A 57,671-nucleotide genomic window follows, 5' to 3' on the forward strand; every position below is an offset into this window, starting at 1 on the left:
AGAAAAGTTTATAGAGCTTGCGAAAAAAGAGTCAACAGGGCCTAGCGGATCAAAAGGCGGAGATCTTGGATACTTCAGTAAAGGGCAAATGGTACCTGCTTTTAATGATAAAGTTTTTTCTATGAAAAAAGGCGAAGTGACATCAGAGCCGGTTAAAACACAGTTTGGATACCATGTTATTTATGTGGAAGACAAAAAACCTTCATTGACACGAAGTTTTGATGAGGTAAAAGCATTTATAGAACAGCGTCTGAAAATGGAAAAATTTAAAGCTGTTATGAAGAAAAAAATGGATGAACTGCAGAAAAAAGCATCTATTAAGTAGTTAGGCATGCAAAACTCTCCTCTTTCTAAAATTATTTTAGAAGAGAGAGAGTTTTTTGTCAAACGCGATGACCTCATTGACCCCTGTTTGGCAGGGAACAAATACAGAAAACTCTACACGCTCTTAAATACTCCAGACAATATTTATGATACGCTGATATCCTACGGCGGAACACAGTCTAATGCTATGCTGGCGTTGGCCGCCTTATGTCAGAAAAAAAAATGGAAATTTCTTTACTATACAAAAAAACTCTCTGCAACACAAAAAGAGCAAGGCGGCGGAAACTATGCGCATGCCCTGAAATTAGGTATGCAGCATAGAGAAATAGAAAATGATTTTTATAAAGAGTTTATTGCTTCTTTGCGCTTACATGTAAATGCAAAAACCTGTTTTGTTGATCAGGGTGGCGCAGTACAGGAAGCAAAAACAGGATTGGAAGTTTTAGCGCAGGAGATACAGGAACAAAGCAGAGACTTACATGTAAAGGCAGTCGCAACACCTTCCGGTACAGGGACAACAGCACTTTTTTTAGCACTTGCTTTACCTGAGTACAGAGTTTATACAACACCCTGCATAGGGGACAGCAGCTATCTCAAAAAGCAAATGCGTGCTTTGGCAGAAATTCCGGACAATCTTGTTATCCTGGAACCAAAGAGAAAATACCATTTTGCAAAACCCTATAAGGAGTTTTATGAGATATACAAGGCTTTACATGTAAAGGGAATTGAGTTTGATTTACTTTATGCTCCGGCAATGTGGCAGGCACTTTTGGAACAAACTGATGAAACCATTATGTATATACATAGCGGCGGAGTGAGCGGTAACAAAAGTATGCTTGCTCGTTATGAAAAAAAAGGACTCATATAAACGGCGAAGCTGAGCGGCACGTTTAGGGATCCTCGTACTTGTTATAGCTTTGGTTTAAGTTCTAGGTTTTGTATTCTATCAAAGTGCTTAATATTATTACTAATGAGAGTACAATCATTAGCAATAGCTATACTTGCTATCATTAAATCCATGTCAGCAATTATATTACCATTTTTTTTCAATCTAGCTTTTTCTTTTGCAAAAACTAAACTTGATGCTTGAGTGAATTCTAATATTTTAAAATTTTCTAAAAAGGGCTCTATAATTTTTAAATTTTGATTGATTTTTGAAGAGTTGTATGCACCATAAATCAATTCAGTATAATTTATTCTCGAAATATATAAATCATCTATTGGAATTTGAGATAGCATTTGAACAACTTCTTGTTTCCCTTTTAAAAAATATATTAATATATCACTATCAATTAAATATTTTTTCATTAAAGGTTTAACTCAAAGTCTTTAGAATTCTTATCTTCAGTAATACTTTGCAACATAGTATCAGCATCATTACTTTTTAATTTACCTGCAAACTGTAATAATTGATTATGCTTTAAATTATTTTGTTTTGAAAAAAAGATTATGGCTTTTTCTATTACTTCTGTTTTGGTTGTATCTAATTCTTCTGTTAATTGATTCAGTGTCATAATCACACTTTCTTCTAATCTTAAGTTAACTGCTCTTTTCATAGTCAATCCTTTATCTTTACAATATTGTACAATAATAATATAAATTTGTAAAGATAAAAATATTTAATTCCATTAACGGTTGAAGATAGCCGATAAATTGCCGCTAGGTAATTTATTGGTTACGAGGTTTTGTTGGGTATTTCGACTATAATCCATATGGCTTTATCTCATCTAAATGTACATCAGTTTTAGATAAACTATCCCATTTTAATTCTCGTAATAAAACTCGTTCAATTAAGATTTGCCATTCATCAGATAGTTGAAATAATTTATCTGTTTTTACATCATCACCATGTGCAATAGTATTTCTTATATCAATTAAATCTTGTATTGGTGATAAATCAAATACAAATATATTCATCTGCTTGATAAGTTCCTCTTTTAATGCATCTTTCTTCTTTTGAAAATTATTTTTTAATACTTTTTCAAGAATTGAATTCCAGAGAATTATTTTTGCATTAACTGAGTAGTCTATGCCTGAAAGATATGATAGTAACAGCTTTGTAATATATTTAATATTTTTCAATTCAATATTTTGTAAACTATTTTTCAAAAATCTTTCAAAAGCAGGTTTACTAATCAACCTTACTGTTCTTTCATCTTTATAAAAAGAAATTCTAGTATGATAATTTTCAATATAATTTGTACCTATTGAACCTTCACATTTATACCAATTTAATCTACGTCTTTCAGCAAATGATGTTAAAACTAATATCAAATCAGCGATAGGTTGAATATTTTTATAAAATGCCATCAATGAGTTAATAGGTGAATTAGGAATTATTTCTAGTATATTTGAGCTTTTTAATCCAATATATTTATCAGTAATTATAGACTCTATACCTAAATGCAATACTTCTTCTCTAATTTGGATACTAGAATTTATACTTCTTTGAACTTCACCTGTAAAATGTTTTATTGTAGAGACATTTGAGGATAATAATTTACTTTCTGATATAAAAAAACAAAATTTGCTTTCCTGTAATTCATCTTGTGTAGTTTGGGTTAATGCATATTTTGGAAAATTATATTTAACAAAAGCTTCATACCAATCTTCTGCGATAATTGTCATTTGTGAATTTGAAAAAGATGCTTTTTTTATTATATGACATTGATAAGGTGTACCTTCTAAGGTTGTTATATTGATTTTTATATTTATAGTATTAAGATGTTTTTTAAGTAATTGCTGAAAATACTTATACTCTTTGTAATCTTCAATAAGTAAATAAAAATGTGGCTCTTCGCCAATATCTTTTGGAAACCATAAAAGACATTTCATTTTTGTTTTTTTTACTGACTTTGTTCCAACAAATATTTCAGCAAAATGTCTTGTATACTCTTCAAAAGGCTTTTCTAAATAATTAATAATTACTCCTTTGTACCCAACGGTTTTCGTGAGCAATAATTTTTCCGCTAGGGTAAATTATTGGTCTCCTCGTACTTGTTATGTTTGTACTTCTTTAATTTCTAAACCTTCTTCTGATTTTTCTTTTATCATTTCTTCTGTATATTGAGTATTCTTTTTTATATTTAAAAGCCTACACAATTCTTCACCTGCAACTGTTAATTTTATTTGTTCAAATCTATATTCTTCTCTGTTTGGATTTTTACTATCTGTAATTTGGTATATCTTATCTCCCAAATGCCATATGGTAATGTTGATTTGAGGAATCTTTTTTAATATGCTAACCAAATTATCATTATCATAAATTAGCCCAGCATCTCTTAACAAAATAATTTGACTATATGTTAAACCAAATTTATCAAATGCAGTTTGATTTTTAAATTTGTATATTGAAGTATTATTACTTGTTAATGAACATGCTGTTTGAAAAATTTCTGCTTCATTTTTTGAAATATTAGAAACAACTTCCAATGTTCTTAAGCTAATTCTTCCTGGTTTTGATACTTCATTTGCAAGAATTTGAGACCAAATTTCTTGCATCTCATCACTAGATACATCTTGTGCTTTTTGAAAAAATCTCATTCTCCAATCATCATCAACTTCTTCATCTGTAACATTTTCATCTAAATGAGGAATTGATTTTTCTATAATTTCTTCAAGATTAATTTGGCGATTTATTTCCTGATTAACAACTCTATTTTGAACTCTTGAAAGTAATTCTAATTTTGCTTCACCTTCAATAAGAATTTTTTTTGCTTCAGCATCTGCTTCTTTCCTAATAGCACGAGGTTTGTATAGTGTCCCAATTCCTTTACTTGCAACTTCTACAAGTTTCGTAAGTGGTTTACTTAATCCTGTTAAATCTTTTATTTCCAAAATATATTACCTTTTATTTACTTCGTATAACGGGGGCGCGGGTGAATGACGGCGACATCTGAAAATTTATTTTCTGATGTTGTTGCTCATTCCTCCCGCTTGTTATCTGGCGCTGTGCGACAGATGACTAGCGGGTGTTCAACCCGTGCCCCCGTTATCCGGTCACGCAGTGAGCGGATAACTATTCTATCAACGAACATTATAACACAAATTACTCATATATTAAAAAATAAATAAACACCAATAATGTTAGTTTATTGGAAAATTTATTGTGGTTTGTCATGTTTTTGATGATTTATAAAAATAATGACTGTTATGCTTAAAAATAAAGTGTGCTTTTATTGCTGAATTGACTAATATTTGAACAAAGTGTTTGTTCCTTTAGGTAGGAGAGATTATTATGAGTGCTAAAAAATCTAATGAATGATTTTGTTTAACTTCCTTGACAAATAAAGACTCAGGTCGGTATAATTGTAACGCTTTGCAACTAAAGTAGCAAAATGATATTTTGCAAAAAGGTATACTTTCAGCATAAATAAAAAAAAAGGATTGAGAGATGAATAACATTTTTGAGAAACTAACACATAATATGACAGAGGCGATTGAGAGTGCGTTGTCTTTAGCTTTACATAACAAAAATCAGGAAGTGACACCGGTACACTTTTTGTGGGCACTTTTAACAAATTCGGATTCTGTACTGAACCAAATGTTTAACAAGTTGGGTATAGATAAAGTCGCAATGGAATTAGATATTAAAAGTATGGCAGAAAAACTGCCAAAATCTTCAAGTGTGACAAAAGAAAATATCAAACTTTCCCAGGATTTTGTACGAACACTTGAAAACGGTATAGGTCTGATGACAAAAAACGGAGATTCTTATCTTGCTGTAGATACATATATATTAGCAAACTTAAATACAGAGCCGTTTTCAACAATACTGCCAAAATATGTTGATGTTATGCAGTTGAGCAAAGAGCTTGAAGCAGCTCGCGGCGGTGCGAAAATTGATTCGCAAACAGCGGATGAAACATTAGAAGCACTTTCCAAGTATGGTATTGACTTGACAAAAGAAGCAGCGGAGGGAAAACTCGCACCGGTTATCGGACGTGATGAAGAGATAGCACGAACAATGCAGATTCTGATCCGTAAAACGAAAAACAACCCAATGCTTCTAGGAGAGCCTGGGGTTGGTAAAACAGCACTGGTTGAAGGACTTGCACAGAGAATTCAAAGTGGCAATGTTCCAACTTCTTTACAGAACAAGCGTGTGGTTGCGCTTGATATGTCGGCATTGATAGCCGGTGCAAAATACCGTGGTGAGTTTGAAGACAGACTCAAAGCGGTTATAGATGAAGTCAAAGAAAACGGGAATATTATTCTGTTTATTGACGAAATTCATACTATAGTCGGTGCCGGCGCATCAGAGGGTTCAATGGATGCGGCAAACATCCTGAAACCTGCGCTTGCCCGTGGAGAACTCCATACCATAGGTGCAACGACGCTCAAAGAGTACAGAAAATATTTTGAAAAAGATGCTGCATTGCAACGCCGTTTCCTGCCGATCGCTGTGGATGAACCGAGTGTAAACCAGTCACTGCAGATTCTTCGCGGAATCAAAGAGAGACTCGAAGCTCACCATAATGTGAGTATTGCAGACAGTGCATTGGTCGCTGCGGCAAAACTCTCTGACAGATATATAGCAGACAGATTCTTGCCGGATAAAGCGATCGATCTGATCGATGAAGCAGCAGCGGAACTCAAAATGCAAATAGAGTCTGAACCAAATGAACTGAGTGCTGCAAAACGCAAGCTCTCAGAGCTTATGGTTGAAAAAGAAGCACTGAAGATGGAAGAGACACCTGCGAATAAAAAGCGACTTGAAGAGATAGAAAAAGAGTTGGCTGATATTGAAGAAAAAGTAAGAAAACTTGAGTCTCAGTTCCAAACAGAAAAAGAGGTGTTTGAAAAAATCTCAGCTATTAAAGCTGAAATAGAAGCAAAACGCCGTGAAGCAGAGCTTGCAAAAAGCCGTTCTGAATTTAACCGTGCTGCAGAAATTGAGTATGGAGAAATTCCAAAACTCATTGAAGAAGAAAAAGCCTTAAATGAGCAGTGGAACAGAATGCAGGCAGAAGGAACTCTCTTGAAAAATTCTGTTGATGAAGAATCAATTGCTTCTATTGTCAGCAGATGGACAGGTATTCCTGTAAATAAAATGCTGCAAAGCGAGAAAGACAAGATCCTGCATGTCGAAGATGTGCTGAATGAAACAGTTGTAGGACAGTCACAGGCGACGCATGCTGTTGCTCGTGCTATTAAACGCAACAAAGCAGGTCTGAGTGATAAGAACAGACCTATAGGCAGTTTTATGTTCCTTGGGCCTACAGGTGTCGGTAAAACACAGACTGCAAAAACTTTGGCAAAGTTCTTGTTTGACTCTGAGGATGCGCTCATTAGAATTGATATGAGTGAATATATGGAAAAACATGCTGTGTCACGCCTGGTCGGTGCAGCTCCTGGATATGTCGGCTATGAAGAGGGAGGACAGCTTACAGAGGCTGTAAGAAGAAAACCTTATTCTGTTGTACTTTTTGATGAAGTGGAAAAGGCACATCCTGATGTGTTCAATATGCTTCTTCAGGTGCTTGATGACGGGCGTTTGACAGACAACAAAGGTGTTACGGTTGATTTTAGCAATACTATTATCATCTTGACATCAAATATTGCAAGTGACAAAATTATCACTCATTCAGGAAGTCCTGAACTTGAAGGCATGGTTATGGCCGAACTCAAAAAAGCCTTTAAACCTGAATTTTTGAACAGACTTGATGAAGTGGTAATCTTTAATGCGCTTGGCAAAGAACAAATTAAAGGGATTGTCGATATATTCTTTAACGAGATTGTCAACAAAGTTAAAGAGAGAAATATTGAACTTTCTTTAAGTGAAGAGGCAAAAGAGTATATTGCAGAAGCCGGATTTGATCCTGTATACGGAGCACGTCCGCTCAAACGAGCATTGTACGAAATTGTGGAAGACCGTTTGGCTGACTTGATTCTTGAAGGTACAGTGAAAGAGGGCTCTCATGTTGAATTTACCGTTGTAAACGGTGAGGTGGAAGTTAAGGTTTCTTAAGAATCTTAACCACGCTTTAAGTAAAGTTTTTGTAAACTTCCGAACTTAAATCAGATAAGGATATGTCGAATGAAAAGAACATACCAGCCACACAATACACCTAGAAAGCGAACACACGGTTTTAGAGCCAGAATGGCTACTAAAAATGGTCGTAACATCATTAATCGTCGTCGTGCCAAAGGTCGTAAAAAATTGACAGTATAGGCGGATTCAACACACTGAAACTCCATAAAGAGTTTCAATATGTTTACAACAAAGGAAAAAACCAGCATTCTCAGAGTGTTGTCCTCTTTTTCCTTCCTCAACCAGGAGTACGCAAAGTAGGTTTTACCGCCACCAAAAAACTTGGCAATGCGGTAAAGCGTAATCGGGCGAAGCGTCGTCTTCGTGCGCTTTTTTGTGAGTACTCCTATTCACTAAAAGATGGTATCTATGTATTTGTTGCAAAAGCGGCAATCTTTGACGCACCATTTGAAAAACTCACCAATGATTTCCATAAAGTATTAACCCGTGCGAAAACTTTTACTTAAGCTTTTATGGCTCTATCAGAAATTTTTTACACTTATCGGCTATGGATCATGCCGCTATTATCCTACATGTAGCGAATATGCACGTATAAATTTCGAAAATAATTCAATTTCAAGTGCTTTTTACCACTCTTTTACTAGAATACTACGTTGCAATCAATTTTTTGACGGCGGAATAGAGTATCCACTCCTGGACAAACTCTCTTTAGAGCCCGCTAAACTTGAGATTGATACTGTAAAATATTGGTTGGTTCCAAATAAAAAAAACCGCTATTACATCATAAAAAATTTTTTATATAAAGGGTAATTTGTGTTAGACAAAATGTCACCAAACCAAAGACTGATAGTCGCCGTACTATTGTCAATAATTTTTTTCGTAGGCTATACTGCGATATTTCCGCCAAAAGAACAAAAGGTAGCAGAGAATGCTAAAACAGAAAATGCTGCGTCTTTAACAGATACACAGAACAAAGATGTTGCATCACGAGTAGAAGAGGCGTCAGGACATGCTGTATCTGAGTTGGAAAAAGCAGATAAAAGCATATCCAATACCATCGTTACAATTACAAACAAGAATTTTATCTTAAAAATTGACACGCTCGGACGTATCTCTTCAAAAGAGTTGCTTGAAGAAAAGTTCCGAAATGATGATAATCTGCATGCACAGGTTATTCCGGAATTTGGAACGAAACCGCTTTATATCCGTTTCAGTGATGATGCTGTTAATGATGAAGCTACAAAAGTGGCATATAGTGCAAATGTAAGCAGTGTAGAGCTATCCGACAAGCCGGTTACTGTTACGCTGACACAAAAGTTGTCAAATCTTACCGTTACAAAAGTACTGACATTTTATGCAGATGGGCATTATGATGCAAAAATATCTACATCGCAGGATGTCAGACATTATGTTTATCTGGGAGACAGACCGCAGGTTTCCAAAAAGCTTATGGCAGTTGCCGGTGCACTCATCTATACAGATGATGATGTTGTGCATATTATTGAAGACGGTGATGCCGAGGGCAGAAAAGTATTTCAGGGTGTAAAACTTGCATCATCGTTTGACCAGTACACTGCGATTATACTCTATGGATTTAAAAAAGATACGAATGTTATTGTCGAACGCGGAAAAGATGACAACCCTGTTGTCTACTTTGAAGCAGGCAAAGAAGAGAACATACACGGATACATCGGACCAAAAGAGCATAAAGTCCTTAAAGCGATTGATCCGATGCTGACAAATGCTATAGAGTACGGCTGGTTTACTTTTGCTGCCAAACCTCTTTTTGCACTGCTTTCCTGGTTACACGGAATTTTTGGAAACTGGGGATGGGCTATTATTGCATTGACGGCAATTATCAGAATTGTACTTTATCCTTTGACATACAAAGGTATGGTTTCTATGCAAAAAATGAAAGAACTGGCACCGAAACTCAAAGAGCTCAAAGAAAAGTACAAAAAAGATCCGCAACGTCTCAATGCGGCTACGATGGAGATGTATAAAAAACACGGTGCCAACCCATTGGGCGGATGTCTCCCTATGATATTGCAGATTCCTGTGTTTTTCGCGCTTTACAGAACACTTTTGAATGCTGTTGAACTGCAGGGTGCGCCATGGATTCTGTGGATTAACGATCTGTCCCGTATGGATCCGTACTATGTGCTGCCGATTTTAATGGGTGCGTCTATGTTTTTACAGCAACGTATGACACCAAACAACTTTACAGACCCTATGCAGGAAAAAGTATTCAAATATCTTCCTGTCATATTTACATTTTTCTTTGTAACTTTTCCTTCGGGATTGGTGCTGTACTGGTTTACAAACAACCTGTTCTCAATTGCACAGCAGTATATTGTAAATCAGCAGTTCAAAAATGCCAAAGATGCAAAAGCGGCAATTGAAAAAAGCAGTGAGAAAAAGTAATGATTAAGATTGAGGCAGTAACCCTGGAAGGTGCATTCAAAGATGCAGCCACTGCACTGGACTGCTCTGTAACGCAGCTGGCTGTTGAAGTTGTACAGGCTCCAAGCAGTGGCTTTTTAGGCTTTTTTAAAAAGAAAGCCATAATAGTTGCAACAATAAAAAATGAGATTTCCAAAGAAGAAAAAGAACCGCAAAAGACTCCTCAAAAGGCTCCGGAAATTTTGCCGGATACAAATGATGATATACAACAGCATACAATGCTCAACGATACAATTATGCCTACGTCATTTGTAAGTGATCAGGATGAAGATGAACTCGAAGAAGATTTGGCGAGTGGGCTTGCATATACAGCAGACTATGATGATGAATATGATGACATAGCAATAGAAGAAGTGAGCGATACTCCAAATATAGAAACAATTGTTACAGAGGTTGAAAAAGACATTAACCAACTCTTTGCTCTTATCTGTTTTGACATAGAAAAAGTTGAAGTTTCAGCCTATGACAAAGAAACACTGTTGGTTGAGTTTAAGGGTGAAGATGCAGCACTTCTTATAGGAAAAGAGGGCTATAGATACAAGGCGCTCTCTTATATGCTGTTTAATTGGATTAATACAAAATATGGTTTGCAAATACGTCTTGAGATAGCAGAGTTTTTAAAAAACCAGGAAGAGTCGGTTGGGAGATACCTAACAAATGTTTATGAAAATATTGACAGAGACGGACGGGCACAGACAAAAATACTTGACGGTGTACTGGTACAAATTGCACTCAAAGAGTTGCGTGAACGGTATCCGGACAAATACGTAGTTATCCGTTCTACAAAAGACGGTCTGAAATACATAATCATTAATGATTACCACAACAACTAGACTATGAATGAAACTATAGCTGCCATTGCAACAGCAAATGGCATTGGCTCTATTGCTGTTATTCGTCTGAGTGGTGAAAAAGCTCTGACAATAGCAAAACAGCTTACATGTAAAGAGAATTTCATCCCCAGACATGCCACACTCACAAATATTTACAATAATGAAAATGAGCTTATTGATGAAGCGATAGTTATTTACTTTCAGGGACCATACTCTTTTACTGCTGAGGATGTTGTAGAGATACAGTGTCACGGCGGTTTTATAGTTGCACAGAGTATTCTCAGAGCAACACTCAAAGCAGGGGCACGTCTTGCCAATGCCGGTGAATTTTCAAAACGGGCTTTTCTAAACGGAAGAATTGACTTGAGTGAAGCAGAAGCCATAGCACAGCTTATAGAAGCCAAAAGTGAAGATGCGGCAAAAATTTTGGCTTCTCAGATGAAAGGTTCTTTGAAAGAATTTATAGAGCAGGTCAGAGATGAGATTATTCATATTCTGGCATACAGTGAGGTTACTATAGATTATGCAGAAGAAGACTTGCCTCAGAATTTGGTAGCACAGATAGAATCAAAACTAGAGGAACTCTATACACTGCTCGAAAAAACCCTTATTGCCTCAAAGTCAAGAGAGGGATTGATGCAAGGGTTTAAGGTGGCTATTATCGGGAAGCCAAATGTTGGTAAAAGTTCACTCTTGAATGCCCTGCTTAATTATAACCGTGCGATAGTCAGTGATATAGCCGGCACAACACGGGATACAATAGAAGAACAGGTCAGAATAGGCACACATCTTATACGAATTGTAGATACTGCCGGTATTCGTGAATCAAACGATGAAATAGAGCGTATTGGAATACAGCGTAGCCTTGAGGCAATCCGTGAAAGTGATATTGTTATAGCTTTGTTTGATGCTTCGCGCGTTGCAGATGCACAAGACAAAGAAATAGTAAAACTTATTGCCTCAAACAAAGAAAAAAAAGAGATACTTGTTGTTAAAAATAAAATAGACCTGGAAGAAAAATTTGACTTGCCGGGTTTGGCTTTTGATTTGGCATTGAATTCCAAGAGTGATGTGACGGCTTTGGTTAAAAAGCTTGAAGAAATTATGGACTCAAACAATGTAAGTGATGAGATTATGCTTATCTCTGAGCGTCAAATTTCTGCAGTTGAAGCGACAATGCAAAATATACAAGAGGCTTTTGAACCGCTCAAGGATCAGGAATTGGAAATATTTTCTTTTCATCTCAATGAAGCTGTAAAGGCAATGGCAGGCATTACCCGTCCGTTTGAAAATGATGAAATGCTTGATAAAATGTTCGGCTCTTTTTGTCTGGGTAAATAGTTTTGAAATATATTGCAATAGATTTGGGGCTTAAACGTATCGGATTGGCATATTCAGCACATAAAGAGATCGTTACACCTCTTCCCGCCATTATAAGAAAAAACCGCAACCAGGCTTCACTGGAAGTAAAAAAAGCCATAAAAGAGTGGGAAGCTGATGCGGTTGTCATAGGCATTCCTCTGGGCGGGAGCAGTGAAGATGAGATGCGCAGACGTATTGAACATTTTATGAATCTGGTTGCTTTTGAGGGAGAAATCTTTTATCAGGATGAAGCCGGCAGCTCACTTGAAGCGGAGCAGATGATGAAAGGTAAAATAAAATATATCCGCGATGGTCGAGTGGACTCACTTTCAGCAATGATTATTTTACAAAGATTTTTACAACTGAAGGGCACCTCTAAAAACCCCTGAGATATATTAACATTCACAGCAATATTCCTACTGCTTTGCTATGGTATCAATGATATTAAAGCTTCAGTTTACTACAATATAACTATGTTAAATAAAACTATAACGTTTCAAAATATATCAGAATTAAAAAAAATGAAGCCTTTTGCTTCAGACTCTAAAACACTTATACAAATATTTTGTGCAAATAATAATCTACAAGAGATAAAAGAGATACAAAACTATTTTGCAACAACTTATCCCCAGACTACGATTATCGGGACAACAACAGATGGTGCCTTGCACAATACAGATATTTATATTGCATCAAAGCATGTTGTAACCTTTACGAAATTTGAAAAGACAGAGTTGAAGGCTATCCTTGTAGAGCATGCCGATTCTACACAAATGAGCTATATCTGCGGTAAAAAATTATTAAGAAAAATTCTGCGTCCCAATACAAAAGCACTCATCAGTTTTGCTGACGGACTCCACACAAACGGGGAAGAGTTCCTAAAGGGCATTAACAGTATTAATCCAAACATCGTAGTTTCAGGCGGGTTGGCCGGTGACAACGGAGAACTCAAAAAAACTTTTGTATTTAACAATAAGCATATTACTGAGAATGGAGCAGTCGGTGTTACTTTGAATTCTGATGCATTGAATGTTTTTACCCACTACAGTTTTGACTGGACACCTATAGGCAAGAAGCTTACAATTACAAAAGCAGTTAAAAACAGAGTGTATGAAATAGACGGTATAAGCGCCGTAGATATGTATGCAAAATATATGGGCAAAGAACTGGCTCAAAATCTTCCTAAAATCGGTATAGAATTTCCACTTATATTTGAAAAAGACGGGGTGAACATAGGCAGGGCAGTACTGTTTAAACACGAAGACGGTTCGTTGACCTTTGCCGGCAATCTTGACGAGGGTGAGAAAGTCCGTTTTGGTGTAGGTAATGTTGATAATCTGCTAAAAAGTGGTGAATATCAGCTGGATAAAATATTTGACAGACTTCAGTTTCAACCCGAAGCCGTATTTGTTTACTCCTGTATGGCAAGAAGACGTTTTATGGAAAAATATATAGAGTATGAATTAGAAGGACTCTCTACGCTTGGCGACATAAGCGGTTTTTTTACTTATGGAGAATTTTTTTCTAATCAGAAAAGTGATTTGCTTAATGAATCCATTACTCTGCTTGGTCTAAGCGAAAGCAATAAAACACTCGAGAGTGTTCACAGAAAAAGTGTTATACACAAAAAAGATTTCGCAGTGAGTACAGAATATGCCCTTGCAAACCTTGCAAACAGCGTATCGCAGGAGTTGGCTGAGTTAAATGCCGAACTTGAAAAAAGAGTGCAAAGAAGTGCGGAGTTTATCTACAAACAGGCATATTTTGATAAATTGACAGAGATGCCAAACAGATTGAGTCTGCTTCACAGGATAGATGAGTGTGTGGGTGAAACAGTTTTTTTGGTAAATATTGATGATTTTACTACTATAAATGATTTTTACGGGCATGCGGTAGGCGATACTGTGTTGGTAAAAATGTCGCAATATTTACACGAATTTACAAAACGTGAGGGAATGGAGTTATTTAAGTTGCCTTCGGATGAGTTTGCCATTATTTCAAATAAAGAACAAACCTATACGGTTATTGAAAATACCATTCAACAGCTTATAAGTAATATAGAACAAAAAGAGTTTTTGGTAAAAGATCAGGTTATTCATGTTTCGGTGACTGTTTCAGCAGCATATATCAATGAGAAAAAAACCGGTCTGGCTAATGCCGATATGGTGCTTAAAGCTGCGAAAAAAGCGCACAAACCCTATTTGATTTTCAATAAATCTTTAGAACTTGCAAAAAAATATGAGTCAAATCTGCAAATGGCAAATGAGATTAAAAGAGCGATAGAGAATGATGACATTATTCCGTACTATCAGCCTATTTTTAGTATAAAAACAGGAAAAATTGAAAAATATGAAGCACTTGTACGCCTGAGAAAAGCTGATGGAAAAATTCTTTCTCCCTATTTTTTTCTTGAAATCAGTGAAAAAATAAGGCTCTACCCTCGAATAACCGAAATTATGATAGAAAAAACATTTTCTTTTTTTGCCGGCAACGGTTTGGACTTTAGCATCAATCTCTCTTTCAGTGACATATTCAGCGAAAAAATGCGAAATTTTCTTTTTGAAAAAATCAAAGAGTATAGTATTGCAAAGCAGTTAACAATAGAAATTCTGGAAACACAGGAGTATACGAACGAAAATATCGTAAACGATTTTACAAAAGAAGTCTATGCATCAGGCGCATCTATTGCCATTGATGATTTTGGAAGCGGATTTGCCAATTTTCAATATATGACAAGTATTTCATGTGATTATATGAAAATAGACGGTTCGCTGATTAAAAATATTCATCAGGATCAAAATTCGCGCTTGATTGTCGAAACAATTGTGGTATTTGCAAAAAAACTTGGGAAAAAAGTCATAGCAGAGTTTGTGCACTCTGCCGAGGTGTTGGATGTTGTCAGAGAAATTGGTATAGAATATGCGCAAGGGTATTACCTTGGCGAACCACAGGAAAAGCTTATTGAGCCATTATGAAAAGATTATTGCTTGGATGGGTTATTTCGCTGAAACGTTCTTTTAATTCTCTGTCAAAAGTCAAAATAAAGACATTTGTATTTTTTAATCCGGCATCTTGAAAATTTTGCAGTAAAACATCATCTGCCACATTTTTTCCATGATCACACTTCATAAAATTAAATGAGTTGAGTGTTTTGCCGTAATCATATAAATTTGCCTCCCATTCCGCTCGTTTAAGATAGAGGGAATCAGGGTTTGCTGCTAAAAAAATATTGGTATCAGAAATTTTGTAAGGCTCGATAATATCATTGAAAATCGAGGCAATACTTGAAAAATTTTCTATATCCCAAAAAAGATAACTTTGTTTGGCCTGTGATTTTTGTTTTTTGTTGATAAGTTTGAGCCTTTTTGTAATATTGAAACTTGAATGTGCCGTGTCGTTGATAATTTGAATACGCTTTTTTAACTGTTGGGCGTCATTTGTGGGAAAACCCAGAATTTCACCCAGGTTTATATAAAAATCCAGGTTCAGCAGCTCTTTTTCTGCGCCGCCTTTTTGATACTTTTTTAATTTTGCCAGTTTTGCATCACAAAACAGAAGGTTTATGCTCATTTTTTCATGATTCGCATAGGCCTGTTTTGTTTTAAAAAAAATATCTTTCGCTTCAGGAGTATCGGGGAACTCTATTGATCCTCTGTATTTATACTCTATAGTAATTTTTTGTTTGTTTAAAGACATTTGAAATACTCAGCTGCTTCTTTTTCATCGTCAGTAAGTTTCTCTGTTGTATATAAAGGATCTTCGCTCATTAATTTTTTAATCTCATTTTGACAGTAGGAAAAAAGAATTTTTTTTGCATGTGTGTTATCATACAAAAAACCCAGTCCGCTGAATTTATACGGATCTTCCTGTTCTATGCACAGCAGTGTTCCCTCACACTCTTTTTCAAGGATATCAACAAGCGTTCTGTAGTTTATGTCAAATTCTGTTGCATTCCAGCCTATCTCTTCAAGTGTTTCATCGGCAAATTTGTCTACACCGTCGCCTGTTGTATCATCATAGGAGGCACGGGGTGTATTCACTCTAATCAACTCCTGCCAATTGGAAAATGCTTTTATAAGTACCTGCTGTTCATTTTCGGTGATTTGATAATTGTTACCAAATATTTCTGCAAGAGAAGGTGTTTTTGCCGATGAGAGTGCATTCATCGGCAGAGGTGTATGCCTGCCCTGATAGATGAGGATTTCTGTTTCGTCAAAAGGCGCATATTTTATTGCTCCGTCTATATTGATGCCGTACTCTTTTGCAGAGTTTATTGCTTTAAGCAGTTCCGATTTATCAACTCTAACAACTTCATTAAAAAGGTTGAATTTTTTCATTTTTTCTCCAAATTTTTTCATATTATACAGAGTATGAGATTAACTCAGATAATTTAACAGAAGTTATAAGCTTAGTCTAATAAAAGTTTTACCATATATAGAGTATAATGCGACAAATTTTTCAAGGGATATACCCATGAAGCTCAAGGAAATGTAATGGCATTAAATGTTTACTATGATAAAGATTGTGATATTAATATAATCAGAAGCAAAAAAGTTGCAATGATAGGATTTGGTTCTCAGGGGCACGCACACGCTGAAAACCTTAGAGACAGCGGTGTAGATGTTGTTGTCGGTCTTCGTAAAGGCGGCGCAAGCTGGGCAAAAGCCGAGGCAAAAGGATTTGAGGTCTTAACAGTTGCTGAAGCTACTGCAAAAGCAGATGTTGTTATGATTCTTCTTCCTGATGAAGATCAGGCAAGAATTTACAAAGAAGAGATTGAACCAAATTTAAAAGCGGGCGATACGATCGCTTTTGGTCATGGTTTTAACATTCACTACAAGAGTATTATTCCTGCTGCAGATATTAATGTTACTATGATTGCACCAAAGGCTCCGGGACATACCGTACGTTCTGAATTTGTACGCGGCGGTGGTATTCCGGATCTTATTGCTATTGAAAATGATCCTTCAGGAACTACAAAAGAGTTGGCACTCTCTTACGCTTCTGCAATCGGTGGCGGGCGTACTGCGATTATTGAAACAACTTTCAAAGATGAAACAGAAACTGACCTTTTTGGAGAGCAGGCTGTGCTTTGCGGCGGTGTTACTTCTTTGGTTCAAGCCGGTTTTGAAACATTGACAGAAGCCGGATATGCTCCTGAAATGGCTTACTTTGAGTGTCTTCACGAACTCAAGCTTATCGTTGACCTGATGTTTGAGGGCGGAATCGCTGATATGAGATACTCTATCTCAAACACTGCTGAGTATGGTGACTATGTTTCTGGCAAACGTGTTATCAACAAAGAATCAAAAGAGGCAATGAAAGAGATTCTCAAGGAGATTCAAGACGGCAGATTTGCAAAAGACTTTATACTTGAAGGTCAGGCAGGGTATCCTCGTATGAATGCAGAAAGAGCAAATGCCCGTGCTTCATTGATTGAACAAACTGGTGTAAAGTTACGTGAAATGATGCCTTGGATTTCAGCAAATAAAATTGTCAACCAAGATACAAACTAATTTTATTCTCAGCACTTGCCATTTGGCAGTGTGCTGATGATCATCTGCATATATTTTCATCATTTTTCCAAATATTTACAAACTTCTCTTTAAAAAGATACCCCTGTATATAGTCAACACCCATCTCTTGTGCTATTTTTAAATCATTGCTGTTTTCAATACCTTCACTATAATAGAACCGATATATTCTTTTATCTTCATGCTATACAAGAGACTTTGTGAGTGTATAAATTTTATTTTTTGAAAGATACGGATATCTCATAGAAAGTATTTTAACAATAGGACAAATGAGTTTAACACTTTTGTCATAAGCAGATTGCTGCAGCAGAGTCTGTATTTTTGATTTTAGTATTGTGTCTGACATAAGAAGCCTTTTAATGATAATTAGTATCAATTTTTGAAATTGTAGCATGCTCTTTCTTAAGTATATATTAATATCGATAGTGGTTATCAATATATAGTTTGGTTTTCTATGATATAATTTGAAAAAAGGAAATAGATTTGGCAAAACGTATTTTTGTAACAGCTACCAATACCGATATAGGCAAAACATATACTACAAAACTTCTACTGGAGTCATTTGCTTCGCGAGGTTTGCGTGTAGGTGTGATGAAACCGATAGAAACAGGTGTTGTTGATGGTTTTTATCCTGATGGAAGTGAACTTTTGACATTGGTGCAAAAATTAAATCCGGAGTTTTTGGGTTTACATGTAGAAGATATAGTTCCTGTATCATATGAGCTTCCTGCCGCTCCTTTTGTCGCATCAGGCGGTAAGGCGCTTGATAAGAGCAGATTACATGTAACTGTGCAAAAGCTTGAGAAACTGTGTGATGTATTGATAATCGAAGGGGCGGGCGGATTATATGTGCCTGTGGATGAAAAATATATGATTATTGACCTGATAGCAGAGTTTGAAGCACCCGCACTCTTGGTAACACACTGCTCTTTGGGCTGCATTAATGATACTCTGTTGAGTAAAAAAGCTTTGGAAGATAAAAATATTGCGCATGTAGTTGGATTTAACTGCCGGAATCAAGAGGCTGGTTTTGATAAAATCAGTCGGCCTTATTTTGACAAAAGCGGATTTGGTGTGTTGAAAATTCAAGAGGATATTGACACTATAAGCCAACTCCTGTATAATTTGTAAATTATATAATTTAGGATAAAAATGCAGCATTTAATACGTACTGATGATTTTACAAAAGAAGAGATACAAAGGTTGTTGGCAGATGCAAAAAAATTCAGTGACGGCCGTTTTGAAAGAATTTTAGAAGACAAGATTATTATTACACTTTTTTTTGAAAATTCGACACGGACAAAAAGTTCGTTTGAAATAGCCGCAAAAAGACTCGGTGCTGAAATAGTGCATCTTGATGTTGCAAAAAGTTCTACAAAAAAAGGTGAAACACTTGTAGATACGGCAATGAATCTTGATGCTATGGGACCACATGCCATCATAGTCCGTCATGAAAATGCGGGTGTGCCCCAGATTCTTTCAAAGCATACCAAGGCTAGCATTGTCAATGCCGGCGACGGTGCCCATGCCCATCCTTCTCAGGCGCTTTTGGATTTGTATACACTCAAGGAGCACTTTGGCTCACTTGAAGGAAAAAAAATCGCTATTGTCGGAGATATTAAAAACTCCCGTGTTGCAAACTCAAATATAGAACTTTTAACACGTTTTGGAATGGAGGTGATTTTGGTGGCACCACCGCATTTTCTGCCAAAAACCCGTCTAAGAACAACTCATTATTTGTCAGAGATTATTGACGAGGTGGATGCTATTATGAGTCTTCGTACACAGACAGAGCGACACTCTTCGCAAAGTTACGCTTCGTTAAAAGACTATGCAAGCGATTTTTGTATAACGGAGGAACTCATTGGAGACAGAGAGATTATACTCCTGCACCCGGGACCAGTTCATCGAAATATCGATATCAGTGATGCAATGCTCGAAGATAAGCGTTGCAAGGTCTTGGAGCAGGTGAGTAACGGGGTTAATATACGAATGGCTATACTCAAAAAACTGATTGCATGAGTTTTGAGAAAATAAATGTTTTGGCAAAACAGAAAAAGCCGTTTTTGTTTATAAGTGACTTTAAAGGGGAAGATGTTGAGGTAATTCTTCTTGAAGACCTGGAAAAAGAAGATATAGAGTTCTGTATTAACGAAAAATACAGTTTCAAAAAACATTTGCATACCCTTCAGACTGATCCCATAAAATTTTCAGAGTATAAAAAAAAATTTGATGCTGTTATTGAAAAGATTAAATCAGGCGAGACCTATATCCTCAATCTTACCCAACAGACACCTGTAAAAACAGACCTTACTTTAAAAGAGATGTTCAGGGTGGCAAATGCGCATTATAAACTGCGTTATAAAGATGAGTTTCTCTGCTTTTCTCCTGAAAAATTTATACAAATAGCCGACAATACGATTCATACCTTTCCTATGAAAGGCACTATTGATGCTGCCAAAGTCAATGCCGAGAAAAAAATATTAGCCGATGAAAAAGAGATGGCTGAGCATATTATGATAGTAGATTTGCTCAGAAATGATCTTTCCATGGTCGCTTCTGATGTTACAGTAGAGAGATTTCGTTATATACAGACAATAGAAGCCGGAGAGAAGAAACTTTTACAGATAAGCTCCCATATACGCGGTTCTTTACATGTAAACTGGCAGGAAGAACTCGGTACAATATTGCAAACACTTCTTCCGGCGGGGAGTATAAGCGGTGCACCCAAAAAAAGTACCGTCAATATTATTGAAGATATTGAAGGCTATGCCCGCGGATTTTTCAGTGGAGTATTTGGTGTGTTTGACGGGGACAGCCTGGACAGCGGTGTGATGATACGTTTTATACAAAAGAGTGCCAAGGGGTACTTCTATAAAAGCGGCGGTGGAATTACTTTGGACAGTGATGTACAAAGTGAGTATAAAGAAATGCAGGATAAGATATATTTACCATGAAAAACAAATTGTTAGAGAACTTTTTTACCAGTGGCTGGGATTTTAAAGAAGATGAAAGTGAATTAAAAAATAAATTTCAAATGGTGAATATTGTTTTTTTACTCTCTTTTGCCGGATTGATTTTTGGGATCAGTGCAAATATTCTCAGAGCAACGCCGGCGCTTATTCCTGTAGAAACTGTTTTATTGTTAAGTGCTGTTGGACTCATGTTGGCTTTACGTATCAATAAAAAGTATTTTAAAGTCATATCTTTTTTGATGACTCTGCAGTACAGTATACTGTTTTTACTCCTGGTTTATATGAGCAAGCCTGAAGAATTAAAACATATATGGATTTTTACCTACCCTATTATTCTTCTCTACTTTGGAAGTGACAGGTATGTGTTTTTTTGGGTTGCGGCAATGGTGTTTTTCTTGCTCATCGCACCGCTACAGCCTTTTGTACATGTATCGTATTCTCTGTTTCAGGTGACGTATATCTCTTTTGTGCTTATTCTTGTAAGTATCATTATCTATTTTTATCAAAAGCGTATGAATGAAGCGGCAAGTTTAATCATTGAACAGAAAAATATGCTCAAAAAGCAGCTGGATGAACTGACGAAAAAAGATAAAATATTGTCTGTACAGTCCAAACAGGCGGTTATGGGCGAGATGATAAGCATGATAGCCCACCAATGGCGTCAGCCTCTTTCAACTGTCACCCTCAATATATCAAATTTACAGATAAAACGCCTGTTGGGAAAAGAGATCAGAGAAAAAGAATATGAAACCGCTTTTGAAGAGATAAACAATACTATTGCCTACCTTTCGGCCACGATTGATGATTTTCAAACCTATTTTCATCCCAAAAAAGAGATAAATTCCATAGAGATAAACGAGTTGATACAAAAAGCGATTAATTTTACTAAACCGAGACTCAAAGAAACATATATAAAAATTTTATATATGCAAAAAAACAGTGCAGTTATCAATACATATACCAATGAACTTATTCAGGTACTGTTGAATATTTTAAATAACGCCGTTGATGAACTTATTGCAAGAGAGATTAAAGATCCGAAAATAATTATTCGTGTACAGAACCGGGGAGATGCCTTGCAGTTAGAAATTGAAGATAATGCGGGAGGGATAAAAAAAGAGCATATTGATTCTATTTTTGAACCTTATTTCAGTACAAAAGGCAAGAATGGGACAGGACTTGGCCTTTACATGTCACAAATGATAATGCAAAAACAGTTTCATACAACAATAGAGGTTGAGAGTGAAAATAACAGTACTGTATTTCATTTTACAGTACCAAAGAAACTAGCTTAATTTTAGATTGATTGGGTTATAATAGATTTCAAAAATTACTAAACAGTAGGAATTAAAATGTATATAGAAGATTTGAAGTTTTCATTATGGGCTGATTTTATAGAAAGAGATTACCTGGACAAAGAATTTAAAGAACTTATAGACAAAAAAATAATCAATGGAGCCACTTCGAATCCGGCAATATTTAAGAATGCAATTTTAAGCTCTCCTGCATACAAAGAGCAACTTGCATCACTGGATGCGCTTTCTCCAAAAGAAAAATATGAAGCAGTGGCAATATATGACATACGAAAAGCAGCAGATATTTTAAAACCCTTATACGACAAAGGGGATGACGGATATGTCAGTATAGAAGTTGATCCTTTTTTGTGTGATGACGCACAGGCAAGTGCTGCAGAGGGAAAAAGGCTTTTTAAGGCGATAAACAGAGAAAATGTTATGATAAAAGTTCCGGCCACAGAAGCCGGATATGAAGCGATGCAGGCGTTGACATCTGTTGGAATCCCTGTGAACGCAACATTGATTTTTAAAAAATCCCAAGCCATATACTGTGCGCAGGCTTTTGAAAAAGGAAGTGAAATATATGGCAAAAGCGTGCCTACTGTTATCAGTATTTTTGTCAGCAGAATCGACCGGGCACTTGATATACTCTTAAAAGAAAACGGTATAGAAACAGGATTGACAGGCATATACAATACTTCTGTCATCTATGAAGAGATACAGAGTATGAATGTAGAGGGATGCAGGGCTCTTTTTGCCAGTACCGGAGTAAAAGACGACTCTCTGCCGCCCTATTATTACATCGAAAAACTGTTGGCGTATAACAGTGTCAATACAGCCCCTGTAGATACCATAAAAGCTTTCCATGCGCATAACGGTTCAAAAAAAGCAGCTTTGCCGATTGATAAAAAAATCATTAACAGACATTTCACACAGATAGAAGATACCGGTGTTAAAATGGATGAAGTACTGCAAAAGCAAATTGATGATGGTTTGGAAGCATTTAAAAAAGCATTCCAAGAGATATTGGAGGCATTATGAATACAGAGGTTGATGTCAGTAAGCTGACATTTGAGCAGTTAAAAAAAATACGCCTGCATCTGAAAAAAATGATTGAGGTGGGAGGCAGTGACTTACATGTAAAGGCCAATGCTGTAATTCGGGCAAGGATTAATGGAAATATTGTCCAGTTTTCCGGTGGTATTTTAACAAAAGAGGATGCCCTGATATTTGCAAAAGAACTTTTAAAAGGGCGTTTTGCCGAGTTTGTTGAAAAAAAAGAACTCGATTTGGTATATCCTTATGATGAAAACAATCGTTTCCGTGTCAATATATTTTTTCAGATGGACGGAGTGTCGGCAGTATTTCGTGTGATTCCTATCAAAATTCCTTCATTTGAAGAACTCTATTTACCGGATATTGTCAAAAGTTTTACACAAAGAGAAAGAGGCTTGGTTCTTGTGACGGGTGTGACCGGAAGCGGTAAGTCTACAACACTTGCAGCACTTGTCAATGAGATTAATCTTACTAAGAAAAAGCATATAATTACCATTGAAGATCCGATCGAATTTGTGCACAAGGACAGAAACTGTATCATCAATCAGCGTTCTGTAGGCCAGGATACCCTCTCTTTTGGAACAGCTCTGCGTGCAGCACTTCGTGAAGACCCTGATATTATTCTGGTAGGGGAAATGCGGGATCAGGAGACGATAAACCTTGCCCTGCACGCGGCAGACACCGGTCACCTTGTTTTTTCAACACTGCATACAGTGGATGCGAAAGAGACGATCAACCGTATAATTGCCCAGTTCCCGACAGATGAGCAAAATCGTGTGCGTCTTTCACTTGCAGGTGTTTTGCAGGGAGTAGTTTCTCAAAGGCTGATACCTACTGTAGACGGAAAGCGCCGCGCCGCTCTTGAAGTACTGGTACGGACTCCGACAATTGAAAAACTTATTTTGGAAAACAGAGATTACGAAATTCGTGATGCAATTGAAGCAGGAAAAGAGCATTACAAATCACAAAGTTTTGACCAGGCTATTCTGGATCTCTACAATGAAGGTGTTATTTCCAAAGAAGAAGCGCTTAACAATGCGACGAGTGCTTCTGATGTAGAACTGAAAATGAACGGACTTATAAGCGGGACAATGGCAGATATGGCTGAAGAAAATGAACTGCCAAAAGTTGAAATATCTTCTGACGATGATGATATTTTTGATTTAAAGTAAAGTTTAATCCATAAAACTGTATAATTGCGCCTATTTTAAAAGACAAAGGACTTCATATGTTAGAAGGTATAGTTAGAGAGAGTATTGGCAAAAAGGGCACAAAAGCGCTTCGCCGTGATGGTTATCTAATTGCGAATATTTACGGAAAAGGGCTTGAAAATATCAATGCTGCATTTAAAGAAAATGAGTATATCCGTACTGTTCGTAATAAAAACACATTGGCATTTCCTGTTTCAATTGATGGAAAAGAGATGCAGGTTGTTGTTCAGGCATATGAGTCTCATCCGGTAACAGGAAAACTTTTACATGTAGATTTAATGGTGGCACAGCCAGGTGTTGTAACACACTATATGGTTCCTGTTGAAGCGGTCGGTGATTCAATCGGTGTGAAAAACAAAGGACTTGTAAATATTTCAAAAAGACGTTTGAGAGTCAAAGCAAAGATTGAAGATTTACCAAAAGCAATTACAATTGATGTAACAGATATGGATATTGGCGACGCTAAGCTTATTCGTGACATCGAAGTAACTGAAAATGTACAATTTACAGATGCTGACCGTGTTGCCGTACTAAGTATTATCAAAGCTAAGTAGTAGCAATATGCTTATAGTTGGGCTGGGAAACCCTGGATCCGACTATGAGGCTACACGCCATAATATCGGTTTTATGGTTATAGATGAACTGATTCGTCGTCATAATGCCAGTAAGATTTCCTCCTCATCATTTCAAGGTGAACTCTATAAATTTCAAAATCATTTTTTATTAAAACCATTGACATATATGAATCTTTCCGGAGAATCTGTTGTAAAAGTAAAGCAGTTTTACAAAATCGAAGATGTCGTTGTAATACATGATGATTTGGATCTTCCTTTTGGTGCCTTACGTTTTAAAAAAGGCGGAGGACATGGCGGGCATAACGGTCTTAAATCAATAGATTCAAAAATATCCCGTGAATATGTCAGAGTAAGAATGGGCATAGCAAAACCAGCACATAAGGGAGAAGTGGCCTCTTATGTATTAAGCCCTTTTAGTGCAACAGAACAAAAATGTCTGTCGGGATGGATAGATAAATGTTGTGATGCAGTGGAGTTTTTACTGACACATTCATTGGAAGAGACACGGTGCAAATACTCCCAAAAGGCAATGGAATGTTAGCATTCAGATATATTTCATGGCACTATATAAAATATTTTTTGATTATACTGACAGCTTTGGTTCTGTTTGTTGTCGGTTTTGACTATATGGGCAGTGCTCAGGATTTATCCAAGTCATCGGCAAACCTTATTTTGATTTATCTGGTGTACAAATCATTTTCTGCCATAGATATTTTACTGCCAATTGCACTGGTATTTGGAATGATATCTACAAAAATATATCTTATCCGCTCCAATGCACTTGTTTCATTCTTTTCTTTGGGATATTCAAGAGTAGATGTTTTGCGTCCCTTTGTTCTTGTTTCTACCGCTGTTATTGTTCTGTTTATAGCGCTGCATGCCTGGTCGAATTTTGCCAGAGCAGAAGAGTTTTCCAGAAATATTAAAAAGAATTCGCAATATTTAAGTCCCACACGCGATCTTTTTTTTGCGTACAAGGGAAAGTATATATATTTTTCAAAACTGCTTCCTTTGCAGGAAACTGCGAAGAATATTCGTGTGTTTAGTGTTACAAATGAGTCTTTAAAAGAAGTGGTTGTTGCCAAGTCAGCCAGATACATAGATAACTACTGGTTTATCAGGCAGGCTGACATTATTACAAAGCCTGATGATTTGTCTCTTGCCTCACCCGGAATAAAAGTCACTAAAGCAAAAGATTTGAAAATTTTAGAAGGGTTTCGCCCTAAAATGCTTGACCAGGTATATGAGGGAAAAGTGAACTTTACAATTATAGATGCCGTGGATGCTATGCTTTTACTGAATAAACAAAACATTAATACGGATAATATCAAGTCAGCACTTTATAAAATATTTATCTATCCTTTTTTTGTTCCGTGTCTCATTGTTATAATATTTTTCTTTGTCCCAATGAGTGTACGATTTTTGAATGTTTCTCTTTTTACATTTGGTGCAATCCTGGCAACGTTGCTCACCTGGGGAATTCTCTTTTTTCTGATAAAGCTTGCAAACAATAAAGTGATACCGAGTGAAGTCGGGATAGTTCTTCCTGTTGCGATATTGGCTCTATTGGCCTTTTTTCAGTGGTATAGACACAGAACACTACTGTCTTAGGCACTTCTAAGCACATTTTAGATAAAATCATCTAAAAAATATTTGGAATTTTTATGATTGATTTTAAAGCATTGGCAGATGAGTATGGAACACCCTTGTACGTATATGATTTTGATTATATGTCCGCACAGTATACAGAGTTAAAAGAAGCATTCAGGGGACGTAAGTCTATTATTGCTTATGCAGTAAAAGCAAATTCAAATTTAAGTGTTGTTCGTCATTTTGCAAAAATGGGCAGTGGTGCTGACTGTGTTTCTATCGGTGAAGTGCGTCGTGCTCTTTTGGCAGGAATTCCCGCATATAAAATTATATTTTCTGGTGTCGGCAAAAGTGATGAGGAGATACGTGAAGCGATAGAAAAAGATATTTTATATATCAATGTTGAAAGCGAAGCGGAGCTTGATCGGGTTGAGGCTATTGCAGAGAGACTGGACAAGCCTTCACGCATAAGTATCAGAGTGAATCCCAATATTGACCCGCAGACACATCCTTATATCTCTACCGGACTGCATGACAATAAATTTGGTGTGGATCTCTCAAGTGCTAAACGTATGTATATCAAGGCTAAAAATTCTCAATATTTGGACCCTGTCGGTATTCATTTTCATATAGGCTCACAACTGACACAATTGCAGCCGATAAGAGAGGCTGCCGAAATAGTTGCAGATTTGGTGCGTTCACTGCAGGCTATTGATATAGAGTTGAAGTTTTTTGATGTTGGTGGCGGACTTGGCGTCAAATATGATAATGAAGAGACGATAAAGCCCTATGATTATGCACAGGCCATTCTGGGGACACTCACTGCTCTTGACTTGACAATTTTGTGTGAGCCAGGCAGATTTTTGACGGCAAATGCAGGATACTTTGTGACGAGAGTTCTCTATGAAAAACAAAATGGTGATAAAAAATTTGTTGTTGTTGACGGTGCAATGAATGATCTGCTGCGTCCGTCACTCTATAATGCATATCATAAGATAGAAGCAATTACAGACAATAATGGTCCGGTGAGAGAAGTAGACATAGTCGGTCCGGTGTGTGAAAGCGGTGACTTTTTTGCGAAAAACTATCCTCTGCCGGAGCTAAAGAGAAATGATTTGCTTGTGATTCACAGTGCCGGTGCCTATGGATTTGGAATGGGGAGCAATTACAATACACGTGGACGAAGTGCGGAAGTCGCTGTTGAAAACTCCAAAGCAAGACTTATCAGAAAAAGAGAGTGCTTTGAAGATCTTATCTGTCTAGAACAAGAATTTTTAGTAGACTAAAATGTATTTTATAGATGTGCAGGGAACGCTTATCAGTGATGAAGACAAATCTCCAATAGATGGAAGCAGGGAGTTTATACAAATGCTCAATCGTGAGCATATTCCTTATATGATCATAACAAATAATACAAAAAAAGCATCACAGAATTTTTTGGCATATCTAAACAGACTGGGTTTTGAATTTGACGCGACAAAGTACCTTGATCCTTTAATGCTTCTGGAATCCCGTGTCGAAAAAGAGGCTGTGGCTGCATATGGTGCAAAAGAGTTTTTACAAACACTGCAAAGCATGGGATACAAACTTGACTACACAAACCCCAAAACCGTACTGATTGCCATAAAAGAGGATTTTTCTGCGGATGAATATGCACAAATGATAGATTTTTTACTTGATGGTGCGAAACTTGTCGGTATGCATGAGACATCTATTTATGCAAAAAACAACAGGCGCTACCCTGGAGTAGGTGCGATTTTGAAGATGCTTGAATTCGCGACAAGCTGTTCTTATGATGTTGTAGGCAAACCAAGTCAGGCATTTTACAATGAAGCACTTAAAAGAATTAAAAGACAAAATCCTGCCGCAGATTTTCAAAACATAACTATTATCAGTGATGATGTAAAAGGTGATTTGGGCGGAGCAAAAGAGCTTGGTATGAAAACACTCTTTGTAACAAGCGGAAAATATAAAAGTGCCGAGGAAATTGTCCCTTTTTTAAAAGAAGCAAATATCCCCGATTTTATATATAAAAATATGCAGGATATTTTAATCCGCCACAAGATGGAGCAATAATGAAAACTTTAGATGACTGTAGAGAAGCGATAGATGCGATCGACAATGAGATGCTTACACTGTTGAATAAGCGTATGAAAGTTGTCCAGAGAGTCGGAGAAATCAAAAAAGAGACCGGTGGCGCAATCTATAGACCAGAACGTGAAAAAGCAATTATTGACAGACTGGTTTCTTTGAATGAAAAAGAGGGCGGACTGTTAAATAACAAAGCAATAGAAGCAATATTTTTAGAAATTTTTGCTGTGGCAAGAAATTTGGAACTGCCGGAACGTATAGCTTATTTGGGGCCTGAAGGGAGTTTTACGCATCAGGCGGCTGAAAGCCGTTTTGGGGCTATGAGTGACTATCTTTCGTTAAATTCTATCGCTTCTGTATTTAAAACACTTGAATCCGGCCGTGCCAAATTTGCAGTTGTGCCTATTGAAAATTCTCGTGACGGAATTGTTGGAGAGACACTTGATCTGCTTGCAAAAAGTCCTATGAAAATTGTTGCAGAACTTTATATGCCGATTCACATGTCTTTTGCAACAAAGGCGGAAAAACTTGAGGATATTACAAAAATCTACTCAAAAGACAAAGGCTTTGGGCAGTGTCGGGAATTTTTAAATGAACATGGTTTGATCAATGTTGAACTGATCCCGGTAGAATCGACGGCAAAAGCAGCCATTTTGGCGGCACGTGAGCCAAATTCGGCTGCAATATGTTCTCATATTGCAGCAAAACTGTATGGACTTCCTACTCTGTTTGAAAATATTGAAGATGCCATAGACAATACAACGCGTTTCGTCATTTTAAGTGATTTTAAAAATTCTGTCAGCGAGAATGATAAAACTTCTATACTGGTACGATTAAAAGACGCTGTTGAAGCTGGTTCTCTGGTGCGTTTTTTACAGGATTTTGAAGAAGAGAAGATAAATCTTTCAAAAATTGAGTCTCGTCCCTCAAGAGACAAAGGTGGTTTTGGCTACTGGTTTTATATAGACTTTTATGGTCATATAGATGAGGAAAAGATTCAAAAAGTCATACAGAAACATAAAGACGAAGTCACTTGGCTTGGAAGTTACGTAAAGGGTGAAGAGTGAAATTTAATAAAAAACTACAAAATATCAAAACTTATGAGGCGGGCAAGCCTATAGAACTTGTCGTACGTGAATTCGGCATAGAACCAAAAGATATTGTAAAACTTGCTTCAAATGAAAATCCGTATGGATGCTCCCCCAAAGTACAAAGTGCCGTGGCAAAAATTCTACCGAATATGGCACTTTATCCTGATGACAGTATGCTTAAACTCAAAAATGCGTTAACAAAAAAATATGCAACAGAGCACAAAAATCTTATTATCGGCAGCGGAAGTGACCAGGTTATAGAATTTATTATGCATGCAAAAGCTGATGAAAATTCCAAAATACTGATGAACAGTGTGACTTTCGCAATGTATGAGATTTATGCGAAACATGTCGGGGCAGAGATTGTGAGAACTGCATCACAGGAGCATGATTTAGATGAATTTTATGAGCTTTATAAAGAGACAAATCCTGCGATAATTTTTTTGTGCACACCGAATAACCCGACAGGGGATGCAATAGATGCAGACAAATTGATGAAGTTTATAGAAAAAATCGACAATGATACTTTGGTTGTTGTAGACGGTGCCTATATGGAATATGCTGCATATAAAGACAAAAGTAAAAAAATCATGCCTCAAGAGTTGGTTGAAAAATTTGAAAATGTCATTTATCTGGGTACTTTTTCAAAAGCCTACGGACTTGGAGGCATGCGTGTCGGGTATGGTATTTCGTCAGAAAATATTATAAAAGAACTGTATAAACTGAGACCGCCTTTTAACATAACGACATTGTCGCTTGAAGCTGCCAGTGTTGCACTTGAAGATGAGGAATTTGTAAATAATTGTATCGCTTTAAATTTCCAGGAGATGAAACGCTATGAAGAGTTTGCAAATGAGCAAAAAATAGATATAATAGAGAGTTATACAAACTTTGTTACTTTATGCCTGAATAACACACAAAATTCGACAGAAATTTCTAATGCTTTATTGCGTAAAGGAATGATAGTACGGGATTTAAGTGGTTATGGGTTGAATGCAATTCGTGTAACTGTCGGAACAAAAGAGCAAAACAGCCGTTTTTTTGAACTTGCATCACTGTTATTATAAAATTTAAGATGGGAAGTTGATGGATTTTAAAGTACTTTTTTCGCAATTATCAGTTTTGTATGCAAAACTTACAAAACAGCAAAAAATGATTATAGCAGCTGCTGTAATAGGTATTGTTGCTTTTTTGATTTTTTTAGTTGTTTTTACTGCTAAAAAAACCTCACTTGACAGATATGAAGTACTTTTTGATTCTCTGACACCCTCTGAAGCTGCAAAAGTTGTAGAACAGCTTGACAAAGATAATATTCCTTATAAAATTGAAGCAAACAATGTTATCAAAGTGCCTCGTGATATTGTGTACAAAGAGAGGATTTCTATTGCCTCTTTGGGTATTCCAAAAAACAGAGGCGTGGGATTTGAACTTTTTGACAAACAGGAATTCGGTGCTACAAATTTTGATCAAAAAATCAAGCATCTGCGCGCATTGGAAGGTGAACTCTCCCGTACTATCAGTGCACTTTCACCTGTAGAAAAAGCAACAGTGAGCCTTGCTCTGCCGAAAGAGACTCTTTTTGTCTCCAAACAGGTTGATCCGACAGCCTCTGTAATGGTGCAGCTGGTTGAGGGAAGGATGCTTACTTCCAAGCAAATCAGGGGAATTAAAAATCTTGTCGCAGCAGCTGTGCCAAAACTAAAACCTTCTAATGTAATGTTGATTGACAGTGACGGCGTAACACTTGGTGATGACGATGAAATGGCGCAGATGAGTGAACTCTCTATTGCTCAGCAAAAATATAAAATAAAAGAAGAGAAAAAAAAGCAGGAAAAAATCATTGATGTTATCGCACCTTTTGTAGGCGGCAGTGACAAGGTTGTGGCACAGGTAACCATAGAATTTGATTTTTCACAAAAAAACTCTACTTCCGAAAAATATGATCCTGAAAATGTTGTGCGAAGCGAACAGGTTAATGAAGAAAAAAGAGAAGGAAGTGCCCCAAAAGAAGTCGGAGGCGTTCCTGGAACGGTAAGCAACATTGGTCCGGTACAGGGACTTGCCTCAAATAAAATGGTGGAGAAATATTCAAAAAACTCCGGCACAACGAATTATGAAGTCGGAAAAACCGTCAGCACTACAAAGAGTCAGTTTGCAAGAATCAAAAGGATAACGGCTGCAGTTGTCGTTGACGGAAAATACAAACCAAAACTGGACAAAGAGGGGAATCCAACTGATGAGATGGAGTATGTGCCTTTGGATGCTGCGGACATAAATGCCTTAACCTCTCTTGCCAGTCGTTCTATCGGTATTGATCCTAAAAGAGGCGATCAAATCAGTGTACAAAATTTGCAGTTTGAAAGAGCATCTGTAAGCGGAGGGGCTCAGGGAGTCAACAAAGCTATTGCATTCAGTGAAACATATTTGGCTCCATTTTCCGGTTTGCTGAAATATCTGTTTGTGTTTATCCTGTTGTTTGTTTTGTACAAAAAAGTCATTGCTCCGTTTGCGGATAAGATGCTTGAAGTGTCAAAAGAAGAAGAAGAACTTGTTGCGCCTTCACTGGAACTGGATGAAGAAGAGGGCGATGATTTGGTCGAAAAAGTACAAAAAATGCGTAAAAAAGTTGAAGAGCAACTTGGTATGGGAAGTAATTTTAATGAAGATGACCTCAAACATGAGGTTATCCTGGAAAAAGTAAAAACTATGGCGGAGGATAGACCTGAAGAGGTGGCTTCTTTGCTGGAGGCTCTTTTGAGTGAAGAGTCTGAAGTTCCATCTAAAGAGAGGAAGTAAGTATGGCTACTTTAACACAGCAGCAACAGGCCGCACTTGATGAAATGAGTATGGCAGAAAAAATTGCCATACTTCTGCTGCAGTTGGGTGAAGACGCAACAGCGGCAATATTTTCAAATATGGGTGTTGAGGCTATTACTGAAATATCAAAATATATTGCAGCAAACAGAACTATTGACAAGGCAATAGCAACTGCTGTTTTAGAAGAGTTTCATGCGATATTTCAGTCGGGTCAGTATATGACATCAGGCGGTATGGAGTATGCAAGAGAACTGCTCTACAGAACACTCGGTCCCGAAGAGGCAAAAAAGATTTTAGACAAACTCTCAAAAAGCATGCAAAATACACAAAACTTTGCCTATCTTTCAAAAATCAAACCACAACAGCTTTCAGACTTTATTATCAATGAACATCCACAGACAATTGCTTTGATTTTGGCACATATGGACCCTACTGAGGCTGCCGACACATTGCAGTATTTTCCGGATGATTTGCGAAGTGAAGTTGCGATGCGTATGGCAAAACTCGGAGACATTTCCCCTTCGGTTATCAAACGGGTTTCTGCTGTTCTTGAATCAAAACTTGAATCGCTTGCTTCTTATAAAGTAGAAGTTGGCGGAACACGTGCGGTTGCAGATATCTTTAACCGCCTTGGTGCAAAAAGCTCTAAAGCGACTTTGGCAAATATTGAGCAGGTCGATGAAGAGTTGGCAACACAGATTAAAGAGATGATGTTTACTTTTGAAGATATTGTGACTTTGGACAAGAATTCTATTGCAGAGATTTTAAAGGCTGTAGACAAAGCAGAATTGATGTTGGCACTCAAATCTGCTCCGGAAGAGTTAAAAGAGAAGTTTTTCTCTGCAATGAGTGAGCGGGCTCGAGAAGCCTTTGAAGAAGAGATGCAGTTCCTCGGAGCAGTCAAAATGAAAGATGTTGAGGCGGCTCAGAGAAAAATTGTGGAAGTGGTCAATCAGTTGGCTGAAGCGGGAACTATCCAAATGGGCTCCAGCGAAGAGATGATAGAGTAAAAAATGGCAACTATAATATCTGAAAATGAAATTAACGAGCATAATGTGCAAAAATACAGTTTTAAAGTTATTGCAATGGGCTCAAAAGAAGAGCAAAAAAAAGAAAACAAGGTATTTACACAAGAAGACAATCCAAAGGCAAGAGCTTCGGATGTTGATTCGAGTGCTCTGAGTACGAGTTCAAAAGATTCGCTTATAGAGTCTTTAATGAAAAAAACAGATGAAATGTCATCAAACTTTATAAAATTGCAAATGAGACTCGAAGCCAAAGAAGAAGAGTTTCAAGAAGAACTGAAAAAAGCCAGGGAAGAGGCTTTTGCTGAAGGCTTGAAGGCCGGAGAGGCAAAAGCAAGAGAAGAGATCGACAAAACACTGCGAAGTAAACTCGAGCTTTTGACAAACTCCATACAAAAACTTGAAGAGAGTGCGGGTGAATTTGAAAAAGCTTTAGAAGGGATAAAGAACGAATTGCTGCATGCGGCCATAGACATTGCAAAAGAGGTTGTACAGATTGAAGTCAGTGAAAATTCCTCACAGATTGCTAAAAAACTCAGTGATGAGTTGATACAGGAATTACAAAATGCTTCTAAAATAACACTGAAGGTCAATCCAAAAGATCACAGCGCTATCGCAGAACATTTTACCAAACTTGAGCATGTAAAAGTTTTGCCTGAAAGTGCAGTAAGTGAAGGCGGTGTTATAGTTTTGAGTGATGCAGGCAATATTGATGCACAAATATCAAAAAGATTTGAGAGAGTAAAAAAGGCAGCTTTAAGTGAGTAGAATGAATATAAAAGAGAAAAGTATTAAAGAGCTTGAAGCTCTCAGTGAAGATATAAGAAAACGAATTTTGGAAGTTGTGAGTAAGAATGGCGGACATTTGAGTTCTACTCTCGGGGCTACAGAGATAATTGTGGCAATGCATAAAGTATTTGATTCTCAAAAGGATCCTTTTATCTTTGATGTATCACACCAGGCGTATGCCCACAAACTGCTTACAGGAAGATGGGAAGAATTTGACACACTCAGACAGTTTAACGGAATATGCGGTTATACAAAACCAAGCGAAAGCAGCGATGACTATTTTGTGGCAGGACACAGTTCCACTTCAATATCTTTGGGAGTCGGGGCTGCCAAAGCCATAGCGCTTAAAGGTCAGCAAAATGAACGTATTCCCGTGGTGCTTATCGGTGACGGTTCTATGACGGCAGGTATGGTGTATGAGGCGTTAAATGAGTTGGGTGAGAGAAAGTACCCGATGATTATTATTTTAAATGATAATGAGATGAGCATAGCAAAACCTATTGGTGCAATCAGCAGAATGCTCAGCTCTGCCATGGCATCTCCTTTTTACCAAAGATTTAAAAAAAATACGGAGAGTTTTGTCGACAACTTTGGCGACGGTGCCAGGTATATAGCCAAGCGCATGGAAGAATCTTTGAAGCTCATTACTCCGGGCATACTCTTTGAAGAGATGGGGATTAACTATATAGGTCCAATAGACGGGCACAATATTGCACAACTTGTAGAGATACTCAAAACGGCAAGAAAATTAAACGAACCGGTTATAATTCATGCACAGACTCTTAAAGGAAAAGGGTATGAAATTGCAGAAGGCAAAGAAGAAAAATGGCATGGTGTCGGTCCGTTTGATCTTTCAAGTGGAAGTTCTGCCAAAAAAGCCGCAACAAAAAGCGCGACACAGATATATACCGAGTCTCTTCTTTCTTTATGTGAAAAAAATGAGAAGATTGTCGGTGTTACAGCAGCAATGCCAAGCGGTACAGGGCTAAGTGAGCTTATAAAAAAATATCCGACACGTTTTTGGGATGTGGCTATTGCAGAACAGCATGCCGTGACTTCTATGGCAGCACTGGCAAAAGAGGGATTTAAACCTTTTTGCAGTATTTATTCCACATTTTTGCAGCGTGCCTATGATCAGGTAATTCACGATACCTGTTTGATGGATCTGCCTGTTGTATTTGCACTTGACCGTGCCGGAATTGTTGGAGAAGACGGAGAAACCCACCAGGGTGTATTTGATGTCAGTTATTTGCGGACTATTCCAAATATGACACTGTTTGCACCTAGAGATGAGAAGAGTTTTCATCAGGCAATGGGTTTTGCCGCAAAATATGAGCATCCGTGTTCTTTGCGTTATCCAAGGGGTTCTTTTACAGAAACTGATTTGCCTGAGTCTGCACCTTTTGAACTTGGAAAATCCCAGCTTTTACAGACGGCAAAGAGCAATATTCTTTTTATCGGTTACGGAAATGGTGTCGGACGGGCATATCAAACAGCACAATGCATGAAAGAAGATGTAAGTATTCTCGATTTACGTTTTGTAAAACCGCTTGATGAAGAGATGCTCAAAGATTTGTCAAACAGGTATAACAAATGGTTTGTTTTTTCAGATACGGCAAAGTATGGCGGTGTCGGCTCTGCAATTTTAGAGTTTTTGGCAAAGGAGAATATTTTAAATATATCCGTTGTATCTTTTGAATACGAGGATGCATTTATCACACACGGTAATACCAGAGTTGTAGAAGAGTCTTTAGAACTCTTGCCTGAACAACTGGCAAAAAAAGTCACAAACCATAAACCTTAGTAACCTACTATGTTTACTTGACTTTAAGCGACTTCTTTATTATTATTCCAACAATCAATACAAGGAGTCGGCATGAGTCAAAAGTCCTGTCCTATATCATTTATCAAAGTTGATGCTAATATTGTCAGAATTAATGCATCTTATATTTTACTGCTTTTCAGTCTTTATCTTAGTACATCATCCAGGGGTATTGTGCTTTTTTTAATTGCAGATTTTATGATAAGACTTTTTATTGACAAAAACTACAGCCCTTTGTACTTCCTGTCTGCAAGAACTAAAGAGCTGTTACATGTAAAGAGTAAATTTGAAGATGCTGCAGCTAAAAGACTGGCTACATATTTTGGGTTGATATTTTTAGTATTTATAGTATTATTTGATCTATTGCATGCACAAATGCTGTTTTATATTATGAGTGGTGTTTTTCTTGTATGTCTGTTTTTGGAAGTTGCTTTTAACTACTGTCTGGGATGCAAAATGTATTATTTATATAAAAGATTTATGTAATGGTAGGCGTGTCTACAAAAAGCCTGTATGGCGTTGCAGCAATGCATGCGTTGTACAATTCTCCCAGAAACAAGCTGATGCAGATAAAAGAGATAGCTGCGATGACGCAAATTTCGCACGGTTACCTTGAACAAATTCTTTCAAGCTTGAAAAAGCACGGCTTTGTTGTAAGTATAAGAGGTGTAAACGGAGGGTATAAACTGGCCACAGATGCTTCTGATATTATCGTTCTAGATATTGTAGAAGCCTTGGAAGGAGAACTTTTTGTAGTAGGACAAAATGTTGGAGCAAGTGTAGTGCTGGACTCTTTTTGGAAAGATATTCAGGAGAAAGTCCGTGCTGTTTTTCATGTAAAACTCTCTGAACTTGACAAGGCATATGCAACATATTTTTATGAAATTTAAAGCATAATAATCCCTGCAAATCTTCCAGTGGGGCTGTTCTTTCTGTAAGAATAAAATCTGTCAGAATGACAACAGTTGCAAATATCTGATATCTCAATATTCTTGGCTAAAACACCTGCTGCACAGAACTGTTTCTTGAGTATTGCTCTGATATCCAGGTAGAATTTCTTTCCTTTTTTATCAACAGCATAACTGACTTCTTTCTCTTTTGCCTCTTTGTAAATCTGCTTATTTATTTCATAACATTTCTGACATATTGCAGGTCCGACGGTGACTAGAAGATCCTTCATATCAGATGCGAAACTCCTGACAAAACTGTTAAGAACATTTTGAACAATATTTTCAAAGGCTCCTGCTCTGCCGGCATGTGCCGCAGCAATGACATTTTGTTTGGGATCATAAAAAAGGACCGGAGAACAGTCGGCTGCCATTACCAGCAGAGGGGTGTTTTTTTTATTTGTAATCACTGCGTCACAGGTAGGAGGATTGAAAAAGTTGTCGTTTTTATCAACTGTTTTTACAATATTTGAGTGAATCTGTTTCATGTGTACAAGTGTTTTATAGTCATAATGGAGTTTTTTTGCCAAAGTTTTATGATTTCGCAGTACATTTTTTGGATTATCCTGAACATGAAAGGCTAAATTCCCGCTTTCCTTACATGTAAAGGCATGTGTGAGTTTTGAGTAGTTGTTTAATAATTTACTTTGATAAAATTTCATATAATGATTATAACATAAGCCATGATAAATAGAAAAAGGAAAAATATTGAGTAAACTAAGTATGTACCCGGTCACACTTGATGGAGAAAATATTGAGAAAAAACGCAAAGAGATACGCGAGTACTTCCATAATACCTTTGATCTGTTTGAAAAAGTTTTTGAATTGTTGCAAGATGAGTCTGTGTTTTACAAGAAAAGCGAACCGACCCGTCATCCAATGATATTTTATTTTGGACATACAGCGACCTTTTTTGTAAACAGACTTGTGAGTATGCAAATAATTTATGAAAGAATAAATCCTGAGTTTGAGTCTCTGTTTGCTGTAGGCGTGGATGAAATGCGTTGGGATGATCTGGACGAGTCACGCTACAGGTGGCCTGAAGTCTCAGCAGTGAAAAATTACCGGGATGCTGTGCGAAAACTGGTGGACAGATTGATCATGCAGTTGGAGTTTAGCTTACCGATAAAACAGAACTCACCAATGTGGATTATACTGATGGGGATAGAGCATGAACGTATTCACATAGAGACATCTTTGGTGCTGCATCGTCAAATGCCTCTGGAATATATCAAAGATGTTCCTGAATTCAATATCTGTACACACTCTTCAGATACGCCTCAAAATGAGATGATAACACTCAAGGGCGATACAGTTACTCTGGGAAAAGCCAAGAATCATCATCTGTATGGATGGGATAATGAATATGGCAGCTATGAAGAAGTTGTTAAAGATTTTCAGGTTTGTAAATTTCTTGTCAGCAATGGCGAATTTATGGAGTTTGTCAATGACGGCGGATATGAGACAAAAGAGTACTGGGATGAAGAAGGGTTGGTGTTTTTAGAAAAATCCAATGCAAAGCATCCTCATTTTTGGGTCAAAGAAAACGGAGTCTTTAAGTACAGAGCGTTGAGCAAGATTATAGATATGCCGCAAGATTGGCCTGTAGATGTGAATGCTCTTGAGGCAGAAGCATTTTGCAGATACAAAAGCAAAAAAGAGAATAAAGAGTATCTCCTTCCAAGTGAGGCAGAATATGAGTTGATATATAAAAAAGCCAATCTTAAAGATGTTCCTGCCCTGCATGAGAGTCGTGCAAATATCAATTTTTATCATTATGCTTCCTCCTGTCCTGTTGATGAGTTCGGTTTTAACGGGATTTATGATGTTATAGGAAATGTATGGCAGTGGAGCAGAACACCGATACGCCCTTTTAAAGGTTTTGAAGTGCATGCGGCCTATGACGACTTTTCTGTGCCTACTTTTGATGACAAGCATGCTATGATACTCGGTTCATCATGGGCCAGCAGTGGAAACCTAATCATGAAACACTCTCGGTATGCATTTAGAAAACACTTTTTTCAAAATGCCGGTTTTCGCTATGTTATAACACAAAACAGCAAAGATGACCGTGGAGATATCTATGAGAGTGATGAACTTGTTTCACAGTATTGTGAATTTCAGTATGGTGACACGCATTTTGGTGTTGAAAATTTTGCCATAGCCTGTGCAAAGATTGCTGCAAAATATGCAACAAATACAACAAAAGCACTGGATTTAGGCTGCGCAACAGGAAGAGCCAGTTTCGAGCTTGCAAAAATATTTGACAAAGTTGAGGGTATAGATTTTTCTGTACGTTTCATTCAGGTCGGTTCCAAATTACAAGAAGCAGGCTATGTTGCGTTTACATGTAAGGAAGAGGGTGAACTCAGTATCAATAAAAAAGTGACTCTGCAGGATTTGGGATATGAGCAGTTGGCTGAGAAAGTCTCTTTTTGGCAGGGAGATGCCTGTAACCTGAAGCCTGATTTCACTGCGTATGATTTGATAATGGCGACGAATCTCATAGACAGACTTTACAACCCAAGACTCTTTTTGGACACGGTAGACCAAAGACTCAATGCCGACGGTATACTGATGCTTACCTCTCCCTATACATGGCAGGAAAGCTCTACAAAAAAAGAGTTTTGGCTTGGCGGATACAAAGATGAAAACGGGAATGCAGTCAGAACAATAGAGCGCCTGAAAGATATTCTGCATGATAAATTTGAGCTTTTACATGTAGAAGATTTGGAGTTTGTCATAAAAGAAACAGCAAGAAAATATCAACATACCGTTTCACAGGTAAGTGTATGGAAAAAGCGTTGAAGAAGTACAGTTTTGATACAGCCAGTGAACGTGAAGGCAGCAATGCGGAAAAATATGTTTTAAGAGAACAGCTTTTCGGTACACAGGATGTCCTTCCTGTATGGGTAGCAGATATGGATATAGATACACCACAGTGTGTTTTGGATGCTGTGAAAAAAAGACTCCGACATCCGGTGATGGGATATGAAGAGGTACCGGAGTCCGCATTTATGGCACAGATTGCATGGATGAAACAAGAGCATAATGTTACTTTTGCATTGGAAGATATGTTCTATTCCCATTCTGTTGTAGCATCGATGCATACTGCTATAGAGGCTTTTACAAAAGAGGGAGAGGGTGTTATCGTACAAACACCTGTCTATCCGCCTTTTTTCCACAGTGTTTTGCAATTAAACAGAAAACTTGTCAAAAATCCGCTTACATGTAACAAGCAGGGAAAATATGAATTTGATATAGAAGATTTGAAAGCAAAAATTGATGAAAATACAAAGCTTTTACTGCTGTGTTCTCCTCATAATCCTGTGGGAAGAGTATGGAAAAAAGAGGAACTTGAACAGATACTGGAAGTTTGTCTACAACATAATATTGTCGTTTTTGCGGATGAAATACATGCTGATCTGGTCTATGCACCATACAAACATACTCCGTTTGCCGCATTAGGCTCACGGGCAAAAGATATTACACTTACCGCAATTGGCGTAGGAAAAACTTTTAATATGGCAGGTTTTGCAATAAGCACAGTAGCCATCCCGAACAAAGAGCTGCGGGAAAAATTTAAAAAAGCATATGACAAAGTGCATTTTGCCCAAGGCTCATCTTTGTCACATGTAGCATTTGAAGCTGCCTACAAAGAAGCAAAAGAGTGGCTTAGAGCATTGAAAATTCATTTATATGAAAACTATTCAATGCTGAGCGCACTTGCAAAAAAGTATCCGCACTTTATAAAGGTAACACCGATTGAGGCGACCTACCTGGCATGGATTGATTGTCGCGGTATGGGCTTAAAAGACAAAGAGCTCCGTAGCTTTTTTATCAAAGAAGCAAAACTCGGACTTAATCCCGGTATCAGTTTTGGCAGAGAAGGCAGTGGGTTTATGCGCTTGAATTTTGCGCTCAGCTCTGCTAAAATGGCAGAGGTCGTTCAAAGACTTGAAAATGCATTGAGGAAAATAAGTGGCTGATATAAACTGGAATGAGTATAAAGAGTACAAAAGATACACAGCAAAAAATGACAATTTCGCAATATTGCTTGATTTCATTAAGAGTTATTATAACATGACAAACCCTTTTGAAATATTTGAAATACTTGTTCAGGATGAAACGGCAAAAATGATGCTCGATAAACGCAATATAACAGATCCGGAAAAACTGGAAAATTTTATGTTCCAAAACTAAATGAAGAAAGAGTTAAAAAAAATTACTGCGTTTATTCAAAAACATCATGTGATGAGTCTGGCAACAACAGACAGGGACCAACTTAGCGTTTGCAGCCTTTTTTATGCGTATGACACGAAGAGTCTCTCTTTTATAGTAGCAAGCAGTGAAGAGACATTACATGTAAAGCATATTTTAAAAAATCCGTTTATTGCAGGGAATATTTTACTTGAAACACAGGAAGTCGGAAAAATTGAGGGTTTACAGTTTCGGGGGGAAATGAAGCAACTGCAAAACAGTGCTTTGAAAAAACTCTATTTTAAAACCTTTCCGTATGCATTGGCAATGATGCCCAAACTCTGGCAAATAGAAGTGCATTATTTTAAATTGACTGATAACAGACTGGGTTTTGGAAAAAAAATTATTTACGAACCGTTTTCACTTTAAACAAGGAGCAATCAGCCCCACTGCTGTTTAAAACCACCATAGAGGGAATCTGTACGGATTTAAATCCGTACGCTTTGCATCCATGCGGTTTTGATGCTTCCCAGGTTACATAATAGTATTCACATTTTCTACAATTAATTCTTTTCATAAATCTCTCTCTTTAAGTAAGTAATTCTAGCATATTAGATAAAATAAAGAAATGAATTTCTTCCAGATTAAAAGGAAACAGATGAATAATAAAATTTTTTTGATGCTGCAACTGCAAAATCAGCTCAACGATGCAACCAATGGTGAAGAGTGGACAAAAGGCATAACAAAAAACGGCAAGTCCATTAACTGGAAACGCTGTATATATATGGAGTGCGCAGAGATGGTGGACAGTTTTGGCTGGAAGCATTGGAAGAGTATAGATGTCGAGCCTGACTGGCAAAATCACCAGATTGAAGTTATAGATGTCTGGCATTTTATTATGAGCCTGGCAATAGAAGAATACAGTAAAAATTTACAAGGCGGCATCGAAGATATAGCGATAGACATATCAGCTTTGAAAGCACTCGGTGGCATAGAATCCGATGCTGCAGCATTTGCATCGCAGGAGGATGTGATGCAAAAAATTGAAAATCTAATACGCATTGCTGTCTCAAAAGAGAGCATTGCTTTAGAAGAACTGGTATCAGAATTTTTTGATTTGGTCAGTATGAGCGGTCTGAATCTAGAGACGCTTTATCGTCTTTATGTAGGAAAAAATATACTCAATCAGTTCCGTCAGGATCACGGATACAAAGAGGGCAGTTATATAAAAATCTGGAAGGGTGAAGAAGATAACGTTGTGATGAAAAGAATATGGGAAGAGCACGCTGATGTGACTCCTGATGAGCTGTATAAAAAACTTGAACAGGCCTATCCTGCAGAAAGTGAGAGCTGATTTTTGCAAGATACTGTTTTAGAGATAAAAAATGTAAGCTTTGGCTATACAAACAAGAAGCCTCTTTTTGAAAACTTTTCACTGTGTTTAAAACAGGGGGAGTTAAAGGCTATAGTCGGAGAGAGCGGAGCCGGCAAAAGTACACTTTTTGAACTTATACTCGGAAATCTCAAACCACAAAACGGTACGATTAAAGTTTCAAGGGTGTCTGAGATTTTTCAAGATCCTTACAGTTCCTTTCATCCGAGTTATACATTATTGCACCAAATAAAAGATGTGGCATCTTTGGATAATCTCAACAGTTTGATGGAAAATATGAGTTTTGAGTATGATCTGCTTTTAAAACTGCCGCATGAACTCTCAGGCGGACAGCTTCAGCGTGCATCTATCATAAGAGCTATGCTTATGAAGCCGCAACTCCTCTTACTGGATGAACCGACATCGGCACTTGATAATGTGATTCAGCTTGAAGTGATGAAAATGCTTATAAAAAATCTTGACTCAATGGGAATGCTTTTGATTACCCATGACATGGACTTGGCATCCTGGTGCGCAGATGAGGTCATCAGGATTTGAAAAAATGGTTGATGAGATAATAACCGCTTCCCGCCATAAATACTGTTCCAAAAACATTCAGTGCCATATTTAAAAGCCCCAACGCGATACTCCCTCCTTCCAAAAGCAAAAAACTTTCAATGGCAAAGGTGGAATAGGTGGTCAATGCACCTAAAATTCCTGTTGAGAGAAAAGATTTCATATGGGGTGTTAAAAAAGTTGAATACATAAAATATGCCAAAAGCGCACCCATAATAAAACTTCCTATGAGGTTGACACCAAGTGTCCCAAAAGGGAGTTCATGCGGTACTCTGTGGGAAATAAGCCCGTTAATGTATGAGCGTAATACTGCTCCGATAAATCCGCCGCTACCTATTGCTAGTATTGTTTGCCAGCTCATGATCGTATACCTTTTGCATTTTTTTTCTTAGTTCATTTAACCAGTCCGGATCATTTTTATCAGCAATAAAAGAGTCAAGAAAAACAACTTTTATATTTCGGGGAACATAATAAAAACGTTTCAGATCATAGCACTTTGCAGTCTCTATAAGAACGATAGGCTGCACTTTGAGCTTGTATTGATCTGCAATGACTTTGGCTCCTGACTTGAAAGGGAGCATTTTGGCTCCTTTTGAACGTGTGCCTTCTGGAAACATTGTAATGACTCTTTTCTTTTTCAGCCTGTCTTTGGCAGCACGAAGCAGTTTGATGAGAGATGTTTTGCTCTCCCTTTCTACTTCTATATCTTCTGGCATACTCATTGCCAAACCAAAAAACGGTACATCAAAAAGAGACTTTTTTGCAACCCATGTTATATCTTTATTTGTAACAGTCTCCAAAATACCGATATCCAAATCACTTTGGTGGTTTACTAAAAACATTTGTGCATCGGGGTCTTCTTTTCCTTCGACTGTTGTAGAAAAAAATGTAGTGAGCTTGATAAACCATGCTACTGCTTTTCTTGCATAGGGACGAGGTAAAATCGGATATAATATTATGGAAAAAGTCAGCCCTGTAAAGATAATAAACGTGGCATAAGCCCAACTAATATGAGCAAGTATCTTCATTTTTCACCCAGCCTATTTTATTGTTTTTCAGTTTTACTTTTATAAAGTTTCGCACCTGTCCTTCTTTCGTTAAATGGTATTGTGTTTGTGTTGTTTCAAATACAGTAGAGTTGTCTACCGGCAGCAGATAAAGAGGTGTACCCTCTTTGATACATACTTTTTTCTGGGGTATTGCCAGATAAATTATATAAATTAATGGTATGATAATAAAAATCAGATAGAAATATTTACGACGTACAAGAATTAGAATAAAACCTAAGAATGCCACAGCAGCCGCTATATACATCTTGATCGTATCATGTGACTGGTCTCGCGGTCGCAAGTCACTTTGTGTGGTAACACTGTCATCATTGACTATAATCGGGATTGTGACTAAAGCATAATCATTTTTAAGCAAATTAAAATAGGAAAAAGAAAAATTTTCTATTTTTTTGTCAATAATAACAAAATATATAATCTTCCCTTCCCTGTAGTTACCGGAAATTGATTCAAGTCCCTGCTTGTATACATGTTTAAAACGGATTTCATTCAGATCAGCGTTTTGTGCTGAGGCAACAAATATAACAATGTTGTGTGTATCGTCATACACTGTTGTTTTATACTCTTGAACAGTAAAACTATTGGCTATGATATTGGAAAAGTTTTCCCCGGGATTGAGTGTAATTACATTAAGGTTCGGACCTTGAAGCGTTGTGCTGTTGTAATCATGGGGTGCCATTAAAAAAGCTTCAATATCGGGAAGTTTTGCCTGTTTTTGTGTTGCCTGCATATGAAAAGTATCAAAATAATACTTTCCTTTTTGCACTCTCTGGGGTGCTTCATCAAGGATTTTGATACCTTGATGATTTGAAAATTCATACAAAACATCATCAAAGTTTTTTACTGTTGAGAGTGTTTTGTAAGTTACGGGAAATATTTCACCTTTAATAACTCTTGTCGGAATTTCATCATAGCTGAGATAAATCACTTTATTTGCAAAAAGTGATGTGATGAAAATGAGAGCAATTAAAAGTGCTTTGATCACGACGCTAAAAATCCTTCTAGCATTTTTATTCCGTCATCGCTTCCCAAGAGAGATTCCATAGCGCGTTCTGGATGCGGCATAAGGCCAAAAATATTTTTTTCTTTATTGCAAACACCTGCAATGCCTGCAACACTTCCGTTAGGATTTTGTATTTCACCGTTTGCGTCAGTGTATTTCAAAAGTATTTGTCCGTTGGCTTCAAGCTCTGCCAGACCCTCGTCATTTATGTAATAGTTTCCGTCATGGTGTGCTATTGGTATATTTACAACATCGCCGGTATGCAGTTTTTTTAAAAAAATATTGTCACAGTTTTCTACACGAAGATGGTGATGTTTTGAAATGAAGTGCAGCCCTTCGTTCCGCTTCAGTGCACCGGGAAGAAGTCTTGCTTCTGTTAAAACCTGAAAACCGTTACAAATACCTAAAATTTTTCCGCCATTTTCTGCATACTCTTTTACTGCAGACATAACAGGGCTGAATTTCGCAATAGCACCGCTTCTGAGGTAATCACCATAGGAAAACCCTCCTGCTACTACAAGCAAATCAGTATCTTCGGGTATTGTTGTAGATTTGTGCCATACTATCTGTGTTGTCGCACCAAGTTTTTCAAAAGCATACTGTGTATCATATTCACAGTTCGTTCCCGGAAATTGTAAAATAGAAACTTTCATTATACAAGCTCTATAGTATAGTCTTCAATTACGGTGTTTGCCAAAAGATCTTCACACATTTTTGTCACATCAGACATTGCTTTTTCTTTATCTGTTTCATTAATTTTGAGTATGATCTGTTTGCCTACACGAACATCTTCAACATTACCAAATTGCAGAGAGTTAAGGGCATGATGTACAGCTTTTCCCTGCGAGTCTAATACGCCTGCTTTTAAAAATACATTTACTATTGCTTTCATTTGTTATTTTCCTAAAATTCTGTTTAATACCTGCTCGTAAGCTACTGTAACGCCACCTAGTCCTTGTCGGAATCTGTCTTTATCCATTTTTTCACCACTTTGTATGTCCCAAAAACGGCAGTTGTCCGGTGAAATTTCATCAATGAGAATGATATTTCCCTCTTTGTCTTTTCCGAATTCAAGTTTAAAATCAACTAAATTCAAACCTTTCTGAGCAAAATAAGGCTTTAAAATATCATTTACCTGTCGAGCCATACGGCGAAGTTTGTCAAGCTCATCCTGAAAATCAACCAGTCCAAGAATCAGTGCATGCTGGTCATTGAGTTTAGGATCACCAAGTTCATCATTTTTGTAGTCAAATTCTACAAGAGTAAAAGGAAGAACCGTACCGTCTTCAATGCCAAGGTTGCGGGTAAGACTTCCCGTTGCAATATTGCGAACAATGACCTCTATGAGGATAACATCAACTTTTTTATGAAGCATGTGATTGTCATCAAGCATTTTCACAAAATGAGTAGGAATGCCATTCTTTTCCAAGAGTTTGAACAATTCTGTAGAAATTTTATTGTTCAGTGCTCCTTTTCCGACTTCGCTGGATTTTTTTTCGCCATTAAATGCTGTTAAGTCATCTTTAAATTCAGAAATGACTAAATTTTCATCTTCTGTCGCGTAGAGTTTTTTTGCCTTACCTTCGTAAAGTAATTCTTTTTTTTTCACGTTTTTTATCCTTTCATTATAACAAGAGCTTTTATGATGTCAACGGCTTCTTTGAGTTGAATGTCTTTGTTGAGCATTTCTGGCGTAATTATATCTTTTTTATCTTTTTTATCTTCTTTAGTCTCTTCTTTTTTCCCGTCAACTTTTTCAAGTTCTTCCTGCAGATGTTTTTTCAGGTCTGCTTCTTTTATGGCAAACTCATTTTTATGTGTTTTAAGCTCACCTGGAATAACGACTACGTCAGGCTTCACGCCTACCGCCTGAATGGTTCTTCCGCTTGGGAGGTAGTATCTGGCAATAGTAAGTTTTATTGCTTCTGTTTTTGTAATAGGCAGGACAACCTGTACACTTCCTTTGCCAAAAGTGTTTTCTCCTACGAGCACAGCGCGTTTGTGGTCTTGCAGAGCCCCACTGACAATCTCGCTGGCACTGGCACTTCCCCCGTTGACTAAAACAACCAAAGGAACCTTTGTCAGAGTGTTTGAGGCATGAGCGCTGTAGGTTTTGTTTTCAATTTTTCGTCTTCCTTTTTGGGAAACTATCACGCCGCTGTCTACAAAAGAGTCAACCAGACCTACTGCCTGGTCAAGTAATCCGCCGGGATTGTTTCTTAAATCTAAAATAATACCTTTAGTGGAAGCTTTGCGTTTATTTATCTCTTTCGTAACATCTTCTACAACTTTTTTGTCAAAACTGGCAACGCGTATGTATAAAATATCATTATTTATTACTTTTGCGTGTACAGATTCTATTTTGATTATATCACGGACAATATGGATAGAAAGAGGCTTGAGTTCTCCCTCTCTGACGATGAGCAAATCAATAGGTTCTCCGACTTTTCCCCGCATAAGGGATACCGCTTCATCTATAGTCATGCCAATAGTAGATTTGTCGTCAATTTTTAAAATTATATCACCTGCTTTGAGCCCTGCTTTGTCTGCCGGTGTTCCGTCAATAGGGGATATAACTGTGAGTGCACCGTCTTTCATACCAACAGTAATTCCCAGACCGCCAAATTCACCTTCTGTCTGTACTTTTAATCGTTTGTAATCTTTTTCTGTCAGATAATTTGAATGGGCATCAAGATTTTTCATCATACCGTCAAGTGCTTTGTCTATAAGCTCTTCTATCGTTACATCATCAACATCATATTGTTGTACTATGCTGATGACTTTCGTGAATTTCTCCAAAGCCTGAAGTCTAGAAGCCTGTGCATCTTTTATGGAACTCTCTGCAAATAAAGAAGAAGAAAGCATAAGCGCTATTGATGTCGCAACCGATGCAAATCCTAGAGTGATAAACTTTTTGTTTTTCATAATAAACCTACTGTTGATTTTTTAAAGAAGATATTATACCAACAGTTGATAAATGGAAAACTTTTATGCTAAATATGATAAAATCATTTTAAATTTGTATGGGATATCAAATGAAAAACATTGTACTGATAGGTTTCATGGGTGTAGGCAAAGGAAGTATAGCGCGCGAAGCGCTCAAATATTCTTCGTATATGACGATAGACACTGATGACATTATAGAAAGCATGGAAAACAGAAAAATTAAAAAGATATTTGAAGAAAACGGTGAAGAGTATTTTAGAAAACTGGAAAAACGGGTTGCAAAATGGCTGGAAACAAGTGTACATGATACGCTGATTTCTACCGGCGGCGGTTTCTACAAACAGACAAATTTACAAAAAATAGGTACAATTGTTCTATTGGATTCTCCTTTTGATGCTATCATTAAACGATTAAAAGAACACCCCAATGCAACAAGAAAATTGAAAAAAAGACCGTTGCTTGCTGATTTGAAAAAAGCAAAAAAACTTTATGATGAACGACGACCTCAGTATCTGAAGTTGGCAGATATCATCATAGATGTTACAGGAAAATCAGCACAGGAATGTGCAAAAGAACTCTTAAAAAAGGTAAAAAAACATGGGTAAATTATTATTGGTACTGGCATTTGTATTCACAACATCTCTGATGGCTGATGAGATACACTGGGCAAAAGACTATCAAGAAGGGATGGTTCAGGCACAAAAAGAGCATAAACCTGTTCTTTTTATTATTTCAAGTCACTCTTGCAAATACTGTCTGCTTCTTGATAAAACAACACTTAAAGATGAAAAAGTTGTGCAAAAGATAAATAAAAATTTTATTGCTGTTCGTTCATGGACGGACAAAAGAGATTATATTCCGGCTGTACTGGCACAAAATACTCCGGGCCTTCCGGGAATATGGTTTTTGTTACCAAACGGTGATCCTATGTTTCAGCCACTTTTGGGATATGCAAAAAAAGATGTGTTTTTACAGGCATTAGAGATAGTGCAAAAAGAATTTAATACAAATCAAAAGAGAGTGAAAAAGTAATGATATTTGTAAAATCCAGTGATAATGATTTTGATGGAAAGTTTGAAGAACTTTTAGCGCGCGGAAAGATGGATATTGCCCATGTGAGCGGCATAGTAAATGATATTATTGAAGATATAAAAACAGATAAAAATCTGGCTTTGCGATCACATATCAGTAAGTTTGACAACTGGACACCAAAAAATGATGCAGACTTGAAAATAACGACTGCATCTATGCAAAAAGCCTATGAAAATATTGACAAAAAGCTTAAAGATGCCCTGCATCTTGCCTATGACAGAATAAAAGCATATCATGAAAAGCAAAAACCGAAATCATGGTTTGATACAGAAGCAAACGGAACGATTTTGGGACAGCAGGTGACTCCGGTTGAGAGTGCAGGGCTCTACATTCCGGGAGGAAAAGCAGCTTACCCCTCATCTTTGCTTATGAATGTTATTCCTGCGCAGGTTGCAGGTGTTGAAAATATTATTATCTGTACGCCGACACCGGATAATGAACCAAATGAGCTTTTACTCGCTGCCTGTCATCTTTGTGGTGTGAGTGAGGTATATAAAGTGGGTGGTGCAAGTGCTATTGCCGCAATGGCGTATGGAACCGAGACAATACCGAAAGTGGATGTTATAACAGGACCCGGAAATATTTTTGTGGCAACTGCAAAAAAAATGGTTTTCGGTGAAGTCAATATTGACATGATAGCCGGGCCAAGTGAAATAGGTATTTTGGCAGATGAGAGTGCAAATGCCAACCACTTGGCTATAGATCTGCTTTCTCAGGCAGAACATGACGAAATGGCAAGTTCTATTTTGATTACACCCTCGCAAAAACTGGCCGATGCTGTAAAAGATGAAATTGAAATATGGCTAACAAAACTTTCACGCCAGGAAATAGCCAGAAAATCCATAGAAGAAAGAGGGGCAATCATCGTAACAAAAGATATGGATGAAGCAGTTGATCTGATGAACAAAATAGCGCCCGAACATCTTGAAGTCGCTACGATGAGCCCTTTTGAACTTTTGCCGTATATCAAGCATGCCGGAGCAATTTTCTTGGGACACAACACACCTGAGGCTATAGGCGACTATGTTGCAGGACCAAACCACACGCTTCCTACTGGGGGTACAGCAAAATTTTATTCACCGCTTGGTGTTGAAAATTTTATGAAAAAAAGTTCTATTATTTCATTCAGTAAAAATGCTATCAATGAGATTGGAGAAGAGTGCGCTTTGATTGCAAATACAGAAGGATTAACGGCTCATGAACAGTCTGTCCGTGTTCGCCTAAAATAAATAATTATCTGATTATAATATATTAGTTATAAAATTTTATTTTATAACTAATATAAATCTTTGAAATATTAATTTTCCCGATATACCCATTACAAAAAAATTATCAAAAATATATCACTCTTTTATTACTTCTTTAAGGTTCATGCGTTAATATATCTACAGTAAAAAAAGCCTGAAATGCCGTGCATAAGGGCTTCTTTTAGTGTTAATAAGTCGTAGTTATAAATCTTAAAAAAGCCACTGAAGGCCAAAGGAGAATATATGCAATTAGGTTTCCTAGTTGATTTACACCTGTGTATGGGTTGTAAAGGTTGTGAGATCGCATGTAAAGTGGAAAATGAAGTTCCGCTTAGTACATGGAGACTTCGTGTTAAATATGTAGATGTGGGAACTTTCCCTGAAACTAAGAGAACATTCACCCCTCTTAGATGTAATCATTGTGAAAATGCACCATGTGAAAGAATTTGTCCGGTATCCGCTCTTCACTATATTGAGAATGGTATTGTAAACATTGATAAAGAGAGATGTATCGGCTGTGCCGGTTGTGTAATGGCCTGTCCGTACGGTGCAATATACATTGATCCTGAAACGCAGACTGCTGATAAATGTACCTACTGTGCACACCGTATTGCATCTTCGATGATGCCGGCCTGTGTGGTTGCGTGTCCGGTAGAAGCAAATATTTTTGGTGACTTGGAAGATCCTGCATCAAATATTTCAAGATATATTCAAGATCACAGAGATGTACAGGTTCGTAAACCTGAGAAGGGAACAAATCCTCATCACTATTATGTCGGAGCAGGACAAGCGAGTCTTAATCCTCTTGCATCAAGAAGAGAAGAAGGGTATAACCTGTTTAACAATATTACAACACTTCCACTAGGGGGGCATCACTAATGGTACATGAAACTTTAGCAGCAACAAATGCTGTAGTAACTCTAGATGTTGCAATTCCTGATATATTCTGGGGTTGGTATGTAACAATGAATATGTGGGCAAAAAGTATCGGTACCGGTCTGGTATTTATGCTTTTTCTTTTATTAAAGAAAAATCCGAGTGAAATGAACGGACTGCGAACGCCGGTTATGATTGCTTCTTTTATCTTTATGAATATTTTCCTGGTTTTCACATGGTTGGACCTGCATCAAATGTGGAGAATGTGGCATATATTCTTTTATCCTCACTGGACATCAGCAATTACAGTGGGTGCCTGGATGGCAACACTCTTTGTAGGTCTTGAATTTGTCATGATTGCAGTAATGATCAGAAAAGAGAAATGTTTGCTGACAAAACAGCCTACCGCCTTTTTTGATAAAACACTTTTTTGGGTAACGCTGCTGGCAATTCCAGTAACACTTTATACTGCCGGTATTATGGCTGAAGCAACAGCAAGAGAATTATGGCAGATGCCGACAGAATCAGCACAAATGATTTTGGCAGCAACACTTTCCGGTTCTGCGGCAATTATCCTTCTCGGCGGTTCTAAATTAAGCGACGAAACGAAAAATTTCTTTGGAGCGATTTTAGGATTAAGTGCTTTAATGGCATTTATTATTTATATGTCAGAGTATATTTTCGGTGCTATGAAAGCTGAAGAAGTTGCAGCTATCTTAGGCTATGTTAAAGGCGATGGTGAGTATGCTACAATGTTCTGGATTGGACAGTGGGTTGCATATATCTTACCAATGATACTGGTTGCACTTTCACGAGTAAGTAACAGTAGCAGTCTTTTAAACCTCGCAGCTATTTTAGCTATCGTAGGTCTGTGGGTAGTGAAGCATGTTTGGCTAGTTATTCCACAATTATTACCAATGAGTTAAGGAGAAAGTATAAATGTATTTACAAAGTAGAAGAACATTTTTAAAAGGTGCTGCATTCAGCGTAGCTGGTGTAGCTATTGCTAAAGGGGTATTTGCAACAGATGCAATTGCCGAATCTGTTAGCCAAAGTAAGTTTACAAACACTCCTGATACAATTTCTTTTTATCCTGACCAATCAGAGTGGGACAATTTTGCGGAGCTCGACGGAGATGACTGGAAACGTGGCGGTATCGAACGTCATGGCGTCCGATCTGCCGACAATCCTGACGGTATCCAGGTAAACAACTATACAATTGTTCCAACAGTCTGTTCAAACTGTGAAGCGGGTTGTGGTCTAACTGCATGGGTTAACAAAGATACTATGACGGTAAGAAAGTATATGGGTAACCCATTACACACAGGTTCTCGAGGCAGAAACTGTGCCAAAGGGTATGCTGTAACTTCTCAAATGTACGATCCTGATCGTATTCCGTTTCCTATTAAACGTGCGCCGGGTTCAAAACGTGGTGAAGGAAAGTGGGTTCGTGTAACATGGGATGAGGCAATGGCTGCTATCGGGAAGAAAATGCATGACACACTTGCAAAAGGTGATGAGATTTCTAAAAAATCTATCATGTACCATGTCGGTCGTCCAAACGAAAACGGCTTTGGTCCGCGTGTTCCGCAATCTTTAGGAATTGACGGATACAATTCACATACCAATATCTGTTCGGCAGGGGCTCGTCAGGGAACTATCCAATGGGCAAATGATGACAGAAACTCACCGGATTGGGCAAATGCAGATCTGATATTCTTACAGTCTTCACATGCAGCAGATGCGGGTCACTATTTCCAACAGTCAGCCGGTTTGATTGCTGAAGCGCGCAAACGTGGTGCAAAAATGGTTGTTATTGACCCTAGAATGAGTAACTCAGCGGGTATGGCGGATTTATGGATTCCGTGTTGGCCGGGAACAGAAGCAGCACTTTATCTATATTTGACAAACCGTATTTTAAATGAAAAGAAAAAAGACGGGTCAGATATTGTAAATCATGAATTTGTAAAAGAGTGGGTTAACTGGGACAGACTGATGGCCAACAAAGATTATCTGCAAAAGATGATTGGATACGGATATATCTCTAAAATGCCAAAAGATGACAGTTATGAGTCTTTTATAGAAGTTGCAAAAGAGTTGTACGCTCCGTATACTAAAGAGTTTGTTGTTAAAGAGTGTAAACTCGAAGGTATGGAATATAAACTGGATGAACTGTGGGAGATGTTTGTACCTGCAGGAGCTAAAGTTGCTACATATTTATGGCGTGCAGGACCAATCGGTCACCGTGGTGGCTGGATGAATACACGTGCAGGTTTCCTGCCTCTTGTTTTTGTCGGAGCTATGCGTGGAGATATCGGTGGAGTAGGTATGCACCACTGGCATGAAATTTCAGTTGCAGGAAAAGGTGACAAAGCCACAGTTGCAGGAAAACACCCTGAAAAAACTGATGCATGGAATGAAATTGCATGGCCGCCGGAGTATCCTATTTCAACATATGAGATGGGTTACATGATGCCACAGATTATGATGGATGATGCATGGCATGAGAAATGGACGAAACGCGGACTGAAGATTCCTAAATCTATGGCTGTTTATGTTCCAAGAATGCACAATCCTTTATGGATTAATCCGGATGGATTCAGATGGATAGAAGCACTCAAGCGTGAAGATAAATTTGAATTGTCATTTAACCTCTCTCCTACCTGGTCTGAAACAAACTGGTACTGTGATTATGTACTTCCTGTTGGACTTGCGGGTGAGAGAAACGATCAACAGTCAACGCCTTCAAAACCGGAACAGCGTATAGAATTCCGTCAGGCGGTTCTTCGTGTTGCTGCTGAAAAATCAGGTTGGAAAGCAAAAAGACCGGAACGTGCTACACTTGAAGCACACATGAAATTCGGTCTGGGTGAAGTATGGGAAGAGAGTGAATTCTGGCCAAATCTAATTGTAGATTATGTAGATCCGGATGGTTCATTGGGCATCAGAAAATACTGGGCAAGTAAAAAAGATCCGTCCCGTGCGGTAACTGTTCCTGAGTATTTTGATGCGGCGATGAGTCTTTTACCGAAATTAAAAGCCGAAGCGACAAAACTGTATGCAAAAGAAGAGTTCCCTGTTTACAGCTACATGAGAGATCATGGTGCCTGGACAGAAAAAACTGATGTATACAAGCCTCAGGAAGAAGAACTTGAATTTGACGGAACATATTACCATGCACACGGTCATAAATATTCCAAAGACGAAGTTACCAAGGATGAATTCGGTGCATTATGGGTACAAGACGGAAACTTCAAAAAATCTATCGGTGCTGAAATTGACGGAGAACTTCGTGAAGGTTTCCATACATTGAGTAAAAAGCTTGAATTTTTCTCTGAGTGGTTGGCTGAAGAATGGAAATGGCCGGAGTATGCTATTCCAATTTATCCGAGAAATGATGCAGAGAGCGACAAAATGGTACACCTTGTAACACAGGTTCACCATAAGCATATGAAAGCGGACAATGAATTTGCACTCAATACGATTTATCGTCTGCCGTACAATATTCATACGCGTTCTGTGAACTCTAAACACTTGATGGAGATTTCACAAAACCACAATCCTATTTGGATCTATACAAAAGATGCTGAAAAACTCGGTATCAAACGCGGAGATGCAGTTAAAGTACAAATACAGGATACTCTTACAGGTATTAAAAGCGGTTACTTTATTGCAATGGCTGTGCCAACTGAAGCAACACGTCCTGGTGTTCTTGCATGTTCACACCATGCAGGCCGCTGGAAACTCAAAGACTCTGTAACTATTCCGGGATTTGAGCATCAGCTTGGTATTATGAGTTTGGGTTCTCCTAAATATGAAATGACTGATGACGGAAAAGTCGGAACAATGAAACCGACTGAAGGTATCAAACCGCATCATGCATGGCAGTTTAAAGAGTACAACAAAGATCTTGACAATATCTGGTGGGATGGACTCAGTGGTGCATGGCAAAATGCGGTAGCCCCTTGTCATCCGGATCCTATTGCCGGAAACCACGGCTGGCACCAAAAAGTTATCATTACCAAAGCAGGTGCTGATGACAAAATAGGTGATATTAAAGTGAACTATGAAAACAACTTTAAAGTGTATCAGGCATGGAGAGATCAGTTGACTCGTCCGTTGACTGCGGCAGACAAACTACGCCGTCCATATCATATTAAACGTCCGGTGAAACCAAGCCAAAAGGCTTATGAGTTCAATATAAAAGACGTTTAACAACAAAGGTAAAGCCCACTTCAAGTGTGGCTTTACTATACTTCTAATATAAGAAAATTTCCAAAAGGCACATTTTTAATGAATAATGATTTAAAACAAGAGCAGATTGCAAGAATAAATTTGTATGCACTTATCTCAAGAATAATGATGAGTGAAATTGATGAAGGGCTATTAAAATCAATAGAAGAAGACGAAAATATGCTCTCTTTTTTTCCAACATTCAAAGAATGGAAAAAACGAAAAGAGCTTGATTCAAAAGATTTGATAGAAAGATATCTGAATGTTGATTTTACTAACCTTTTTTTACTCCATCTTATTCCGTATGAATCGTTCTACACGAGAGATGATCAGATGCTTGAAACAGGTGGCGACAATCCTGTACAGGCCATTTTTAATGCTTTTGAATTTAATGTACAGCTTGACAAAGCACGAGTTATGGCTGCTGACCATATAGCGATTGAACTTGAGTTTATGTATGAACTCTGCAGAGCAGAGCTAAAGGCACTTGAAGAGGGGAACTCTAAAGTGGCACAGGAGATAGCACAGATTCAGTACGGTTTTATGCGAGACCATATTTTGGAGTGGGCGCCAATGTATCTGTTAAATGTGAAAAGTGAAGCAGGCACGGCTTTTTATTTTGATGCGGCTGATTTGGCTTTGGAGTTCATTATGAGTGACTTTGAATACCTCACAGAATTAAAAAACAGCGGATATAATCACCAAGCATGAGCCTTTTAACTTTAGATGTCAGCAAATGCGTACATACTTCAAACAAGTTTGCAATATGTGACAAATGTGTGCAGGCATGTCCTGTTCAAACAATTCATCTGGAAAACTCTGCAATCTCTTTTACACCGAGTGAATGTGTTGGATGTGGAGGCTGTAATGCAGTTTGCCCTACTGCGGCATATACACTGGATGATTTTAACCCAATGAATTATATTTTCCAGTTTTTAGAAGATGAAAAGAGTGTGCTTACATGTAAGGACGAAAATTTCCCCTGTATAGCCTCATTGAGTGTTGAAGAGTTATTGAGTGTTGCATTGATATCTTCAGAAAAAATTACTCTGGATGTGGGACCCTGTGCAGAGTGTGAAATAGCAAAAACAAATTTTGCTGTTATAAACAACAGAGCAGAAGAGGTGAATTTCCTGCTTGAAGCGATGCAACAGGAAAAAAGCCTGAATGTTGCAGCATTAAATTTTGAAATAAAAAAAGAAAGTGATACTTTAAGCCGGCGTAAACTGCTCTCAAAAGAGGGTGTCAAAACTGCAATATCCATCAAGCATCAACTCCAAAATGAAGTTGATGCGAGTGATACGAATGTAAAGACACATACAGTTACAGCAAAAGATATTATGAAAATCAAAGAGAAGAATATACCGGACAGGCGAAGTCTGTTGCTTATGGCTATGAAACGTGCCAAAGTGCCTGAAATGTATCATACGATTTCTGTAGAGGACATCTCATTTATTTCACAAAAGGATCTGGATGAGACTACATGTACCAATTGCCAGATGTGTTACAGAATTTGTCCGACCGGTGCTCTGAGCTCAGATCACAGAGGCAGTAAAATTGATTTTAATCCGCTCGCCTGTGTACAGTGTCACAGCTGTCATGATGTCTGCGAACCGCATTCTCTCACACTGAGAAAAACATTTTCGCTCAGTACTTTTTTTGAACCGAAAATTGAAACCCTGGTGCGTTTTGACATTAAAAGATGTGATGAATGCGGGAACTTTTTTGCCTATCAGGGTGGAGAGAAAATCTGTAACAGATGCAGGATTGAAGAAGAAGAAGCAAAAGAACTATGGGGGATACAATGAGTGAAAGAATGGCAGAAGTCGAGACAATGAATGCTGATGACGGGATCAAAAAAGAGACAAAGCTCTTTGGGCTTATTGCTGAACATGCCAGTCCAAACAGACTGTTTATTTTACTTAACAAAGAGATAAAAGCAAATAATGCCGATGCCATGATGATACCGATGAATATACGCGAAGATGATTTTTATTATACACTTTCAAATATGAAAAAGTCTCATGTCAACGGTGCATATATAGCAGAAGAATATCAGGAGAGTGCAGTAGAACTGCTGGATGAAGCAGATGAATTTGTACAGGTGTATAACAAGTGTGATTTTGTTTTAAGAGACGGTGAACGACTGATCGGAACGTATCTTGAGAAAAACAGTACATTGCTTGGCGAAGATTTAGCAAAAGAAATATTTGAAAAATATATAAGATAGGAAGACAATTATGGATATAAAAGATTTAAATGAAT

Annotated in this window: 63 protein-coding genes (2 of these 63 cut by a window edge); 47 read left to right on the forward strand and 16 right to left on the reverse strand. The window is 37.5% G+C overall.

Annotated features, from left to right (window positions below):
* Together MNY28_RS11020 and MNY28_RS11025 are read left to right on the forward strand one after the other, a co-directional pair.
* On the forward strand, positions 1–325 hold the 3' end of the coding sequence (locus MNY28_RS11020; RefSeq protein ID WP_151899773.1) for a peptidyl-prolyl cis-trans isomerase. 506 nt of this gene lie to the left of the window's left edge; only the last 325 of its 831 coding nucleotides appear in the window; its start codon lies beyond the left edge, outside the window; it ends in the stop codon at positions 323–325.
* Between the two features lie 6 nt (positions 326–331).
* A complete protein-coding gene (locus tag MNY28_RS11025; protein ID WP_346389867.1) occupies positions 332–1,192 on the forward strand; it encodes a 1-aminocyclopropane-1-carboxylate deaminase in 861 nt (286 codons plus the stop codon).
* Positions 1,193–1,233: 41 nt separating this feature from the next.
* On the opposite strand, the gene MNY28_RS11030 is transcribed toward MNY28_RS11025, so the two are convergent.
* The 4 genes from MNY28_RS11030 to MNY28_RS11045 all read right to left on the reverse strand — a co-directional run bounded on the left by MNY28_RS11030 (position 1,234) and on the right by MNY28_RS11045 (position 4,161).
* Positions 1,234–1,632 carry a PIN domain-containing protein gene (locus MNY28_RS11030; RefSeq protein ID WP_346389868.1) on the reverse strand — a complete coding sequence of 133 codons (399 nt, stop codon included), beginning with the start codon at positions 1,630–1,632 and terminating at the stop codon, positions 1,234–1,236.
* Entirely contained in the window at positions 1,632–1,880 is a 249-nt protein-coding gene (locus MNY28_RS11035; protein WP_346389869.1) for a hypothetical protein, read from the reverse strand. Before MNY28_RS11035 ends, MNY28_RS11030 begins: the two co-directional genes overlap by 1 nt.
* 145 nt (positions 1,881–2,025) lie before the next feature.
* Entirely contained in the window at positions 2,026–3,282 is a 1,257-nt protein-coding gene (locus tag MNY28_RS11040; RefSeq protein ID WP_346389870.1) for a hypothetical protein, read from the reverse strand.
* 42 nt (positions 3,283–3,324) lie between these two features.
* Positions 3,325–4,161: a DUF2806 domain-containing protein gene (locus MNY28_RS11045; RefSeq protein WP_346389871.1), complete on the reverse strand. Its 837-nt coding sequence runs from the start codon at positions 4,159–4,161 to the stop codon at positions 3,325–3,327.
* A 556-nt stretch (positions 4,162–4,717) separates the two neighbouring features.
* Between MNY28_RS11045 and MNY28_RS11050 the strand changes: the two genes are divergently transcribed.
* The 9 genes from MNY28_RS11050 to MNY28_RS11090 all read left to right on the forward strand — a co-directional run bounded on the left by MNY28_RS11050 (position 4,718) and on the right by MNY28_RS11090 (position 14,951).
* Complete coding sequence (locus MNY28_RS11050; protein WP_346389872.1) at positions 4,718–7,294, forward strand: AAA family ATPase; 2,577 nt, start codon at positions 4,718–4,720, stop codon at positions 7,292–7,294.
* Between the two features lie 69 nt (positions 7,295–7,363).
* Positions 7,364–7,498, forward strand: a complete 135-nt coding sequence (gene rpmH, locus MNY28_RS11055) for a 50S ribosomal protein L34 (RefSeq protein ID WP_013327469.1) — start codon at positions 7,364–7,366, stop codon at positions 7,496–7,498.
* Between the two features lie 14 nt (positions 7,499–7,512).
* Entirely contained in the window at positions 7,513–7,824 is a 312-nt protein-coding gene (gene rnpA, locus MNY28_RS11060; RefSeq protein ID WP_151901483.1) for a ribonuclease P protein component, read from the forward strand.
* A complete protein-coding gene (yidD, locus tag MNY28_RS11065; RefSeq protein ID WP_151899779.1) occupies positions 7,805–8,128 on the forward strand; it encodes a membrane protein insertion efficiency factor YidD in 324 nt (107 codons plus the stop codon). Before rnpA ends, yidD begins: the two co-directional genes overlap by 20 nt.
* A gap of 3 nt (positions 8,129–8,131) precedes the next feature.
* Positions 8,132–9,742, forward strand: coding sequence for a membrane protein insertase YidC (yidC, locus tag MNY28_RS11070; protein ID WP_346389873.1), 1,611 nt, complete (start codon positions 8,132–8,134; stop codon positions 9,740–9,742).
* The gene (locus MNY28_RS11075) at positions 9,742–10,614 is read left to right on the forward strand and encodes a Jag N-terminal domain-containing protein (RefSeq protein WP_346389874.1); all 873 of its coding nucleotides are present in this window, start codon (positions 9,742–9,744) and stop codon (positions 10,612–10,614) included. Before yidC ends, MNY28_RS11075 begins: the two co-directional genes overlap by 1 nt.
* A 3-nt stretch (positions 10,615–10,617) precedes the next feature.
* Positions 10,618–11,955, forward strand: a complete 1,338-nt coding sequence (gene mnmE / locus MNY28_RS11080; RefSeq protein WP_346389875.1) for a tRNA uridine-5-carboxymethylaminomethyl(34) synthesis GTPase MnmE — start codon at positions 10,618–10,620, stop codon at positions 11,953–11,955.
* 2 nt (positions 11,956–11,957) lie between these two features.
* A complete protein-coding gene (ruvX, locus tag MNY28_RS11085) occupies positions 11,958–12,365 on the forward strand; it encodes a Holliday junction resolvase RuvX (protein WP_346389876.1) in 408 nt (135 codons plus the stop codon).
* A gap of 132 nt (positions 12,366–12,497) precedes the next feature.
* Positions 12,498–14,951 (forward strand): EAL domain-containing protein, encoded by a 2,454-nt coding sequence (locus MNY28_RS11090; RefSeq protein ID WP_346389877.1) that lies wholly within the window; start codon positions 12,498–12,500, stop codon positions 14,949–14,951.
* Here the strand turns inward: MNY28_RS11090 and MNY28_RS11095 are convergent.
* Entirely contained in the window at positions 14,935–15,672 is a 738-nt protein-coding gene (locus MNY28_RS11095; protein ID WP_151899785.1) for a hypothetical protein, read from the reverse strand. The genes MNY28_RS11090 and MNY28_RS11095 overlap by 17 nt on opposite strands.
* Positions 15,663–16,334, reverse strand: a complete 672-nt coding sequence (locus tag MNY28_RS11100) for a hypothetical protein (protein WP_346389878.1) — start codon at positions 16,332–16,334, stop codon at positions 15,663–15,665. Before MNY28_RS11100 ends, MNY28_RS11095 begins: the two co-directional genes overlap by 10 nt.
* Before the next feature lie 135 nt (positions 16,335–16,469).
* On the opposite strand from MNY28_RS11100, the gene ilvC reads away from it, so the two are divergent.
* Positions 16,470–17,492: a ketol-acid reductoisomerase gene (gene ilvC, locus MNY28_RS11105; RefSeq protein WP_151899787.1), complete on the forward strand. Its 1,023-nt coding sequence runs from the start codon at positions 16,470–16,472 to the stop codon at positions 17,490–17,492.
* Positions 17,493–17,694: 202 nt separating this feature from the next.
* On the opposite strand, the gene MNY28_RS11110 is transcribed toward ilvC, so the two are convergent.
* Positions 17,695–17,856: a hypothetical protein gene (locus MNY28_RS11110; RefSeq protein WP_346389879.1), complete on the reverse strand. Its 162-nt coding sequence runs from the start codon at positions 17,854–17,856 to the stop codon at positions 17,695–17,697.
* A gap of 137 nt (positions 17,857–17,993) precedes the next feature.
* Between MNY28_RS11110 and bioD the strand changes: the two genes are divergently transcribed.
* From bioD to MNY28_RS11205, 19 genes are all read left to right on the forward strand, one after another.
* On the forward strand, positions 17,994–18,641 hold the full coding sequence (bioD, locus tag MNY28_RS11115; RefSeq protein ID WP_346389880.1) for a dethiobiotin synthase: 648 nt from the start codon (positions 17,994–17,996) through the stop codon (positions 18,639–18,641).
* Between the two features lie 21 nt (positions 18,642–18,662).
* The gene (locus MNY28_RS11120; protein ID WP_346389881.1) at positions 18,663–19,532 is read left to right on the forward strand and encodes an aspartate carbamoyltransferase catalytic subunit; all 870 of its coding nucleotides are present in this window, start codon (positions 18,663–18,665) and stop codon (positions 19,530–19,532) included.
* On the forward strand, positions 19,529–20,467 hold the full coding sequence (locus tag MNY28_RS11125; protein WP_346389882.1) for an aminodeoxychorismate synthase component I: 939 nt from the start codon (positions 19,529–19,531) through the stop codon (positions 20,465–20,467). Before MNY28_RS11120 ends, MNY28_RS11125 begins: the two co-directional genes overlap by 4 nt.
* Entirely contained in the window at positions 20,464–21,780 is a 1,317-nt protein-coding gene (locus tag MNY28_RS11130) for a HAMP domain-containing sensor histidine kinase (RefSeq protein WP_230973299.1), read from the forward strand. The genes MNY28_RS11125 and MNY28_RS11130 overlap by 4 nt, the downstream gene beginning before the upstream one ends.
* A gap of 57 nt (positions 21,781–21,837) precedes the next feature.
* On the forward strand, positions 21,838–22,821 hold the full coding sequence (locus tag MNY28_RS11135) for a transaldolase (protein WP_346389883.1): 984 nt from the start codon (positions 21,838–21,840) through the stop codon (positions 22,819–22,821).
* Entirely contained in the window at positions 22,818–24,008 is a 1,191-nt protein-coding gene (locus MNY28_RS11140; protein WP_151899793.1) for a PilT/PilU family type 4a pilus ATPase, read from the forward strand. The genes MNY28_RS11135 and MNY28_RS11140 overlap by 4 nt, the downstream gene beginning before the upstream one ends.
* Positions 24,009–24,064: 56 nt before the next feature.
* On the forward strand, positions 24,065–24,601 hold the full coding sequence (locus MNY28_RS11145; protein WP_151899794.1) for a 50S ribosomal protein L25/general stress protein Ctc: 537 nt from the start codon (positions 24,065–24,067) through the stop codon (positions 24,599–24,601).
* Positions 24,602–24,608: 7 nt separating this feature from the next.
* Entirely contained in the window at positions 24,609–25,163 is a 555-nt protein-coding gene (pth, locus tag MNY28_RS11150) for an aminoacyl-tRNA hydrolase (protein WP_346389884.1), read from the forward strand.
* Entirely contained in the window at positions 25,157–26,233 is a 1,077-nt protein-coding gene (locus tag MNY28_RS11155; RefSeq protein WP_346389885.1) for an LptF/LptG family permease, read from the forward strand. The genes pth and MNY28_RS11155 overlap by 7 nt, the downstream gene beginning before the upstream one ends.
* A 53-nt stretch (positions 26,234–26,286) precedes the next feature.
* The gene (lysA, locus tag MNY28_RS11160) at positions 26,287–27,498 is read left to right on the forward strand and encodes a diaminopimelate decarboxylase (protein WP_188110035.1); all 1,212 of its coding nucleotides are present in this window, start codon (positions 26,287–26,289) and stop codon (positions 27,496–27,498) included.
* Between the two features lies 1 nt (position 27,499).
* Positions 27,500–28,288: an HAD-IIA family hydrolase gene (locus tag MNY28_RS11165; protein WP_151899797.1), complete on the forward strand. Its 789-nt coding sequence runs from the start codon at positions 27,500–27,502 to the stop codon at positions 28,286–28,288.
* Positions 28,288–29,370, forward strand: a complete 1,083-nt coding sequence (gene pheA / locus MNY28_RS11170) for a prephenate dehydratase (RefSeq protein ID WP_151899798.1) — start codon at positions 28,288–28,290, stop codon at positions 29,368–29,370. Before MNY28_RS11165 ends, pheA begins: the two co-directional genes overlap by 1 nt.
* The gene (hisC, locus tag MNY28_RS11175; protein ID WP_346389886.1) at positions 29,367–30,461 is read left to right on the forward strand and encodes a histidinol-phosphate transaminase; all 1,095 of its coding nucleotides are present in this window, start codon (positions 29,367–29,369) and stop codon (positions 30,459–30,461) included. The genes pheA and hisC overlap by 4 nt, the downstream gene beginning before the upstream one ends.
* A 19-nt stretch (positions 30,462–30,480) precedes the next feature.
* Positions 30,481–32,190, forward strand: a complete 1,710-nt coding sequence (gene fliF, locus MNY28_RS11180) for a flagellar basal-body MS-ring/collar protein FliF (protein ID WP_151899800.1) — start codon at positions 30,481–30,483, stop codon at positions 32,188–32,190.
* 2 nt (positions 32,191–32,192) lie between these two features.
* Entirely contained in the window at positions 32,193–33,221 is a 1,029-nt protein-coding gene (gene fliG / locus MNY28_RS11185; RefSeq protein WP_151899801.1) for a flagellar motor switch protein FliG, read from the forward strand.
* A 3-nt stretch (positions 33,222–33,224) separates the two neighbouring features.
* Positions 33,225–34,004, forward strand: a complete 780-nt coding sequence (gene fliH / locus MNY28_RS11190) for a flagellar assembly protein FliH (RefSeq protein WP_346389887.1) — start codon at positions 33,225–33,227, stop codon at positions 34,002–34,004.
* Position 34,005: 1 nt separating this feature from the next.
* On the forward strand, positions 34,006–35,829 hold the full coding sequence (gene dxs / locus MNY28_RS11195; protein ID WP_346389925.1) for a 1-deoxy-D-xylulose-5-phosphate synthase: 1,824 nt from the start codon (positions 34,006–34,008) through the stop codon (positions 35,827–35,829).
* Between the two features lie 72 nt (positions 35,830–35,901).
* Positions 35,902–36,333 (forward strand): DUF4395 domain-containing protein, encoded by a 432-nt coding sequence (locus MNY28_RS11200; RefSeq protein WP_346389888.1) that lies wholly within the window; start codon positions 35,902–35,904, stop codon positions 36,331–36,333.
* On the forward strand, positions 36,333–36,737 hold the full coding sequence (locus MNY28_RS11205) for an Rrf2 family transcriptional regulator (RefSeq protein WP_346389889.1): 405 nt from the start codon (positions 36,333–36,335) through the stop codon (positions 36,735–36,737). The genes MNY28_RS11200 and MNY28_RS11205 overlap by 1 nt, the downstream gene beginning before the upstream one ends.
* Here MNY28_RS11205 and pgeF read toward each other — a convergent pair.
* On the reverse strand, positions 36,734–37,456 hold the full coding sequence (gene pgeF / locus MNY28_RS11210; RefSeq protein WP_346389890.1) for a peptidoglycan editing factor PgeF: 723 nt from the start codon (positions 37,454–37,456) through the stop codon (positions 36,734–36,736). The two genes, MNY28_RS11205 and pgeF, sit on opposite strands and share 4 nt — an antisense overlap.
* A 46-nt stretch (positions 37,457–37,502) precedes the next feature.
* On the opposite strand from pgeF, the gene ovoA reads away from it, so the two are divergent.
* Genes ovoA through MNY28_RS11230 form a run of 4 tightly spaced genes read left to right on the forward strand, consistent with a single transcriptional unit; the run spans position 37,503 to position 41,423 of the window.
* Positions 37,503–39,602 (forward strand): 5-histidylcysteine sulfoxide synthase, encoded by a 2,100-nt coding sequence (ovoA, locus tag MNY28_RS11215; RefSeq protein ID WP_346389891.1) that lies wholly within the window; start codon positions 37,503–37,505, stop codon positions 39,600–39,602.
* Positions 39,587–40,783: a pyridoxal phosphate-dependent aminotransferase gene (locus tag MNY28_RS11220; protein ID WP_346389892.1), complete on the forward strand. Its 1,197-nt coding sequence runs from the start codon at positions 39,587–39,589 to the stop codon at positions 40,781–40,783. Before ovoA ends, MNY28_RS11220 begins: the two co-directional genes overlap by 16 nt.
* Entirely contained in the window at positions 40,776–40,997 is a 222-nt protein-coding gene (locus tag MNY28_RS11225; RefSeq protein ID WP_151899808.1) for a hypothetical protein, read from the forward strand. Before MNY28_RS11220 ends, MNY28_RS11225 begins: the two co-directional genes overlap by 8 nt.
* Positions 40,998–41,423: a pyridoxamine 5'-phosphate oxidase family protein gene (locus MNY28_RS11230; RefSeq protein ID WP_151899809.1), complete on the forward strand. Its 426-nt coding sequence runs from the start codon at positions 40,998–41,000 to the stop codon at positions 41,421–41,423.
* Here MNY28_RS11230 and MNY28_RS11235 read toward each other — a convergent pair.
* Positions 41,398–41,571 (reverse strand): uracil-DNA glycosylase, encoded by a 174-nt coding sequence (locus MNY28_RS11235; protein WP_151899810.1) that lies wholly within the window; start codon positions 41,569–41,571, stop codon positions 41,398–41,400. The genes MNY28_RS11230 and MNY28_RS11235 overlap by 26 nt on opposite strands.
* An 81-nt stretch (positions 41,572–41,652) precedes the next feature.
* Between MNY28_RS11235 and MNY28_RS11240 the strand changes: the two genes are divergently transcribed.
* Both MNY28_RS11240 and MNY28_RS11245 read left to right on the forward strand, forming a co-directional pair.
* Complete coding sequence (locus tag MNY28_RS11240; RefSeq protein ID WP_346389893.1) at positions 41,653–42,348, forward strand: dUTP diphosphatase; 696 nt, start codon at positions 41,653–41,655, stop codon at positions 42,346–42,348.
* Positions 42,349–42,351: 3 nt separating this feature from the next.
* The gene (locus MNY28_RS11245) at positions 42,352–42,924 is read left to right on the forward strand and encodes an ATP-binding cassette domain-containing protein (protein WP_346389894.1); all 573 of its coding nucleotides are present in this window, start codon (positions 42,352–42,354) and stop codon (positions 42,922–42,924) included.
* On the opposite strand, the gene crcB is transcribed toward MNY28_RS11245, so the two are convergent.
* From crcB to MNY28_RS11280, 7 genes are read right to left on the reverse strand one after another with little or no spacing between them, the layout of a single operon-like run.
* A complete protein-coding gene (gene crcB, locus MNY28_RS11250) occupies positions 42,914–43,303 on the reverse strand; it encodes a fluoride efflux transporter CrcB (protein WP_151899813.1) in 390 nt (129 codons plus the stop codon). The genes MNY28_RS11245 and crcB overlap by 11 nt on opposite strands.
* A complete protein-coding gene (locus tag MNY28_RS11255) occupies positions 43,272–43,970 on the reverse strand; it encodes a lysophospholipid acyltransferase family protein (RefSeq protein ID WP_346389895.1) in 699 nt (232 codons plus the stop codon). Before MNY28_RS11255 ends, crcB begins: the two co-directional genes overlap by 32 nt.
* Positions 43,948–44,994, reverse strand: coding sequence for a hypothetical protein (locus MNY28_RS11260; protein ID WP_151899815.1), 1,047 nt, complete (start codon positions 44,992–44,994; stop codon positions 43,948–43,950). The genes MNY28_RS11255 and MNY28_RS11260 overlap by 23 nt, the downstream gene beginning before the upstream one ends.
* The gene (gene purQ / locus MNY28_RS11265) at positions 44,991–45,665 is read right to left on the reverse strand and encodes a phosphoribosylformylglycinamidine synthase I (RefSeq protein WP_346389896.1); all 675 of its coding nucleotides are present in this window, start codon (positions 45,663–45,665) and stop codon (positions 44,991–44,993) included. Before purQ ends, MNY28_RS11260 begins: the two co-directional genes overlap by 4 nt.
* A complete protein-coding gene (gene purS, locus MNY28_RS11270) occupies positions 45,665–45,904 on the reverse strand; it encodes a phosphoribosylformylglycinamidine synthase subunit PurS (protein ID WP_151899817.1) in 240 nt (79 codons plus the stop codon). Before purS ends, purQ begins: the two co-directional genes overlap by 1 nt.
* A gap of 3 nt (positions 45,905–45,907) precedes the next feature.
* Entirely contained in the window at positions 45,908–46,621 is a 714-nt protein-coding gene (gene purC / locus MNY28_RS11275; protein ID WP_151899818.1) for a phosphoribosylaminoimidazolesuccinocarboxamide synthase, read from the reverse strand.
* 5 nt (positions 46,622–46,626) lie between these two features.
* A complete protein-coding gene (locus MNY28_RS11280) occupies positions 46,627–47,937 on the reverse strand; it encodes a S41 family peptidase (protein WP_151899819.1) in 1,311 nt (436 codons plus the stop codon).
* Between the two features lie 110 nt (positions 47,938–48,047).
* Here MNY28_RS11280 and MNY28_RS11285 point away from each other — a divergent pair, with 110 nt between their 5' ends.
* The 10 genes from MNY28_RS11285 to MNY28_RS11330 all read left to right on the forward strand — a co-directional run.
* Complete coding sequence (locus MNY28_RS11285) at positions 48,048–48,563, forward strand: shikimate kinase (RefSeq protein ID WP_151899820.1); 516 nt, start codon at positions 48,048–48,050, stop codon at positions 48,561–48,563.
* Positions 48,556–48,990, forward strand: coding sequence for a DUF255 domain-containing protein (locus MNY28_RS11290; RefSeq protein WP_151899821.1), 435 nt, complete (start codon positions 48,556–48,558; stop codon positions 48,988–48,990). Before MNY28_RS11285 ends, MNY28_RS11290 begins: the two co-directional genes overlap by 8 nt.
* Positions 48,990–50,279, forward strand: a complete 1,290-nt coding sequence (gene hisD, locus MNY28_RS11295; protein ID WP_151899822.1) for a histidinol dehydrogenase — start codon at positions 48,990–48,992, stop codon at positions 50,277–50,279. The genes MNY28_RS11290 and hisD overlap by 1 nt, the downstream gene beginning before the upstream one ends.
* A 261-nt stretch (positions 50,280–50,540) precedes the next feature.
* Complete coding sequence (locus tag MNY28_RS11300) at positions 50,541–51,176, forward strand: 4Fe-4S dicluster domain-containing protein (protein ID WP_151899823.1); 636 nt, start codon at positions 50,541–50,543, stop codon at positions 51,174–51,176.
* A complete protein-coding gene (gene nrfD / locus MNY28_RS11305; RefSeq protein ID WP_151899824.1) occupies positions 51,176–52,099 on the forward strand; it encodes an NrfD/PsrC family molybdoenzyme membrane anchor subunit in 924 nt (307 codons plus the stop codon). Before MNY28_RS11300 ends, nrfD begins: the two co-directional genes overlap by 1 nt.
* Before the next feature lie 13 nt (positions 52,100–52,112).
* Positions 52,113–55,388 carry a molybdopterin-dependent oxidoreductase gene (locus MNY28_RS11310; protein WP_346389897.1) on the forward strand — a complete coding sequence of 1,092 codons (3,276 nt, stop codon included), beginning with the start codon at positions 52,113–52,115 and terminating at the stop codon, positions 55,386–55,388.
* A gap of 78 nt (positions 55,389–55,466) precedes the next feature.
* Complete coding sequence (locus MNY28_RS11315; RefSeq protein ID WP_346389898.1) at positions 55,467–56,117, forward strand: molecular chaperone TorD family protein; 651 nt, start codon at positions 55,467–55,469, stop codon at positions 56,115–56,117.
* Entirely contained in the window at positions 56,114–57,214 is a 1,101-nt protein-coding gene (locus MNY28_RS11320; protein WP_346389899.1) for a 4Fe-4S dicluster domain-containing protein, read from the forward strand. Before MNY28_RS11315 ends, MNY28_RS11320 begins: the two co-directional genes overlap by 4 nt.
* Complete coding sequence (locus MNY28_RS11325; protein ID WP_346389900.1) at positions 57,211–57,636, forward strand: hypothetical protein; 426 nt, start codon at positions 57,211–57,213, stop codon at positions 57,634–57,636. The genes MNY28_RS11320 and MNY28_RS11325 overlap by 4 nt, the downstream gene beginning before the upstream one ends.
* 10 nt (positions 57,637–57,646) lie before the next feature.
* Positions 57,647–57,671, forward strand: partial view of a hypothetical protein gene (locus tag MNY28_RS11330; protein ID WP_346389901.1) — the 5' portion only. Its footprint extends 434 nt past the window's final position; only the first 25 of its 459 coding nucleotides appear in the window; its start codon is at positions 57,647–57,649; its stop codon lies off the right edge, out of view.

It is taken from the genome of Sulfurimonas sp. NWX367 (assembly GCF_039667065.1).
In the GTDB taxonomy this organism is placed as follows: Bacteria; Campylobacterota; Campylobacteria; order Campylobacterales; family Sulfurimonadaceae; genus Sulfurimonas; species Sulfurimonas hydrogeniphila.

What these genes read in the sequence shown, in the direction of transcription:
- MNY28_RS11240 (WP_346389893.1), top strand. Translation starts at nt 41,653, where the DNA reads ATGAATAATAAAATTTTTTTGATGCTGCAACTGCAAAATCAGCTCAAC.
- MNY28_RS11110 (WP_346389879.1), bottom strand. Translation starts at nt 17,856, where the DNA reads ATGTCAGACACAATACTAAAATCAAAAATACAGACTCTGCTGCAGCAA.
- pth (WP_346389884.1), top strand. Translation starts at nt 24,609, where the DNA reads ATGCTTATAGTTGGGCTGGGAAACCCTGGATCCGACTATGAGGCTACA.
- dxs (WP_346389925.1), top strand. Translation starts at nt 34,006, where the DNA reads ATGAATATAAAAGAGAAAAGTATTAAAGAGCTTGAAGCTCTCAGTGAA.
- crcB (WP_151899813.1), bottom strand. Translation starts at nt 43,303, where the DNA reads ATGAGCTGGCAAACAATACTAGCAATAGGTAGCGGCGGATTTATCGGA.
- MNY28_RS11280 (WP_151899819.1), bottom strand. Translation starts at nt 47,937, where the DNA reads ATGAAAAACAAAAAGTTTATCACTCTAGGATTTGCATCGGTTGCGACA.
- MNY28_RS11310 (WP_346389897.1), top strand. Translation starts at nt 52,113, where the DNA reads ATGTATTTACAAAGTAGAAGAACATTTTTAAAAGGTGCTGCATTCAGC.
- MNY28_RS11165 (WP_151899797.1), top strand. Translation starts at nt 27,500, where the DNA reads ATGTATTTTATAGATGTGCAGGGAACGCTTATCAGTGATGAAGACAAA.
- MNY28_RS11320 (WP_346389899.1), top strand. Translation starts at nt 56,114, where the DNA reads ATGAGCCTTTTAACTTTAGATGTCAGCAAATGCGTACATACTTCAAAC.
- nrfD (WP_151899824.1), top strand. Translation starts at nt 51,176, where the DNA reads ATGGTACATGAAACTTTAGCAGCAACAAATGCTGTAGTAACTCTAGAT.
- MNY28_RS11285 (WP_151899820.1), top strand. Translation starts at nt 48,048, where the DNA reads ATGAAAAACATTGTACTGATAGGTTTCATGGGTGTAGGCAAAGGAAGT.
- MNY28_RS11230 (WP_151899809.1), top strand. Translation starts at nt 40,998, where the DNA reads ATGAAGAAAGAGTTAAAAAAAATTACTGCGTTTATTCAAAAACATCAT.
- MNY28_RS11030 (WP_346389868.1), bottom strand. Translation starts at nt 1,632, where the DNA reads ATGAAAAAATATTTAATTGATAGTGATATATTAATATATTTTTTAAAA.
- MNY28_RS11120 (WP_346389881.1), top strand. Translation starts at nt 18,663, where the DNA reads ATGCAGCATTTAATACGTACTGATGATTTTACAAAAGAAGAGATACAA.
- MNY28_RS11035 (WP_346389869.1), bottom strand. Translation starts at nt 1,880, where the DNA reads ATGAAAAGAGCAGTTAACTTAAGATTAGAAGAAAGTGTGATTATGACA.
- MNY28_RS11325 (WP_346389900.1), top strand. Translation starts at nt 57,211, where the DNA reads ATGAGTGAAAGAATGGCAGAAGTCGAGACAATGAATGCTGATGACGGG.
- MNY28_RS11135 (WP_346389883.1), top strand. Translation starts at nt 21,838, where the DNA reads ATGTATATAGAAGATTTGAAGTTTTCATTATGGGCTGATTTTATAGAA.
- MNY28_RS11100 (WP_346389878.1), bottom strand. Translation starts at nt 16,334, where the DNA reads ATGAAAAAATTTGGAGAAAAAATGAAAAAATTCAACCTTTTTAATGAA.
- MNY28_RS11130 (WP_230973299.1), top strand. Translation starts at nt 20,464, where the DNA reads ATGAAAAACAAATTGTTAGAGAACTTTTTTACCAGTGGCTGGGATTTT.
- mnmE (WP_346389875.1), top strand. Translation starts at nt 10,618, where the DNA reads ATGAATGAAACTATAGCTGCCATTGCAACAGCAAATGGCATTGGCTCT.
- pgeF (WP_346389890.1), bottom strand. Translation starts at nt 37,456, where the DNA reads ATGAAATTTTATCAAAGTAAATTATTAAACAACTACTCAAAACTCACA.
- MNY28_RS11125 (WP_346389882.1), top strand. Translation starts at nt 19,529, where the DNA reads ATGAGTTTTGAGAAAATAAATGTTTTGGCAAAACAGAAAAAGCCGTTT.
- MNY28_RS11235 (WP_151899810.1), bottom strand. Translation starts at nt 41,571, where the DNA reads ATGAAAAGAATTAATTGTAGAAAATGTGAATACTATTATGTAACCTGG.
- MNY28_RS11300 (WP_151899823.1), top strand. Translation starts at nt 50,541, where the DNA reads ATGCAATTAGGTTTCCTAGTTGATTTACACCTGTGTATGGGTTGTAAA.
- purQ (WP_346389896.1), bottom strand. Translation starts at nt 45,665, where the DNA reads ATGAAAGTTTCTATTTTACAATTTCCGGGAACGAACTGTGAATATGAT.
- MNY28_RS11145 (WP_151899794.1), top strand. Translation starts at nt 24,065, where the DNA reads ATGTTAGAAGGTATAGTTAGAGAGAGTATTGGCAAAAAGGGCACAAAA.
- fliH (WP_346389887.1), top strand. Translation starts at nt 33,225, where the DNA reads ATGGCAACTATAATATCTGAAAATGAAATTAACGAGCATAATGTGCAA.
- MNY28_RS11025 (WP_346389867.1), top strand. Translation starts at nt 332, where the DNA reads ATGCAAAACTCTCCTCTTTCTAAAATTATTTTAGAAGAGAGAGAGTTT.
- hisD (WP_151899822.1), top strand. Translation starts at nt 48,990, where the DNA reads ATGATATTTGTAAAATCCAGTGATAATGATTTTGATGGAAAGTTTGAA.
- ilvC (WP_151899787.1), top strand. Translation starts at nt 16,470, where the DNA reads ATGGCATTAAATGTTTACTATGATAAAGATTGTGATATTAATATAATC.
- MNY28_RS11315 (WP_346389898.1), top strand. Translation starts at nt 55,467, where the DNA reads ATGAATAATGATTTAAAACAAGAGCAGATTGCAAGAATAAATTTGTAT.
- rpmH (WP_013327469.1), top strand. Translation starts at nt 7,364, where the DNA reads ATGAAAAGAACATACCAGCCACACAATACACCTAGAAAGCGAACACAC.
- pheA (WP_151899798.1), top strand. Translation starts at nt 28,288, where the DNA reads ATGAAAACTTTAGATGACTGTAGAGAAGCGATAGATGCGATCGACAAT.
- MNY28_RS11220 (WP_346389892.1), top strand. Translation starts at nt 39,587, where the DNA reads ATGGAAAAAGCGTTGAAGAAGTACAGTTTTGATACAGCCAGTGAACGT.
- MNY28_RS11255 (WP_346389895.1), bottom strand. Translation starts at nt 43,970, where the DNA reads ATGAAGATACTTGCTCATATTAGTTGGGCTTATGCCACGTTTATTATC.
- purS (WP_151899817.1), bottom strand. Translation starts at nt 45,904, where the DNA reads ATGAAAGCAATAGTAAATGTATTTTTAAAAGCAGGCGTATTAGACTCG.
- MNY28_RS11075 (WP_346389874.1), top strand. Translation starts at nt 9,742, where the DNA reads ATGATTAAGATTGAGGCAGTAACCCTGGAAGGTGCATTCAAAGATGCA.
- MNY28_RS11090 (WP_346389877.1), top strand. Translation starts at nt 12,498, where the DNA reads ATGAAGCCTTTTGCTTCAGACTCTAAAACACTTATACAAATATTTTGT.
- lysA (WP_188110035.1), top strand. Translation starts at nt 26,287, where the DNA reads ATGATTGATTTTAAAGCATTGGCAGATGAGTATGGAACACCCTTGTAC.
- MNY28_RS11050 (WP_346389872.1), top strand. Translation starts at nt 4,718, where the DNA reads ATGAATAACATTTTTGAGAAACTAACACATAATATGACAGAGGCGATT.
- fliG (WP_151899801.1), top strand. Translation starts at nt 32,193, where the DNA reads ATGGCTACTTTAACACAGCAGCAACAGGCCGCACTTGATGAAATGAGT.
- fliF (WP_151899800.1), top strand. Translation starts at nt 30,481, where the DNA reads ATGGATTTTAAAGTACTTTTTTCGCAATTATCAGTTTTGTATGCAAAA.
- MNY28_RS11205 (WP_346389889.1), top strand. Translation starts at nt 36,333, where the DNA reads ATGGTAGGCGTGTCTACAAAAAGCCTGTATGGCGTTGCAGCAATGCAT.
- MNY28_RS11200 (WP_346389888.1), top strand. Translation starts at nt 35,902, where the DNA reads ATGAGTCAAAAGTCCTGTCCTATATCATTTATCAAAGTTGATGCTAAT.
- MNY28_RS11095 (WP_151899785.1), bottom strand. Translation starts at nt 15,672, where the DNA reads ATGTCTTTAAACAAACAAAAAATTACTATAGAGTATAAATACAGAGGA.
- MNY28_RS11290 (WP_151899821.1), top strand. Translation starts at nt 48,556, where the DNA reads ATGGGTAAATTATTATTGGTACTGGCATTTGTATTCACAACATCTCTG.
- MNY28_RS11140 (WP_151899793.1), top strand. Translation starts at nt 22,818, where the DNA reads ATGAATACAGAGGTTGATGTCAGTAAGCTGACATTTGAGCAGTTAAAA.
- MNY28_RS11155 (WP_346389885.1), top strand. Translation starts at nt 25,157, where the DNA reads ATGTTAGCATTCAGATATATTTCATGGCACTATATAAAATATTTTTTG.